The following is a 50,022-nucleotide window of genomic DNA, read 5'->3' as shown; positions in this document are numbered from 1 at the left end:
GCGCGAGGTTTGGGGGGTTGGTGCTGGTTTTGCGTCGGTGGGGGCGCGCTCCCCCAGTACCACACCGAGGCCGAATATCTCACCCTCGACGGCAGTGACTGCTACGCGGGCATGGACACCGTCGGCGCGCAGATGGGCAACTTCCTGCTCTACGACTTCCTGCTCGGCGCGCTCACCGAGCGCGATATCGACGTGCGGTTCTCCACTCCCGCCGTGGAACTGCTCACCGAGTCCGGGGCGGTGGCGGGGGTGCGAACGGCCGACGGCCGCCGGGTCCGTGCCCTCGGCGGGGTCGTCCTGGCCACGGGCGGTTTCGCCGCGAACCCTGGCATGGTCCGCGACTATCTGCGCCTGAGCGACGCACCGATCTGGGGGTCGCCGCACTGCACCGGCGACGGCCATCACATGGTCCAGCGCTTGGGCGCGGACCTGTGGCATATGGGCAACATGATGACGATCACCGGGGTGCGCGTCGATGACGGGCCCGGTGCCTTCCTCGCGCTGTGGGGCGCCCACCACTACCTGTTCGTCGGCCCGGACGGCCTGCGGTTCGTCGACGAAACCGCCGAGAACCGGCACGGCCACATCTACCGCAACGGCGCGCTGGAACTGTTCCCGCTGCGCCCGTTCCACCTGATCTTCGACGAGCGGATGCGGAAGGCGGGACCGCTGAGTCCGAGCCGCGAGGTGCTGCCCGTCGGCTGGAAACTGCTGATGGAGGATTTCAGCTGGAGCGCCGACAACAGTGCCGAGATCGACCGCGGCCTGATCCGGCGAGCGGATTCCATCGCCGAGCTCGCCGGCCTCATCGGCGTCGACCCGGCAACGCTGGAACGCACCGTCGCCCGCTACAACAAGGCCTGCGAATACGGCCGCGACGACAGCTTCGGCCGGGACCCGAAGACCCTCGCACCCGTATCCGAACCGCCCTTCTACGTTCTGGACGTCGCGCCACTGCTCGGCTGGAGCAATGGCGGCCCGCGCCGTGACGGCCGCTCCCGGGTGCTCGACGTGTCCGGCGCGGCGATCGACGGTCTGTATGCCGCGGGTGAGGTGAGCTCGACCTACAGCTGGGCCAAGGACGGCGGTTTCCATATCGCGGATGCCCTGGCCTTCGGCCGGGTCGCGGGCCGGGAGGCCGCCGATCGCGCGGTCGCGCCGCGCGCGTCGACGCCGCTCGCACTCAGCGGTGAACCTACGGTTACGTAGGGGAATGGGCTGGTCAGGCCGATGAAACGGGGCTACCCACTGGTAGGTTGACGGCCATGACGAGCTCTGAAGCGGTGCTGTTCAATCCGGCCACCTACGATCCGCAGCATTTCGATGCCGAGACGCGGCGGCTGTTGCGGGCGACCATCGACTGGTTCGAGCAGCGCGGCAAGAAGCAGCTGCTCGCCGATGACGATGACGCGGTGTTCACCGCCGACTTCCTGGAGTTCGTCAAGCAGGAGAAGCTGTTCGCGACCTTCCTGACCCCGTCTGCATACGCCGACGGCGACCCGAACCGCCGCTGGGACGCGGCGCGCAACGCGGCCCTTTCGGAGATTTTCGGCTTCTATGGGCTGGCCTACTGGTACGCCGAGCAGGTCACCATCCTCGGGCTCGGCCCGATCTGGCAGAGCGACAACGAGGCCGCCAAGCAGCGCGCGGCCCGTGATCTGGACGCCGGTGAGGTGATGGCGTTCGGGCTGTCCGAGCGTGCGCACGGCGCCGACATCTACAACACCGATCTGGTGCTCACCCCGACCGAGCCGGGCAGCGCCGACGCCGAGGCGGGCATTCTGTTCCGCGCCAACGGCGAGAAGTACTACATCGGCAACGGCAATGTCGCGAGCATGGTGTCGGTGTTCTCCCGCCGCGCCGACATCGAGGGTGCCGACGGCTACGTCTGGTTCGCCGCCGACAGCAGGCACGAGAACTACCACCTGCTCGGCAATGTGGTACGCCAGCAGATGTATGTGAGCACCTTCCGGCTGGAGAACTACCCGGTGCGCGCCGAGGACATCCTGCACACCGGTCCCGAGGCCTTCAGCGCCGCGCTCAACACCGTCAACGTCGGCAAGTTCAACCTCTGCCACGGCGGCATCGGCATGGTCGAGCATTCGTTCTACGAGGCCATCACCCACGCCAACAACCGCATCCTCTACGGCAACCCGGTCACCGACTTCCCGCATGTGCGCACCAACTTCGTCGACGCCTACGCCCGGATCGTGGCGATGAAGCTGTTCAGCGACCGCGCCGTCGACTACTTCCGCAGCGCGAGCCTCGACGACCGCCGCTACCTGCTGTTCAACCCGATGACCAAGTCGAAGGTCACCTCCGAGGGCGAGGTCGTGATGACCCTGCTGCTGGATGTGCTCGCGGCCAAGGGTTTCGAGAAGAACACCTACTTCGCCCAGGTCGCCCGGTTGATCAACACCCTGCCCCGGCTCGAGGGCACGGTGCACGTCAACGTCGGCCAGATCCTGAAGTTCATGCCGAACTACCTGTTCAACCCGAAGGAATACCCGGAGATCGGCACCCGCCTCGACGCCGCCGACGACGAATTCTTCTGGCACCAGGGCCCCGCGCGCGGTGCGGGCAAGGTGCAGTTCGCCGACTGGACCCAGGTCTACGACAAGCACACCGACATCCCCAACGTCGCCCGCTTCTACGAGCAGGCCCAGGCGCTGCGCACCCTGCTCGGCACCGCCGCACCGGATGCCGACCAGCAGCGCGACCTGGACTTCATGCTCACCATCGGCCACCTGTTCGCCCTGGTGGTCTACGGTCAGCTGATCCTGGAGCAGGCCGCCATCACCGGCCTGAACCCGGACCTGCTCGCCCAGATCTTCGACTTCCAGATCCGCGACTTCAACACCTACGCCACCACCCTCTACGGCAAGCCCTCGGCTACCGAGGCCCAGCAGCAGTGGGCCAGGGACGCGCTGCGCACCCCCGCCGCCGACCGCGCCCGCTTCGACCGGGTCTGGGCCGAGGTCGCCTCCTACGACGGCGCCTACGAGATGCCCGCCTGATTCGCGCAGCCGGTCGTTCGCTCGAAACCGTCGACGAGGCCGGATCGGATCCGACGGCCGGGGAGCCGTCCTGCTCGACCGATGGTCCCGCCGGGTGCGCTCGGCGGGACCGAGGCCACGGATACGGTCCGTGGCGGAAGGTCCTGGTGCCCGTTCACGGTCCACGGGCTCGGCGTGGCGATGTCGGCTACGGCTGCCCGGGGAAGGGTGTCGTCGGCGGCGCGACGCCGAGGATCGACTGCCAGACCGCAAGGCGCAGCGCGCATTCGGTGAGCGCCTCCACACCCATGCGGCGGGCGGGCTCGGATTCGCCCTGCTCCACCACCGAGCGCCAGGCGACCGCGGTATCGGATTCGACGGTGGCGGCGAGCCTGGCCGCGGCGACCGGGTCGGTCACCGGGAACGGCATGGTGTAGGCCGCGTCCGGCGGCGGTACGGTGATGCCTGCGGCCTCGACCGCGTCGACGGTGGTGTCGCGGCGGGCCCGATGGGCGGCGGTGTGCTCGGCGACCAGCCGGTCGCGCTCGGGGGAGGCATAGGCGGCGATCAGGCCGTAGGCGTACACGGCCGCGTGCTCGGCGCTCAGTGCGTCGAGCAGGGCGCGGCGCTCGGACTCGGTCATGCGGCGTCCTTGTGGGCAGGTGCGAGGGGTTCCGGCATCCCGGCGGTCACCGGCGAGGCGAAGGGGTGCGGCTCACTCACGTGAGCAGCACCCCGGCGTGCACCCCGCAGGCAGCGCTGATCGAGGCGAGTAGCCCGGCCCGGTAATCGGAGAGGGTCGCGGCCAGCTCGGCGGCCGAACGCTGGGAACCTGTGAGCTGATCGCGCAGTGTGGCGACGTCGACCGGCGCCGCGGGGGCGACGGTCACCTCGGGTTGGCGCCGGCTCGGGGTGGTGCCGTCGCCGTAGACGCCGACGAGACGGTCGATCTCGGTGCGCAGCGCCTCCGCGTGCGCGGTGCGTTCGGCGGCCACCAGTGTCAGCGCGCCGTGACGCTGTGGATCGAGCGCGATGGCCGCGGTGGCGGCCGCGGCGTCGGTGCGCGCCAGAAGTTCTTGGGTGAGAAGCGGATCGGGTTCGAGCTCCGATTCCTGCGTGCACCCGGTGGCCGCGGCGAGCGCGAGGGCACCGGCCGCACCGGCGCCGGCCAGCCGTAGCGCGGTGCGCCGGTTCACCGGGCGGAAGCGGGAATCGTGCCGATCGATCGGTATGCCGGAAATACACCCGGCCTCGGACCGGATGGGAAGGCGGTTGGGCACCGCACTATCGTGCCAGACGCGCGGCCGGCGACCGCGCACGGACGGAGCCCGGTCCGTCGCCGTCATGCCTTTCGCCGCTACGTGCCCCGGTGGGGACGTCACGTGCTGGGGAAACTTGCTTGTAGCCGATCGTCCTTTACACTCTCCGGGCGCGTTACGCTAGACCTTCGGTACAGAAATTTCCGCTCGCGCCACAACTGAACCAGGAGCCGCCCCACATGCCCATGCCGACCGAGGAAAGGGTGAGCCAGCTCGTTGCTGGCCCCGTCGAACGCCGGGGATTCGATCTCGAGGGCGTCGAGATCTCGACGGCCGGACGGCATGCCGATGCCCAGGCTCGGGTTCGGGTGATCGTGGACAGCGACGACCCGGCCGACCTCGACGCCATCGCCGAACTCAGCAACGAACTCTCGGCCCAGCTCGACGACGCAGGCGACTTCGGCGAATCGCCCTATCTGCTCGAAGTCTCCACTCCGGGCATCGACCGCCCGCTGAGCACCGACCGGCATTGGCGGCGCGCCCAGGGCCGCAAGGTGCGAGTGACGCTGCGCCCCGGCGCCGAACCGCCCGATCCGGGTGGCAAGGCGACCTTCGACGCCCGGGTGGGCAAGCTCGCCGGCGACACCATCGCGCTCGTGCTCGGCGGCAAGGCCAAGCCGCACCGGGTCAACGTCCCGCTGGCCGATATCGCCGGCGCCGTCGTCCAAGTGGAGTTCTCCCCGCCGAGCCCCCGCGAGCTCGAACTCGCCGGCGGCGTCGCGCCGGGCAGGCCGATCCCCGGCAGCGAGCCGGGCACAACTGTTCCCGCGGGAGAGGACGCCGCGGACACCAGAGGAACCAGCGGGGCGTCGCCCCAGTCTGTTGCAGCGTCCGATTCGATCGAAGGGACCGTGGAATGAACATCGAAATCGAAGCCTTGCGCGCGATCGTCGCCGACAAGGGGATCTCGATCGAGACCGTAATCTCCGCGATCGAGTCCGCGCTGCTGACCGCCTACCGGCATACCGAGGGCCACCAGCCCAACGCGCGCATCGACATCAACCAGAAGACCGGCGTGGTCCGGGTGATGGCGCGCGAACTCGACGCCGACGGCAACGTCATCTCCGAATGGGACGACACCCCGGAGGGTTTCGGCCGCATCGCCGCCACCACCGCCCGCCAAGTGGTGTTGCAGCGGCTGCGTGACGCCGAGAACGAGAAGTCCTTCGGCGAATTCTCCACCCATGAGGGCGATATCGTCGGCGGTGTCGTGCAGCGCGATGCCCGCGCCAACGCCCGCGGCACGGTCGTGGTGCGCATCGGCAGCGAACTGCACGGCGCCGAGGGTCTGATCCCGCCTGCCGAGCAGGTGCCGGGCGAGAGCTACGAGCACGGCGACCGGATCAAGTGTTACGTCGTCGGCGTCTCGCGCGGGCCGCGTGGCCCGCAGATCACGCTGTCGCGGACGCACCCGAATCTGGTGCGGCGGCTGTTCGCGCTTGAGGTGCCCGAGATCGCCGATGGGTCGGTGGAGATCGTCGCCGTCGCCAGGGAGGCGGGGCACCGATCCAAGATCGCGGTCCGCTCCACCGTCGCCGGGGTCAACGCCAAGGGCGCGTGCATCGGCCCGATGGGTCAGCGCGTGCGCAATGTGATGAGCGAGCTGGCCGGGGAGAAGATCGACATCATCGATTACGCCGACGATCCGGCGACCTTCGTCGGTAATGCGCTCTCGCCGTCGAAGGTGGTGTCGGTCACAATCGTGGATCCGGATGCGCGGGCCGCGCGCGTCGTCGTCCCGGATTTCCAGCTCTCGCTGGCCATCGGCAAGGAGGGCCAGAACGCTCGCCTGGCCGCCCGGCTGACCGGCTGGCGCATCGATATCCGCAGCGACGCCGCCCCCGACACCGGTGGTGGCGTGCGCACGGAAGCCCAGCACAGTTGACCCACTCGCGACGTGCGCGGCCCGGCGCGGCGCCGCGGGGAACAACCGGCCGGGATGACATGTTGGTAACTTCGGCAGGGGCGGGGTTCGGTGATCGGACCGTGGCAGCGGTAGAGTGGTCCAAGGTTCAGCACGAGCCGCCGGTTTCCCCGCCCGAACGCACCACCGAGCATCCCCAGGCGCCCCAGCGCCCGGCAGCTCCGGTGCGAACGTGTATCGGATGCCGTAGGCGCGAGCTGGCCGCCGATCTGTTGCGGATCGTGGCCCGGAACGGCAGCGGCGACGTTGTCGAGATCGTGCCCGACCCGCGGCGCAGACTTCCCGGACGGGGTGCCTGGTTGCACCCCCTTTCGGCTTGTCTGAGCCTTGCGGTTCGGCGCCGAGCGATCGGCAGAGCACTACGAGTGTCCGGACATCTGGATATCTCAGCCCTGGAGCATTACCTCGAGAACAGGCACGAGCACTCATGAGCACACCGTGAAGTACCAACGATGAACGTCCATCGGAGATAACCCGAGGTCGTGCGGGCCGCCGTCCCCTGAACAACGGTGGCGCTGCTCGACCTCTCAGTGAGGAGAGCAGTGGCAGGCAAGGCCCGCGTGCACGAGTTGGCCAAAGAACTCGGTGTCACGAGCAAGGAACTACTCGCAACGCTCAAGGAGCAAGGCGAGTTCGTGAAGTCGGCGTCGTCGACGGTGGAAGCACCCGTCGCGCGCCGTCTGCGTGAATCGTTCGCATCCAAGTCCGCACCGGCGAACGGTGCCAAGGCCGGGGCGAAGCCCGGTCCGTCGACCGCGGCCCGTCCGGCCGCCAAGCCCGCCGCGGGTGGTCCGCGTCCGGGTCCGCGCACCCCGGCTCCGGCGCAGGCCGCCGCTCCCGAGGCGCCCGCGACCCCGGCTCCGCGTCCCGGCCCGGCGGTGAAGCCCGGCCCCGCGCCCGCTCCCGCCAAGGAAGCGGCAGCGCAGGCGCCCAGCCCGGCCCCGGCCGCCAAGGCCGCCCCGCAGGCCCAGCCCGGTACTCGGCCCACGCCGGGTGCGCCGCGCCCCGGCCAGCAGCAGCAGCGTCCCGGCGCCCCCGCGCAGGCCGCGCCGCGTCCGGCCGGTCCCAAGCCCGGTCCGAAGACCCCGCGTGTGGGCAACAACCCGTATTCGTCCGCGCCCGAGCGTGAGCGTCCGGCTCCCCGTCCCGGCCCCGGCCAGGCCGGTGGACGTCCGGTGCCCGGTCAGGGTGGACCGCGTCCCGGCCCGGCCCAGGGCGGTCCCCGTCCGGGTCCGGCGCAGGGTGGTCCGCGCCCGGCCGCCGCGCAGGGCGGTGGCCCGCGTCCCGGCGGTCCGCGTCCGAGCCCCGGCTCGATGCCCCCGCGTCCCAGCCCCGGTGCCATGCCCGCGCGGTCCGCGCGTCCCGGCCCGGCCGGTGGCGGCCGTCCCGGTCGTCCCGGTGCCGGTGGCGGCGCCGGTCGTCCCGGTGGCGGCGGCGGTGGCGGCTACCGCGGTGGCGGTGGCGGTGCCCCCGGCGCCGGTGCCGGTGCTCCCGCGGCCGGTGGTTTCCGTGGTCGTCCCGGTGGCGGCGGCGGTCGCCCGGGTGGACCCGGCGGTCGCGGTGGTGCGGCCGGTGCGTTCGGTCGTCCCGGTGGCGCTCCGCGTCGTGGCCGCAAGTCGAAGCGGGCGAAGCGCGCCGAATACGAGAACATGCAGGCGCCCGCCGTCGGCGGCGTGCGGCTGCCGCGCGGCAACGGCGAGATCATCCGGCTCGCCCGTGGCGCCTCGCTGTCGGACTTCGCCGAGAAGATCGACGCGAACCCGGCCTCGCTGGTGCAGGCCCTGTTCAACCTCGGTGAGATGGTCACCGCGACCCAGTCGGTGAACGACGAGACCCTCGAGCTGCTCGGCAGCGAGATGAACTACGTCGTGCACGTGGTCAGCCCCGAGGACGAGGACCGCGAGCTGCTGGAATCGTTCGACCTCAGCTACGGCGAGGACGAAGGCGGCGAAGAAGACCTCGAGCAGCGTCCGCCGGTGGTGACCGTCATGGGTCACGTCGACCACGGTAAGACCCGACTGCTGGACACCATCCGTAAGGCCAACGTCCGTGAGGGCGAGGCCGGCGGTATCACCCAGCACATCGGCGCCTACCAGGTGATGACCCACCTCGGTGAGGACGATCGGCTGATCACCTTCATCGACACCCCGGGTCACGAGGCGTTCACCGCCATGCGTGCCCGTGGCGCCAAGGCCACCGACATCGCGATCCTTGTGGTCGCCGCCGACGACGGCGTCATGCCGCAGACGGTGGAGGCGATCAACCACGCCCAGGCGGCCGACGTGCCGATCGTGGTCGCGGTCAACAAGATCGACAAGGAAGGCGCGAACCCGGAGAAGATCCGGCAGCAGCTGACCGAGTACAACCTGGTGGCCGAGGAGTACGGCGGCGACACCATGTTCGTCGACATCTCCGCCAAGCAGGGCACCAATATCGACGCTCTGCTGGAAGCGGTGCTGCTCACCGCGGACGCGGCGCTGGACCTGCGGGCCAACCCGGATATGGACGCCCAGGGTGTCGCCATCGAGGCGCATCTGGACCGCGGCCGCGGCCCGGTCGCCACGGTGCTGATCCAGCGCGGCACGCTGCGCGTCGGCGATTCGATCGTGGCAGGCGACGCCTACGGTCGCGTGCGTCGCATGGTCGACGAGCACGGCGAGGACGTCGAGGCGGCGCTGCCGTCGCGGCCGGTCCAGGTCGTCGGTTTCACCTCGGTGCCCGGCGCCGGTGACAACCTGCTCGTCGTCGACGAGGATCGCATCGCCCGTCAGATCGCCGACCGGCGCAACGCACGCAAGCGCAACGCGCTCGCCGCACGCAGCCGCAAGCGGATCAGCCTGGAAGATCTGGATGCCGCGCTGAAGGAGACTTCGGAGCTGAACCTGATCCTCAAGGGCGACAACTCCGGTACCGTCGAGGCCCTCGAAGAGGCGCTGCTCGGTATCGAGGTCGACGACGAGGTGCGCCTGCGGGTCATCGACCGCGGTGTCGGTGGCGTCACCGAGACCAACGTCAACCTGGCCTCGGCGTCGAACGCGATCATCATCGGGTTCAACGTCCGGGCCGAGGGCAAGGCCACCGAGCTGGCCAACCGCGAGGGTGTCGACATCCGGTACTACTCGGTGATCTACCAGGCCATCGACGAGATCGAGAAGGCCCTCAAGGGCATGCTCAAGCCGATCTACGAAGAGGTCGAGCTGGGCCGCGCGGAGATCCGGGCGATCTTCCGGTCCTCGAAGGTCGGCAACATCGCCGGCTGCATGGTCACCTCGGGTTCGGTCAAGCGCAATGCCAAGGCGCGCCTGCTGCGCGACAACGTGGTCATCGCCGAGACCGTCACCATCTCCTCGCTCAAGCGGGAGAAGGACGACGCCACCGAGGTCCGCGAGGGCTTCGAATGCGGTATGACGCTCACCTACTCCGATATCAAGGAAGGCGACGTCATCGAGGCCTACGAGTTGCGCGAGAAGCCGCGCGACTGATCGTGACGAACATCGGGTGACCGGCGGATTCGATGATCCGCCGGTCACCCGGTCGCGTCGCTCGAAACTGGAGGTTGTGTGTACCTCGGTGCACTCGAGTTCGACATCCTGCTCGGAGACGTGCATTCGCTGAAAGAGAAGCGCTCGGTGATCCGGCCCATTCTGGCCGAGCTGCAGCGCTTCGGGGTGAGTGCCGCCGAGGGCGGGGAACATGATCGCTACCGCCGCTCGTTGCTCGGAGTAGCCATGGTCAGTGCCGGAATGGACCACCTGACCGAGGTGCTCGACAAGTGTGAGCGGCACGTCGCGGCACGTCCGGAGTTACAGTTGCTGGCGGTACGCCGCCGGGTCTTCGGACCCGAAGATTGATCTCATAATCAGTGAGGAAGGAGCGGCCATGGCGGATCAAGCCAGGGCACGCCGACTCGCCAAGCGGATCTCGGCGATCGTGGCCACCGCGATCGAATACGAGGTGAAGGATCCGCGGCTGCGGTTCGTGACCGTGACCGATGCGAAGGTGACCGGCGATCTACGCGACGCCACCGTGTACTACACGGTGATGGGCGAAACCGTCGACGCCGAACCGGATTACGCCGCCGCGGCGGCCGGCCTGGAGAAGGCCAAGGGCGTGCTGCGCTCGAAGGTGGGTGCGGGCACCGGGGTGAAATTCACTCCGACGCTGGCGTTCGTCCTCGACACCGTGCCGGATGCGGCGCGGCAGATGGAGGACCTGCTGGCCAAGGCCAGGGCCGCCGACGACGAGGTGGCGAAGGTCGCGGCCAACGCCACCCATGCCGGTGAGCCCGACCCGTACAAGGTCGATTCCGATGAGGACTAGGCCGTCGCGGGCGGGCCGTCGTCAGCGCTTCGCGCGCCCGCGGGGATGACCCGGGACTCGCGGTAGGCGATGACGACAACTGGACAGCGAGCGGGAGCGGCAGGCCCGGCTCCCGAACCGGCGGACGGCTCGGATGACGCGCGGCCCGGTACCGCCGATTTCACGACGGCGGCGCGGGCCTTGGCGGCCGCCGCATCGGTCACCATCCTGTGCCATGTGCAGCCCGACGCCGACACCATCGGCAGCGGGCTGGCCCTGGCGCAGGTGCTGCATCGACGTGGGGTTGCCGTTCGGGTGTCGTTCGCCGAACCCGCGCAGCTGCCGGTGTCGATGAGTTCGCTACCCGGCGCGGAGCATCTGGTGCCACCGGCCGAGGTCCCCGAGCAGGTGGACCTGCTCGTCGCCGTCGACTGCGGCAGTGCCGCGCGGCTGGGCGGGCTGGCCGACCGGCTCGCCGGTGCCCGCAGCACGCTGGTCATCGACCATCATCGGTCCAACACCCGATTCGGCACGATCAATCTCGTCGACCCCTCGGCCGAATCCACCACGAGTGTGCTCACCCGGCTGTTCGACGTCTGGGGTGAGCCCATCGACCGGTCCGTCGCGCACTGTCTGTACGCGGGGCTGGTGACCGATACCGGTTCGTTCCGGTGGGTCCGTCCCGGCACCCATGAACTGGCCGAACGGCTGCTCGCCACGGGCATCGACGGCGCCGAGATCGCGCAAACGCTGCTCGACACCCATCCCTTCGGCTGGCTGCCGATGCTGTCCCGGGTGCTCGGCTCGGCCCGCTTGGCGCCGCAGGTGTGCGGTGGCGTCGGTCTGGTGTACGCGTTCGTGCGGCGCGCCGACTTGGACGGTGTGACGCAGGAGGAAGCCGAAAGCGTCGTCGATATCGTGCGCACCACCGCCGAGGCCGGGGTGGCCGCCGTGTTCAAGGAATCGGCGGAGCCCGGGCGCTGGACGGTGTCGCTGCGCTCCAAGGACAGCGGCCCCGACCGCCACGACGGACTCGATGTCTCCGCCGTCGCCACCGCGCTCGGCGGCGGCGGACACCGTTACGCCGCGGGGTATACCGCGCACGGGACACCGGAGGAGATCGTCGCCGAACTGCTGGCGGGTCTGGGATGAGTGCGCCGACGGCCGTGCGTTACCTGCGTCTGGGTCAACCGATGGGGCGTACCGGCTCGGTGCCGCCGGAGACCCACCGACGGATGGCGTGGTGAGCATGGCCGGTGACGCCCGGAACCCGCACGGCCGCACCAGGGGCACCGGCCCGGATGCCTCGCGCGCGAGCGCCGGGGGAGGCGAGCACGCCGATCCGGCCGCTCACCGGGTAGCGGCCGAAGTCGACGACACCCGGCCCGGCTCGCCCGCGGGTACCGCTTCGGATTCTGTGGACGTGGCGCCATCCGCTACCGGCCCGCAGAGAACCACGGCTGATCCTGCCGATGCCGGTCCGCGGCGCATTCTCGCGCTGGCCCTACCGACGCTCGGTGTCCTGGTCGCCGAGCCCGTCTACTTGCTCTTCGATCTCGCCGTGGTCGGCCGGCTCGGGGCGCTGGCCTTGGCGGGCCTCGCCGTCGGCGGATTGATTCTTGCCCAGGTGAGTTCGCAGCTCACCTTCCTCGCCTACGGCACGACAGCGCGGGCGGCTCGACGCCACGGTGCCGGTGACGAACGCGGCGCGGTGGCCGAAGGGGTGCAGGCCAGTTGGCTGGCGGCAGGCATCGGACTGGTGATCGTCGCGGTGGTGCAGCTGTTCGCCGTGCCCATCGTCGGGGCGATCTCCGGGGGCGGCGGTATCGCGGACGAGGCACTGGACTGGGTACGCATCGCGCTGTTCGGTGTGCCGTTGATCCTGCTGTCGATGGCCGGCAACGGGTGGATGCGCGGGGTGCAGCAGACGCGGCGCCCGCTCACCTACGTCGTGGCCGGGCTGGCCTTGTCCGCGGTGCTGTGCCCGGTGCTGGTGCACGGGCTGGTGGGTGCGCCACGGATGGAACTGCCCGGTTCGGCGGTGGCCAATGTGGCCGGTCAGGCGGTGACCGCCGGCCTGTTCGTGTGGGCGCTGGTACGGGAACGGGTCGAGCTGCGGCCGCATCCGTCGGTGATGCGGGCACAGCTGGTGCTCGGCCGGGATCTGATCGCCCGCAGCCTCGCCTTCCAGGCCTGCTTCGTCTCGGCCGCGGCGGTGGCCGCCCGGTTCGGTGCGGCTTCGGTTGCCGCGCATCAGCTGGTGTTGCAGCTGTGGAATTTCCTCGCATTGACCTTGGATTCGCTGGCCATCGCGGCACAAACGCTGGTCGGCGCGGCGCTCGGCGCGGGCAATGCCTCCGGTGCCCGCAGCCTGGCCCGCCGGATCACCGGCTGGTCGGAAATCTTCGCGCTCGGACTCGCCGCGATCTTCGCCGCGGGGGCCGCGGTGATTCCACCGCTGTTCACCGATGATCCCGCTGTGCTGGACCGCACCGGCGTGGTGTGGTGGTTCTTCGTCGCGTTGATCCCGGTGGCGGGCATCGTGTTCGCGCTCGACGGCGTCCTGCTGGGTGCCGGTGACGCCGCCTACCTGCGCACCACCACCCTCGGTGCGGCGCTGCTCGGCTTCCTGCCCGCGATCTGGCTGTCGCTGGCCTTCGACTGGGGGATCGCCGGGATCTGGTCCGGATTGGTGGCGTTCATGGCGTTGCGGCTGGTCGCCGTCGTCTGGCGGGCGATGTCCGGGCGCTGGGCGACGGTCGGGGCCGAGGTTCCGCGTGCCGCGCGGTGAGTGCGGGTACCTCGGAGCGGTCCGGTGTTCTGGTGCCGCGCTGGTCGGTCGCCGGTGCGGTGTGTCCCGTCGCGACGGTGGTCCCCGCAGCCGGAGTCACATCGGTATGCCAAGGTGGGTGTGGTGATACCCAAGTTGATGGCGGTGAGCGACATTCATGTCGGGCACCAGGGCAATCGTCCCGTCGTCGAACAGATCCACCCCGACTCGCCGGAGGACTGGCTGATCGTCGCCGGTGATGTCGCGGAGAAGTCCGACGACATCCGGTGGGCGCTGGAACTGCTGCGCAGCCGCTTCAAGACGGTGATCTGGGTGCCGGGCAACCATGAACTGTGGACCACGGCCAAGGATCCGGTGCAGATGCACGGCGTCGCGCGCTACGAGTACCTGGTGTCGATCTGCCGGGACCTGGACGTGCTGACCCCGGAAGACCCGTTCCCGGTGTGGCGTGGCGCGGGCTCGGAACCCTACGGCGGCGCGGTGACGCTGGCGCCGATGTTTCTGCTCTACGACTATTCGTTCCTGCCCGAGGGCACCAAGACCAAGGCCGAGGGCCTGGCCGTGGCCAGGGAACGCAATGTGGTGGCCACCGACGAGTTCCTGCTCTCGCCCGATCCGTACCTCACCCGCGACGCCTGGTGCCATGCCCGGGTGCAGGTGACCGAACGCAAGCTCAACGCGCTGCCCGAGGGCACGCCGCTGGTGCTGATCAACCACTTCCCGCTGGTGCGCGAACCCACCGATGTGCTGTTCTACCCCGAATTCGCGCTCTGGTGCGGCACCGATCTCACCGCCGACTGGCATATCCGCTACAACGTGGTCTGCTCGGTCTACGGACACCTGCACATCCCGCGCACCACCTACTACGAGGGTGTGCGCTTCGAAGAGGTGTCGCTGGGCTATCCGCGGGAATGGCAGCGCCGCGGCATGCCCGAGCGGCTGCTGCGCCAGATTCTGCCCGAGCCCGAATATCCGCCCGGCACGCTCAACTCGTGGGGCGGGCATTTCAAGGTCACCCCGGAGATGGAGGCAGCCGCCGCCGAGATGCGCAGCAAGGCACAACGTCGCCGCGGGGTATAGCGCAGCACGCTGCCGGGCTGCGCCGGAGACGGGGTGCCCGGGCTGCGGCGGAAGCGCTCTGCGCACCTACTAGGCTCGATCGCGATGATCGAGAACATTCTGCCCGCCGGGGTCGCGTCGGCCGAGCTGCTGACGTACCCGGAGGGCCTGCGGGCGCATCCGGCCGAAGAGCATCTGATCGCGAAGTCGGTGGACAAGCGCCGCCGCGACTTCATCGGGGCGCGCCACTGTGCTCGGCTGGCGCTGGCGCAGCTGGGGGAGCCGGAGGTCGCGATCGGCAAGGGGGAGCGAGGCGCGCCGGTGTGGCCGCGCGGCATCGTCGGCAGTCTCACCCACTGCGACGGGTACCGCGCCGCCGCGCTGGGGCACAAGCTGCGCTTCCGCTCGATCGGTATCGACGCCGAACCGCACGACACGCTGCCGGAGGGCGTGCTCGATTCGGTGAGCCTGCCCGCGGAACGAGAATGGCTGCGCGCCACCGATTCCGAGCTGCATATGGATCGGCTGCTGTTCTGCGCGAAAGAGGCCACATACAAGGCGTGGTTCCCGTTGACCGGGCGGTGGCTGGGCTTCGAGGACGCCCACATCACCTTCACCGTCGACGATTCCTCCGACAAGGCGTCCGGCAGCTTCCGTAGCGAGCTGCTGGTTCCCGGCCAGGTCACCGACGGCGGCATGCCGCTCACCTCGTTCGACGGCCGCTGGCAGATCGCCGACGGTCTCATCCTCACCGCGATCGTGCACGCCTGATGGCCGCCGACAAGCCGGTGCTCGGCCCCGATGGGCTCGGTGGGCTGCTGATCGTCGACAAGGACGGTGGCCTGACCAGTCACGACGTGGTCGCCCGATGCCGGAAGTTGTTGCGCACCAAGAAGGTCGGTCACGCGGGCACGCTCGACCCGATGGCGACCGGTGTGCTGGTGCTCGGGGTCGAACGCGCCACCAAACTGCTCGGGCTGCTCACCCTCACCACCAAGGCCTACACCGCCACCATCCGGCTCGGTCAGGCCACCACCACCGACGACGCCGAGGGCGAGATCGTCTCCACCGCACCGGCCGGTGCGGTCACCGACGCCGATATCGCCGCCGGTATCGCCGCGCTCACCGGCGAGATCCAGCAGATCCCCGCCACCGTCAGCGCCATCAAGGTCGGCGGCGAACGTGCCTACGCCCGTCACCGCGCCGGCGAGGAGGTGCGGCTGGCGGCCCGGCCGGTCACCGTGCACCGGTTCGACCTGCTGGCACGCCGTGCTGTCGGGGACTTCGTCGATCTGGATGTGGTCGTGGAATGCTCCTCGGGCACCTACGTGCGGGCGCTGGCCCGTGATCTCGGCGCCGCGCTCGGCGTCGGCGGTCACCTGACCGCCTTGCGCCGCACGCGGGTCGGGCCGTTCACTCTCGACCATGCCCGCACGCTCGATCAGCTCGCCGACGATCCCGGGCTGAGCCTCGATATCGACGCCGCGGTCCGCACCGCCTTCCCGCATCGCGGCATCGACGCGGCCCAGGCCGAATCGCTGCGCGACGGCCGCTGGCTCGATCCGATCGGCCTGTCCGGGGTGTATGCGGCGCTGACCGAGGACGGCACCGCCATCGCGTTGCTGGAGGAGAAGGGCAAACGCGCCGCACCGGTGATGGTGGTCCGTCCACGCGGATTGGCCTGAATCGCGCTAGACGGGCCGCAGCGCGTCAGCCGGCCGCGCTCGGCGGGAACCGGCCGGGACCCAAAAGCGCCTCGAGGGCGCCCAGCAGTGCTCCGACGCTGACCTGACGCATCTGCTCGCGAGTCAGGCTGTGGTTCTCCAGCCAATCGATCGTCAGCACGCGTACGTAGGTCAGCCAGGACATCAGCACCGCCGAGGTAGCCTCGCGCAATTGGCCCTCGACGCCGAGAACGTCGAGCAGCCGCAGTCGCAGTTCGCCCAGCTCGCCGGAGATGATCGCCTGGATCGTCGGGTCGGTGGCGAGCACGCGGTTGGCGGCGATCACCGAGTGGGCGTTGGACTCGAAGTAGTCGAAATGGGCGTCGAGTCCGGCGGCCAGTTGCTCGGCGAACGGGCTGTCGGCGTCGAGTTCGGTGGCGACGAGCAGATCCGCTGACGCCTGCTCGTAGACGGCCGCGAACAGCTCCCGCTTGGTCGGGAAATGCCGGTAGAGCAGCGCCCGGGAGACCCCGGCCGCCGCCGCGACGTCCTCCATCAGCACCGCGTCATAGGGCCGTTCGCCGAACAAGCGCGCACCGGCCTCGACCAGCAGTAGGCGGCGTTGCTCCGGGGCGAGACGGCGGCGGGCGCTCATGAACACAGCTTAGTTGACGCGTGTCTACCAACGCTCGTATGGTCGTAGTAGACGCACGTCTACTACGACGCCGGGTGGATAGCACGCGGCGCGGCAACAGAATTCACGCCGACGACGGCATGCTGATCGGAGGGTCCCATGACTCGCGCACTCACCTGGCTGACCTGGACGATGGGCGTCGCCTGCGTCGCCATCGGCTGCTATCACCTGGGCCTCGGCAAGGACTCGGTGCCCGATATGGAGTGGAACGGCGTGACCGCCGACAGTCAGAGCCGGTTCTTCGGCGCGATCTTCGTCGGCTACGGGCTCGCCTGGATCTGGGCGGTGCGCCAGTCGCCGATCAACCTGTGGGCGGTGCGCTGGCTGGCCGGGATCTTCGCCCTCGGCGCGGTCGGGCGGTTGATCTCGCTGGCGGTGCACGGGTGGCCGCACTGGTTCCAGATCGTGCTCACCGTCATCGAGATCGTGCTACCTCCGGTGTTCTTCGCGTTGGCGGCGGCGATCGAGCGCGGGCGGCAACCGGTGCCTGCTCGGGTGTGATCCGGCGTGGCCGTTCGCTCAGTCCGCGTATCGATCGCGCAGCCTGCGTACCGCGTCGTCCATGTGCTCGGCGAGCATCGCCTGGACGGCGGCGGCGGGCGCGGAGCCGATGGCGTCGCGGAGTTCGATGTGTTCGCGGGCCTGCTCGCGCAGGTCGGGATAGGTGGTCTGGAGGGCGCCGAGGCACATGCGGGTCTCGATCAGCAGGGTGCGGGCGGCGCGCACCAGCCGCGGGCTGCCCGCACTCTCGACGAGCGCTTCGTGGAAGGCCTGGTCGGCATCGGAGACCGCGGTGGCCTCACCCTGTTCGGCGTGCGCGAGCATCGCGGTGACGCTGGGTTCCAGGGCCTGATAGGCGATCTCGCGCCTGCCGTCGAGGATCAGCGTCAGCGCACCACCTTCCAGGGCGGACCTGGCGCGGTAGATGTCGACCAGATCGTCGAGGGTCAGATCGACGACGAAGATCCCGCGATTGCGGATGCTGGTGGCCAACCCCTCCGAGACCAGCCGCTGCATGGCCTCGCGCACCGGCCCGCGGGATACCCCGAACCGGGCGGCCAGCTCGGCCTCGCCCAGCTGATCACCCGGCGCCAGCCCACCACGCATGATCGCCTCGCGCAGCCGATCGGCGATCATCTCGGCGGTCGACTGCCGGTTCACCGGCTCGAAATCAATGACGGGCATAACGAGGCCTTTCGATATCCGATCGGGAGGGGTCGGCGAACAGTGCGCCGAGCTCGGCACTGCCGCGCAGGCCGCCGCTCAATCGCAGACCCTCCCAGACCGTGACCTGGTTCGCGGTGAGCACGGGTTTCCCCAGCGCGGTCTCCAGTCGCGCGAGGACGGCCAGGGTGTGCATGGCGGTATCGGGAATCAGCAGTGCCTGTGCGTCGGGATGGTCATGGCGCACCGCCAGGTCCAGCACCTGCTCGGCGGTCAGGGTGCCGACTTCGGCGGCGGTATCGATCCCGGCGCTCGCCATCGCTACCACGGTGATGCCTGCGTCGGCGAGGAACTCCACGAACAATCGCGCCACCTCGTCGGGATAGCTGGCGGCCACCGCGACCGTGCGCACTCCCAGCGCCCGTGCCGCCTCGACGAACGCGATGCTGGTGCTGGAGGCAGGCACCCCGGCATACGCCGCCAACTGCCGCACCTGTTCGCGCGCGCCCTCCGGGCCGAACACGAAACTGCCCGAGGTGCATGCCCACACCAGCGCGGCCGGTCGGTGCCAGGCGAGCAGGCGCGCGCCGTGGCGCAGCTTGTCCGGACTGCCGAGATCGAGCAGCTCCGGCACCGCGTGCAGATCGGTGCCGTAGATGTGGGCGACCTCGAGCCGCGCGCCGAGCGTTCGGGCGACCAGCGCGTAGTCGTCCTCGGCCGCGTGGTCGGGGTAGATGAAACCTACGGTCGGAGTGCGCATCTGCCACCTCGGTCGGGCCGGATATCGGTCTCAGAACACATCGAGCAACCACTTTCCCGGACCCATCATCGGCAGCTTCATCCGGCCGAGACAGGCCCACATGGTGAGCTGATTCGCGGTCAATACCGGTTTGCCGAGCGCCATTTCGAGTGGCTCGATGATGTCGTAGGTCGGCAGGTTGGTGCAGCTGACGAAGATCGCCTCGGCCTCGGGATGGTCGGCGCCGAAGATGCGCTCGGCGATGGTGCGGTAGTTGACCTTCCAGATGCCGCCGCCGAGCCCGAGGTGATCCGAACGCACCACCGCGCATCCGGCTTCGCCCAGGAATTCGTGCAGTTTGCCGGTCAGCACCTCGTCATAGGGCGTGATCACCGACATGCGTGAGATGCCGAGATGGCCGATCGCCTCCACCAGCGCGCCCGAGGTGGTGACCGCATCCTGCGCGCCGGCGCGGCAGATGATCTCGCGCAAGGCCCGCTCGTGCGCGAGGCCCTTGATGAAGCTGCCCGAAGTGCACAGGTAGGCAACGACTTCGGGCTCCACGTGCAGCACGTCGCGGGTTGCGGTGGTCAGATGGGCCGGGTTGGAGACCAATTCGGCCATGGCCAGCGACACCGGCACCGGCTCATAGGGGGTGCGGGCCAAGTGCAGGCTCACCTCGAGCGGCGCCCAGCGCCACAGTTCGCGTTCGAGTGCGAGGTCGAAGGGTGCGATGATGCCGATTCCCCGTTGGGCGACCGGGCCTTCGATATCGGGGAAACCGATGTCCACTGCGGCCCCTCTCGCGCTCAGCTGGGTAGACCTCCGAACCCGATCGGATTGTTGACAATCATACGATGTGATCTTACGGTGTCAATGTGAAAGAGGGCCCTATTGTCGCCGTCTTGCACAGTGACAGTGTGCCCGACTCGGAATTGATGGCCCGGGTGAGTGCCCGGGCCACAGTGCGCTACACGGAGGAATCCGGGCTGGCCGAGGCACTGCGCGGGGCAGAGGCGCTGTTCGTCTACGACTTCCTGACCCGGGCTGTGCCCGGCGCCTGGCATGCGGCCGACCGGCTGCGCTGGCTGCACATGGGCGCCACCGGCGTGGACCCGGTGATGTTCCCCGAGCTGAGAGCGAGCGAGGTCGTGGTCACCAATACCCGTGGCGTCTTCGACGCGGCCATCGCCGAATACGTGCTCGGGCAGATCCTCGCCTTCGCCAAGGACCTGCCCGAATCGGTCCGGCTGCAACAGCGCCACGATTGGCAGCACCGTGAATCGGAGCGAGTCGCGGGCGCGACCGTGCTGATCGTCGGCACCGGCGCCATCGGACGCACCATCGCCCGGATGCTGCGGGCGGTCGGGATGCGGGTGCGTGGGGTCGGCCGGCGAGCGCGCGGCGACGATCCGGATTTCGGCAGCGTCGGGGTGGACCTGCACGCGGAACTGCCGTGGGCCGACTACGTCGTCGCGATCGCGCCGCTCACCGAGCAGACCAGGAAGATGTTCGACGCCAGGGCCTTCGCCGCGATGAAACCGCATGCGAGGTTTGTCAATGTCGGACGCGGGGAACTCGTGGTTACCGACGATCTGGTCGCCGCCCTCGGCGACGGGACGATCGCCGGGGCGGCGCTGGACGTGGTGGATCCGGAGCCGCTGCCGCCGGGTCATCCGCTGTGGGACCTGCCGAATGTGCAGATCACCCCGCACAATTCGGGCGACGTCATCGGCTGGCGTACCGAGGTCGTCCGGGCGTTCACCGAGAATTTCGATCGGTGGATGGATGGCCGTCCGCTGCACAACGTGGTCGACAAGACGCTCGGGTACGTGCCCGGCTGAAGGAGGGCCAAGCCATGAGCTACCCCGATATCAACCGTCCCACCGATCCCGCCGCGATGACGGCGGTGGAATTGGTCTCCGCCTACACCGCGGGCGCCCTGTCACCGGTGGAGGCCACCGAGGCGATCCTGGCCGCGATCACCGAACGCGACGGCGCGCTCAATGCCTACTGCCTGGTCGACCCGGATCGCGCGCTGGTGCAGGCCAAGGAATCGGAGGGCCGCTGGCAGGCCGGGCACGCGCGCGGGCTGCTCGACGGCGTGCCGGTCTCCATCAAAGACGTGTTCCTCACCGAGGGCTGGCCCACCCGGCGCGGTTCCACCTGTATCGATGCGGCGGGCCCCTGGCCGGTGGACAGCCCCGTGGCCGCGCGGCTGCGCGAGGACGGGATGGTGCTGCTCGGCAAGACCACCACCCCCGAAATCGCGTGGAAGGCCGTCACCGACAGCCCGCTCACCGGCATCACCCGCAACCCGGTCGACCCCGCGCTCACCGCGGGCGGCTCCTCCGGCGGCAGCGCGGCCGCGGTCGCCGCCGGACTCGGCCCGGTATCGGTGGGCACCGACGGCGGTGGCAGCGTGCGCATCCCGGCCTCGTTCTGCGGGATCGTCGGATTCAAGCCGACGCATGGGCGCATCCCGCTCTACCCGGCCAGCCCGTTCGGGCCGTTGGCCCATGCCGGGCCGATGGCGCGCACCGTGGAGGACGCCGCGCTGCTGATGGACATCCTGTCGCTGCCCGATCCGCGCGATCCCACCGCATTGGCCCCGACCCTGACCACCTTCCGCAGCCAGATGCAGCGCGACGTGCGTGGCATCACGGTGGCGTGGTCGCCGACGCTGGGCTTCACCGACGTCGACCCGGAGGTAGCCGCGATCGTGGAACGCGCGGTGGTGCGGCTGGGTGAGGCCGAATTGCGGGTCGTGCCCGCCGATCCCGGATTCGGCGATCCGCGTGCGGCGTTCGAGCTGCTGTGGGCGGTCGGCGCGGCGGCCATGCTCGCCTCGTTCCCGCCGGAGGAGCGCGAGCAGGTCGATCCAGGTTTGCGGCAGGTATGGGAGCGCGGCGAAACCGTGAGCGGCGTCGACTATCTCGCCGCCCGCGAGGTCGCCGCGTCCGTCGGTATCGCGATGGGGCTGTTCCACACCGCCTACGACGTACTGATCACCCCGACCATGCCGATCACCGCCTTCCCCGCGGGCCACGACGTTCCGCCCGGGAGCGGGTTGACCGGCTGGCCGCAGTGGACGCCGTTCACCTACCCGTTCAACCTCAGCCAGCAACCCGCCATCAGCATCCCGGTGGGAACCACCGCCGGCGGGCTGCCGGTCGGGTTGCAGATCGTGGGACCACGCCATTCCGACGACCTCGTGCTCGCCGTCGCCCGATACGCGGAGCACGTGCTCGGGTCCTGAGGAGCCGCCGTCGGGACCCGAGCACGGCGCCGCGAACCGTTGGCGCGACTATGCCCTCGCGAAGGCGAGCGTTTCCCCCTCGACGCCGTAGCGCCACAGGTCGTTGCAGGCGGCGGCGATCTCGGTGAGCCCGTCCTCGATGGTGGCGAAGACATTGCCGGGGACCCAGCCGAGGTCGCCGTTGATCAGCAGATTGTTGCGGCCGTAGAAGATCGCCAGATCGGTGGCGCCCTGGTTGTGGTGGGCGGTGGAGCCGGATTCGTACCCGTAGGCGGGATTGCCGATCTCCCAGGGCTCGAAATCGAACAGGCATACGTCACCGGGTATGGGGGTGACGGTCGGGTTCTCGCGATGCGGCGCCGCGGTGATCCGGGGGACCAGCGTGTAGACCTCGTTGCGCGCGTATTTGGCGTGGTACGCATCGCCGGTCTGGGGCAGCGCGTCCCAGACCGCCGCGCAGGTCAGCGGGGCCTCGGCGTCGAGCAGCCTGGCCCGGCAGGTGCGGCCGGCCTTGGTGAGAGTGATCGTGATGTAGCGGTTCATCGAGCCTGCTTCCTGATCGCGCGGCACGGGCTAGGGCCGGGAGGCGTCGGGGAGTTCGGCGAGCACCTGCGCCCAGATCGCGAGCGCGTCATCGATCTGCGTTCGGCTCACCACCAGCGGCGGAATCATGCGCACCACATTCATATGCGCACCGCAGGTGAGCAACAGCAGACCCTTCTGTACCGCGAGCGCCTGCGCTCGGGTGGCGGCCTCGCGATCGGGTTCGCCTGCTGCCGTGACGAACTCGGCGCCGACGAGCAGGCCGAGCCCGCGCACATCGCCGATCGCCTTGCTCTCCAGCGCGCGCATCCCGGCCAGCAATTGGGCGCCGCGTTCGGCGGCGTTGCGCACCAGCCCCTCCGATTCGATGACCTCGAGCGTGGCGATGGCGGCGGCGCAGGCCACGGCGTTGCCGCCATAGGTGCCGCCCTGCGACCCCGGCCAGGCCTTGGCCATCAGCTCGCGCGAGGCGGCGATCCCCGACAGCGGGAACCCGCTGGCCAAACCCTTGGCGATGGTGATCACGTCGGGGGCGACGTCGAAATGCTGGTGGCCGAAGAACTTTCCGGTCCGGCCGAATCCGGTCTGGATCTCGTCGAAGACCAGAATGATGCCGTGCCGGTCGGCGCGCTCGCGCAGGCCGCGGAAGAACGCGCGGTTGCCGGGGACGTAGCCGCCCTCGCCGAGCACCGGTTCGACGATGAGGGCCGCCGTCTCCTCCGGCGCGCTGAGCGTCGCGAACAGGTAGTCGAGTTCCCGCAGCGCGAAGGCCGTGGCCTCCTCCTCGGTCCAGCCGTAGCGGTAGGCGGTGGGGAACGGCGCCACGTGCACGCCCGCCATCAGCGGGCTGAACCCTGCCGAGAACCGGGTGCCCGAGGTGGTCATGGATGCCGCGGCGACCGTGCGGCCGTGGAAACCGCCGTGGAAGACGATGACGTTCGGCCGGCCGGTCGCCTGCCGCGCCAGCCGCAGCGCCGCCTCGATCGCCTCGCTGCCGGAGTTGGCGAAGAACAGCGAATCCAGCCCTTCGGGCAATACCGAGCCGAGCCGTTCGGTGAGTTCGAGCAGCGGAGCGTGCATCACGGTCGTGTACTGGCCGTGGATGAGCCGCGCGATCTGGGCCTGCGCGGCCGCGACGACGTGCGGGTGACAGTGGCCGGTGCTGGTGACGCCGATACCCGCGGTGAAATCCAGATAGCGACGCCCGTCGGTGTCGTAGAGGTAGCAGCCCGTGCCGTGGTCGACGGTCACCGGAGTGGCTTGTTTGAGGATGGGCGATAACGCGGTCATGGTGCTCGGCCTCCCGGGCGTTGCGGGCGAGCGCCCGCGTCCGATGATCGTCGGGTTGTAGGATTGTTGACAATATGCATAACATGGTCGCCGGGGTCGCAGCAATGGATCGGGCGGCCTCGTTCGCGATGAGATCAATTCCGCCCGAACAAGGGAGTTCGCGTCGATGCTCACCGAGACCACTCTCGACCAAACGCAGCGCGCCGCCATCGGGTCGGTGCCCACCGGCCTGTTCATCGACGGCCAGTGGCGCGCGACCGTCGCCGAACTGCCCGTGATCGACCCGGCGACCGGACAGACCCTGTGCACCGTCGCCGATGCCAACCCCTCGGACGGCCTCGACGCCCTCGCGGCCGCGGCGCACGCGCAACCGGGGTGGGCGCGTACCCCCGCCCGCGATCGCGCCGACCTGCTCATGCGAGCCCATCAGGCCCTGCTCGACGACACCGAGCGCCTCGCTCTCGTGATGACCCTGGAGATGGGCAAACCGCTGGCCGAGGCGCGCGGCGAAATCGCCTACGCCGCAGAGTTCTTCCGCTGGTTCGCCGAAGAGGCCGTCCGCATCGAAGGTGGCTATCGGCCTGCGCCGCGTGGCGGCTCCCGATTCCTGGTGACGCGCCAGCCGGTCGGCCCGAGTCTGCTCATCACGCCGTGGAACTTCCCGATGGCCATGGGCACCCGCAAGATCGGCCCGGCGCTGGCCGCCGGCTGCACCTGTGTGATCAAACCGGCCGCGCAGACGCCGTTGTCGACGCTGGCGCTCGCCGAGATCCTGCGCACGGCCGGCCTGCCCGACGGCGTGGTCAACGTGGTCACCACCTCCGATCCCGGCGCGGTGATGGCACCGATGATCCGGGACGGCCGCTCGCGCAAACTCTCGTTCACCGGATCCACCGCCGTGGGCAAGCAACTGCTGCGACAGTGCGCCGATACCGTCATGCGGACCTCGATGGAACTCGGCGGCAATGCCGCGTTCCTGGTCTTCGACGACGCCGATCTGGATGCCGCGGTCGAGGGCGCGGTGGCGGCCAAGATGCGCAATATCGGGCAGGCCTGCACCGCCGCGAATCGTTTTCTCGTGCACCGCGGTATCGCCGTCGAGTTCGCCGATCGGCTCACCGCGCGCATGGCCGGGCTGCCGATGGGGCCGGGAACCGAACCGGGGGTCGTGGTCGGCCCCCTGGTCGACGAAGCCGCGGTCGCGAAGGTGCAATCCCTGGTTGACGATGCGGTCGGACGCGGCGCCACCGTCCGCACCGGCGGCACACCGATCGAGGGTCCCGGCACCTTCTACCCGGCCACCGTCCTGACCGACGTGGGCGACGACGCGCTTCTCACCCGCACCGAAATCTTCGGCCCGGTGGCGGCGATCTCGGTCTTCGACACCGAGGACGAAGCGATCGCCCGCGCCAACGACACCCCGTACGGTCTGGTCGGCTACGTGTTCACCGAGAACCTGCGGCGCGGGCTGCGTGTGTGCGAGGCTCTGGAGACCGGCATGGTCGGGCTCAATCGCGGCGTGGTCTCGGATCCGGCCGCCCCCTTCGGCGGGGTCAAGGAATCCGGGCTCGGCCGCGAGGGCGGCACCTGCGGTATCGACGAATTCCTGGAAACCAAGTACATCGGAGTCGACCTGTGACCTATCGGATCGCGACCATTCCCGGCGACGGCATCGGCGTGGACGTCACCGCGGAGGCGGTCGCGGTGGTCGACGCCGTACTGCCCGGCGTCGAGTGGACCGAATTCGACTGGTCCTGCGAGCAGTACCTGCGCACCGGCGCGATGATGCCCGCCGACGGCGTGGACCGGCTGGCCGGGTTCGACGCGATCCTGCTCGGCGCCGTGGGCTTTCCCGGTGTGCCCGACCATATTTCGCTGTGGGGGCTGCTCATTCCGCTGCGTCGCGCGTTCGGTCAGTATGTGAACCTGCGGCCGGTGCGGCTGCTGCCCGGCACCACCTCCGCGCTACGCGATCGCGGCGCCGACGATCTGGAACTGCTCATCGTCCGGGAGAACTCAGAGGGCGAATACTCCGAGATCGGCGGAATCCACAATCGCGGGCGCCCCGGCGAATTCGTGCTCCAGGAATCGGTTTTCACCCGCGCCGGTTGCGAACGCATCATCCGCTACGCCTTCGACCGGGCCCGCGAGCGGGGCAAAGGGCTGTGCTCGGCCACCAAATCCAACGGCCTCATCCACTCGATGCCGTACTGGGACAGCATCGTCGAGCAGGTCGCGACCGACTACCAGGAGGTGCCGGTGCGGCATATGCACGTCGACGCCCTCGCCGCGGAGATCGTGCTGCACCCGGACCGCCTCGACGTCATCGTCGGGTCGAATCTGTTCGGCGACATCCTCTCCGATCTCGCCGCCGCGGTCACCGGCGGACTCGGGTTGGCGCCCTCGGGCAATATCAACCCCGACGGCACGGCGCCGTCGATGTTCGAAGCCGTGCACGGCAGCGCTCCCGATATCGCCGGTCAGGGCATCGCGAACCCGGTCGCGCAGATCCTGGCCGCAGCGATGATGCTCGACCATCTGGGGGAGCACTCGGCGGCTGCCGCGATGGACCGGGCGGTATGCGAGGTCCTCGGTGCCGGGACGGTACTGACGCCCGATCTGGGCGGCACCGCGACGACGAGCGAACTCGGCGCGGCCATCGCCGCGGCGGCCGCGGCCGCACTGGCGCGCGGATAGCTCAGAGCGCGGTCAACCAGATCGCATCCGCGGCCGGGGTGCCCAGATCCACCGATTGGTCGCCCGCACCCACCCGGATGGCGATGGTTCCGGCGAAATCGCGGCGCTCCACCACCGTGATCGGGGTGTCGAGGGCGATGCCGACCTCGTCGAAATAGCGCAGCATGGCCGGATCGGAATCGGAGATGCGCGCCACCCGGCCGCCTTCGCCGTCACCGAAATCGCTGAGCTGACGGGCCGGGGGAGTGGGGACAGCGCCGTCGACCGACGGAATCGGATCGCCGTGCGGATCACGGTCCGGATAGCCGAGTTTCGCGTCGATGCGCGCCATCAGCAGATCCGAGACCGCGTGCTCGAGCACCTCGGCCTCGTCGTGTACCTCGTCCCAGCCGTACCCGAGTTCGTTCACCAGGAAGGTCTCGATCAACCGGTGGCGGCGCACCATCGCCACCGCGGCCAGCCTGCCGTGCTCGGTGAGCGTGATCGCCCCGTATCTGGCATGCTCGACCAGCCCCTGATCGGCCAGCTTGCGCACCGCCTCCGACACCGTGGAGGCCGACACCCCGATCCGCTCGGCGAGCAATTTGGTCGACACCTTCTCCTGCGACCACTCCTGCGCGGTCCAGATGACCTTCAGGTAGTCCTGCGCCACCGATGACAGCACCGGTGCGATCGTGGTCGCACCGGCGTGGCTCGCGTCGGGGTTGCCGGTGAGGGCATCGGCCAGTTCCCGCCGGGTGGCGACATCTCGTTTACCGGGCACATCTTCGAGCTTAGGCATAGGAGCGGCGATACACACATCACGCCATGCGCGAGAAACCCGCCATTCGCCGGCGCCTCACCGCGGCTACACCGGGGCGGTGCGATGAGCATGCCGGAATACTGTTCGACACCTGATTTGCGTAGGCTGCGCACTGTGCAGAGATGGCGAAGTCTCGACGAAGTTCCCGCGGACTGGGGCCGGTGTGTGCTCACGATCGGCGTATTCGACGGGGTCCACCGTGGGCACGCTCAGCTGATCAGCCGTGCCGTCAAGTCGGCTGCCGCACGCGGAGTTCCGGCGGTGCTGATGACCTTCGACCCGCACCCGATGGAAGTGGTGCGTCCCGGCTCGCATCCCGCCCAGCTGACCACGCTGACCCGCCGCGCCGAATTGGCCGAGGAACTCGGCGTCGACGTCTTCTGCGTCATGCCGTTCACCCAGGAATTCATGAAACTGACCCCCGCCCGCTACGTGCACGACCTGCTGGTCGAGCGGCTGCACGTGGCCGAGGTGGTGGTCGGTGACAACTTCACCTTCGGCAAGAAGGCGGCGGGCACCGTCGAGACCATGCGCGATCTCGGCAAGCGCTTCGGCTTCGAGGTCGACGCGGTGACCCTGCTCGGCGAGCACGCCGTCACCTTCTCCTCCACCTACATCCGGGCCTGCGTGGACGCAGGCGATATGGCCGCGGCCGCGGAGGCGCTCGGGCGCCCGCACCGGGTCGAGGGTGTGGTGGTGCACGGTGACGGTCGCGGCCGCGAACTCGGCTTCCCCACCGCCAACGTCGCACCCCCGATGCACGCCGCCATTCCCGCCGACGGTGTGTACGCCGGCTGGTTCACCGTGCTCGGGCCAGGGCCGACCATCGGCACCGTCACCCCGGGTGAGCGCGCCATGGCCGCCATCTCCGTCGGCACCAACCCCACCTTCTCCGGCCGTGCGCGCACCGTCGAGGCCTATGTACTCGACGGCGAAGCCGACCTCTACGGCCAGCACGTAGCCGTCGACTTCGTCGAGCACCTGCGCGGCATGCAGAAATTCGACTCACTCGACGATCTGATCGAGGCCATGAGCCGCGACGTCGCGAACGCGCGCAAGGTGCTCGGCGGCACCGAGGCCTGAACCGCGGCGAGCACCCGATTCGGTCCGGCGCGCCCGGTCGGGTAGGGTGGATCCTCGGGTTTGCTGCGGTCCGCGGCGGCGCCCCACCGGTTCGCCGGATCCTCGAGCGCGGAACTGAGAAACAGGAGTGGATGCCCCATGGCGTTGACCACCGAGCAGAAGAAGGCGATTCTCGCCGAGTACGGCCTGCACGAGACCGACACCGGTTCGCCGGAGGCGCAGATCGCGCTGCTGTCCAAGCGCATCTCCGACATCACCGAGCACCTCAAGAAGCACAAGCACGACCACCACACCCGCCACGGCCTGATGGCGCTGATCGGTCGTCGCAAGCGCCTGTCGAAGTACCTGGCGGACAAGGACATCACCCGCTACCGCTCGCTGATCGAGCGCCTCGGTCTGCGTCGCTGATCATCGCGTCCGCGCCCTGCCGACACGCGGTTACGGCAAGGCAGTAGACGACCCGGCCAACGGGGAGCTTACAATCTCCCCGTTGGCTTTTTCGTGCCCGGGGGAGGAATAATCCCTGCACGACAACACAGCCGTATGCACCCGTCCTCGTGGCGTCGGTCTTCGGTAGTGGCTTTTCGGCCGGTGGCATACCGCCGGAGGGCTTCGATCGATGACCGCCTCCGCGTCGCCGTATCCAAGGGGATACCGGCCGGGTGTGCGCGTCGCAGCCAGGAGGGCTGCCGCGTGCCCCGTCAGGTACGGCTGACACAGCCGGATCGCGCCGACGGCGCCGGGTCCGGCGAGACGAGAGGTTGAGAGAAGAAAAATGTCCGAAACCACCGAACGCGCGAACAGCACGGCCGTCGAGGTCGAGCCCGGAGTCTTCGAATCCGTCGCGCTGATCGACAACGGGAGCTACGGCACCCGCACCATCCGCTTCGAGACCGGCCGTCTGGCCCGTCAGGCCGCCGGCTCGGTCGTGGCCTACCTCGACGACGAGACCATGCTGCTGTCGGCCACCACCGCCGGTAAGCACCCCAAAGACCAGTTCGACTTCTTCCCGCTGACGGTCGACGTCGAAGAGCGGATGTACGCCGCGGGCCGCATCCCCGGTTCGTTCTTCCGCCGTGAGGGCCGCCCCTCCACCGACGCGATTCTCACCTGCCGCCTGATCGACCGGCCGCTGCGTCCGTCGTTCGTCGACGGCCTGCGCAACGAGATCCAGGTCGTGGTCACGGTGATGAGCCTGGATCCCAACGACCTCTACGACGTCGTCGCCATCAACGCCGCCTCGGCGTCCACCCAGATCGCCGGACTGCCGTTCTCCGGCCCGGTCGGCGGCGTGCGCGTCGCCCTGATCGAGGGCCAGTGGGTCGCGTTCCCGACCGTCGAGCAGCTCGAGGGCGCGGTGTTCGACATGGTCGTCGCCGGTCGCGTGGTCGACTCCGGCGACGTCGCCATCATGATGGTCGAGGCCGAGGCCACCGACAAGGTCATCGAGCTGATCGAGGGCGGCGCGCAGGCGCCCACCGAGGCCGTCGTGGCCGAGGGCCTCGAGGCCGCCAAGCCGTTCATCGCCCGGCTGTGCCGCGCCCAGGCCGATCTGGCCGCGCTGGCCGCCAAGCCGACCGGTGAGTTCCCGCTGTTCCCGCCGTACGAGGCCGATGTCTTCGAGGCCGTGGAGGGCACCGCCAAGCGTGAGCTGAACGAGGCGCTCAGCATCGCCGACAAGCAGGAGCGCGAGGCGAAGATCGACGAGATCAAGCTCGAGGTGCTCTCGCGCCTCGGCGAGGATTTCGTCGGCCGGGAGAAGGAGCTGGGCGCGGCGTTCCGCTCGGTCACCAAGAAGCTGGTGCGCCAGCGCATCCTCACCGACGGTTTCCGCATCGACGGCCGTGGCCTGGCCGATATCCGCGCGCTGTCCGCGGAGGTCGCCGTGGTGCCGCGGGCACACGGTTCGGCGCTGTTCGAGCGCGGTGAGACCCAGATCCTGGGCATCACCACCCTGGACATGGTCAAGATGGCCCAGCAGGTCGACTCGCTCGGTCCCGAGACCAGCAAGCGCTACATGCACCACTACAACTTCCCGCCGTTCTCCACCGGTGAGACCGGCCGCGTCGGCTCGCCCAAGCGGCGCGAGATCGGTCACGGCGCGCTCGCCGAGCGCGCGCTGATCCCGGTGCTGCCCAGCCAGGAGGAGTTCCCCTACGCCATCCGTCAGGTGTCGGAGGCGCTGGGCTCCAACGGCTCCACCTCGATGGGTTCGGTGTGTGCCTCCACCCTCGCGCTGCTCAACGCCGGTGTGCCGCTCAAGGCGCCGGTCGCCGGTATCGCCATGGGCCTGGTGTCGGACACCGTCACCAACGACAAGGGTGAGGACGAGGTCCGCTACGTCGCGCTGACCGACATCCTCGGCGCCGAGGACGCCTTCGGTGACATGGACTTCAAGGTCGCCGGTACCCGCGACTTCGTCACCGCGCTGCAGCTGGACACCAAGCTCGACGGCATCCCCTCCAAGGTGCTGGCCGGTGCGCTGGGCCAGGCGCACGACGCCCGCAACACCATCCTGGACGTGATGGCCGAGGCCATCGCCACCCCGGACGAGATGAGCCCCTACGCCCCGCGCGTCACCGCGATCAAGATCCCGGTCGACAAGATCGGCGAGGTGATCGGGCCCAAGGGCAAGGTGATCAACCAGATCACCGAGGAGACCGGCGCCAACATCTCCATCGAGGACGACGGCACCGTGTTCGTCGGCGCCACCGACGGCCCCTCGGCGCAGGCCGCGATCGACCAGATCAACGCCATCGCCAACCCGCAGCTGCCCAAGGTGGGCGAACGCTTCCTCGGCACGGTCGTCAAGACCACCGCCTTCGGCGCGTTCGTCTCGCTGCTGCCGGGCCGCGACGGTCTGGTCCACATCTCCAAGCTGGGCAACGGCAAGCGGGTGGCCAAGGTCGAAGACGTGGTCAACGTCGGCGACAAGCTGCGCGTGGAGATCGCCGATATCGACAACCGCGGCAAGATCTCGCTGATCCCGGTCGAGGAGACCACCGATGAGCCCACCGGCGATGCGGACGCGCCCGCGGGCGAGTAGTACTTGACGGTGTGACGAAGCAGAACTCGGCAACCCCCTTGCTCCTGAACGGGCAAGGGGGTTCGTCATCGAATTGGCGGGTGAACAAAACGGAGACGGCGACTGGGACCGGAGTCCGGCGCACGGTGCTGCCCGGCGGGCTGCGGGTGGTGACCGAGCATCTACCCGGGGTGCGTTCGGCCTCGATCGGCGTATGGGTGGGGGTCGGCTCGCGGGACGAGGGCCCGACCGTCGCCGGCGCCGCGCACTTCCTCGAGCACCTGCTGTTCAAGGCCACACCCACCCGCACCGCGCTCGATATCGCCGAGGCGATGGACGCGGTGGGCGGTGAGTTGAACGCGTTCACCGCCAAGGAGCAGACCTGCTACTACGCCCATGTGCTGGACGAGGATCTGCCGCTGGCGGTGGAGTTGGTCTCCGATGTGGTGCTCAACGGGCTGTGCCGGTCCGAAGATGTGGACATCGAGCGGCAGGTGGTGCTCGAAGAGATCGCCATGCGCGATGACGACCCGGAAGATCTCGTCGGCGACGCGTTCCTGACCGCGCTGTTCGGTGATCATCCGATCGGGCGGCCGGTGATCGGCTCGGTGGAGTCGATCGAGGGTATGCGTGCCACTCAGTTGCGCTCGTTCCATCAGCGCCGCTACCGGCCGGACCGGATGGTGGTCGCGGTGGCGGGCAATGTGGAGCACGAGCACACCGTGGAGTTGGTGCATCGCGCCTTCGCCGACCGGCTCGATCCCACCGCCGAGCCGATGCCGCGGCGTGAGGGCCGGTTCCGGATGCGGACGGCGCCGCAACTGCACTGGAGCCACCGCGACAGCGAACAGTCGCATCTGGTGTTCGGGGTGCGTGCCTTCGGCAGGCATGAAGGCGAACGCCGCTGGCCGCTGTCGGTGCTCAACACCGTGATCGGCGGCGGACTGAGTTCGCGGCTGTTCCAACGCATCCGGGAAGAACGCGGCCTGGCGTATTCGGTGTATTCGAGCGTGGACACCTTCGCCGACACCGGCGCCTTCTCGGTGTACATCGGGTGTCAGCCGGAGAACCTGGCCGAGGTCGCGGCCCTGGCTCGTGGCGTGCTGGAAGAGGTCGCCGCGGACGGCATCACCGACGCCGAATGCGCCCGCGCCAAGGGGTCCCTGCGCGGTGGACTGGTGCTCGGGCTCGAGGATTCCTCGTCGCGGATGAACCGCATCGGCCGCAGCGAACTCAGCTACGGCAACCACCGCAGCGTCTCCGAGACACTGGCCCGCATCGACGCGGTCACCACCGAGGAGGTCAGTGATATCGCGCGCACCCTGCTGGCGCGGCCGTTCGGTGCGTCGGTGGCCGGGCCGTACCGGCGCACGCGCGACCTGCCTGCGGCGGTGCGGCGGCTCGTCGAGGGCTGATCGCGCGGGTGTCGGCCCCGCCGGGCGTCCGACGTCCGGAGAGCGTCGGTGCGGCCGGGTCCCGTGAGTGGATTCTCAGTCGCCCTGAGCCCGGTTGGCGGCCTCGACCACCGAGGCCAGCAATCCGGGCAGCGCCTCGTCGAGGGCGTCGGTGCGCAACCGCTGGCAGGTCTGGCCGTCGATCACCAGCCGTTCGATGACGCCCGCCTCGCGCAGGATCTTGAAATGGTGGGTGGCGGTGGACTTGTTGATCACGTCGTAGAGCGCGCCGCAGCGCACCGCGGTGCCCGCATTGCTGAGCCGGCGCACCATCTCGAGGCGCACCGGATCCTGGAGCGCGCCGAGCACAACGGGAAGCGCGGCCACGGGGTGGACCTCGGTGCCGGTGACCGCTGTGGTGTCCGTCATGATCTACCTCACTGGGGGGTTTGATGATCGTCATACCGTGCGTTATCGTCGATTCGGTTCGATCATTATCAAACTTACCTGATCGGGGTTTCGATGGCAGCGACAACGGCAGTGCCCGTCCAAGAGCGGGCCGCGCAGTCGTGGGCATACGCTCTGGTGCTGGCCGCCAGTGGCGTCGCGCTCGGGGTCTCCGGGGTACCGGCCCCGCTGTACGGCATCTACGAGCGGGAATGGCATCTGTCGCCGCTCACCACCACCATCGTGTTCGCCGTCTACGCGGTCGCGGCGCTCGGCGCGGTGCTGGTTTCCGGCCGGATCTCCGATGTGGTGGGGCGCAAACCCGTGCTGCTCGGTGCGTTCGCCACGATGATCGTCGGGCTGATCGTGTTCGTGCTGGCCGATACGGTGCCGATGCTGTTGCTGGCGCGGGCGCTGCACGGTTTCGCCGTCGGTGCGACGGTGGTGGCGGGTGCGGCGGCGCTGCTGGATCTGCGTCCGCATCGCGGCGCGCGGTCGGGTCAGCTCACCGGCGTCGCCTTCAATGTCGGGATGGCGGTGGCGATCCTCGGTTCGGCGTTGCTCGCGCAATACGCGCCGAATCCGCTGCGCACGCCGTATGTGGTGATCAGCGTGATCTGCTTGATCATCGGCGTCGGCGTGCTGGCATTGCGCGAACCGCATGTCGCGCGGGTCGCCGGACGGATCCGGATCGCCAAGCCCGCCGTGCCACAGGAGATTCGCGGTGATTTCTGGTTCTCCGCCATCGGGGTGATGGCGGCCTGGTCCGTGCTCGGTGTGCTGCTGTCGCTGTACCCGTCACTGGCCGCGGAGAAGACCGGCATCCACAATCTCGTCTTCGGTGGGCTGGTCGTCGCCTCGACCGCGCTGTCGGCGGCGCTGGCGCAGTTGTTCGCCACCGGCGTGCCCGCCCGGGCGGCGGCCATCATCGGCGATATCGGGATGGCGATCGCGCTGCTGCTGACCGTGCCCGCACTCGGCACCCACAACTGGGTGGCCGTGATCGGAATCGGGCTGGCGCTCGGCGCCACCTTCGGGCTCGGTTTCGGTGGCTCGCTGCGCCACCTGTCCAACGTCGTGCCGCAGCACAAGCGCGGCGAGACCATGTCGGCCTATTATCTGCTGGCCTATTCGGCGATGGCATTGCCCACCGTCGTCGCCGGCTGGGCCGCGACGACCTGGGGTTTGAGCACGGTCTTCCCATGGTTCGTCGGTGCGGTGGCGCTGGCCTGCCTGATCGCGGCGGGTCTGGGGCTGCGCCGGGGGCGGGCCGAGGCGGAGGCCGCAGTCTGAATCGCGGGGCGCGTTCGCCGTCGATCAGCGGGCGGCGAACGCGGTTTCGTGGACCGTCAGCCACTGCACGGCGGGCTCGGTGCCCGCTCGTGTCACCACCGCGGTCACTCGACGGTGCGAAATCGCTCCGGCATGGTGGTGTGATTCCAGGAATCGCACCACCACAATGTCGAATTCCTCGGCGAGCTCTTCGAATTCGCTGATATCGATACGTAGGCCCGGACTGGTATTGCGGGCGGCGCGAAGGCCGTTCAGGAGTTCGGTTCGCCGAAGGGTATCGCCGGCCGTGGTCACCATCGAAAACGATTCGTGCTGTGCCGCGGCGAATCGATCGAATACCGAGTCGGGCGCTTCCGAACCCAGCCAGGCGGCGAGGTCGTCGTGTAGTTCTCGGACGGCGGCTTCGATAACGGTGCCCATTCGGTATCCATTTCTGCCCAGGCGGCGGTGCTCGACGACGGGAGCCGCCGCCGCGAGTCGCTGCGCGGGTGAAAATGCGCAGGGGCCGGGTGTGGTGGAACCCGGCCCCGCTCGCTACTGCGGCCAGCCTCCGTACGGGACGGTGATCAGCTCCATGAAGTGCCCACTCGGGTCGAGGAAGTAGATGCCTCGGCCACCATCGTTGTGGTTGATCTCGCCCGGACGGCGCTGGTGCGGATCGGCCCAGTACTCCAGCCGGTAGCGCTGGATCTTGTCGTAGGCCGCGTCGAATTCGGCTTCCGACACCAGGAACGCGTAATGCTGGGGCTGGATTTCGGTGATGTGCGGTGGGACATTCGCGAAATCGAAGGTGACGCCGTTACCGGTGGTGACCGGAATGAACGGGCCCCATTCGGTGCCGATGTCCACACCCAGAATGTCCGCCCAGAATTCGGCGGACACCCGATTGTCCTTACATCCGACAATGGTGTGATTGAACTGTACTGGCAGGGGAATTTCTCCTCGAGTAGTGACGGTCCCGACCCCGGGCTCGGTACAAGGCGGCCAACGGGAGCACCGTCACGAGAGAACACATTAACGTCTGATCCGCGGCGCTGCCAAGTCCCGATTTCGCTTGCGGCACCGCGCCATCCGGCGACTGTGACCGGGCCCGCAGGTGCGGGCGCCGACCGCACCGCGCAAGAACGTTAGGCTCGGCGGAAACAGCCGGACGAGAAGTAGGGAGACCAATCGTGACCGCACCGATTCGGGTGGGTGTGCTCGGCGCGCAGGGCAAGGTCGGACAGGCGATCTGCGCGGCGGTCGAGGCCGCCGCCGATCTGGAGCTGGTCGCGGGCGTCGACAAGGATGATCCGCTGGAGAAATTCCTGGAGACCGGCACCCAGGTCGTGGTCGACTTCACCCATCCCGATGTGGTCATGGGCAATCTGAAGTTCCTGGTCGAGCACGGCATCCACGCCGTGGTCGGCACTACCGGCTTCGACGCCGCCCGCCTCGACGAGGTGCGCGGCTGGCTGGCGGGCAAGCCGCACGTCGGCGTGCTGATCGCGCCGAATTTCGCCATCGGTGCGGTGCTGTCGATGCGCTTCGCCGAGCAGGCGGCGCGGTTCTTCGAATCCGTCGAGGTCATCGAGCTGCATCACCCGAACAAGGCCGATGCGCCGTCGGGCACCGCCTACCGCACCGCCGGGCTGATCGCCGAGGCACGGGAGAAGGCCGGCGTCGGCCGCAGCCCCGACGCCACCAGCACCGAGCTCGACGGTGCGCGCGGCGCCGATGTCGACGGCGTGCGGGTGCATTCGGTGCGCCTGGCCGGACTCGTCGCGCACCAGGAGGTGCTGTTCGGCACCCAGGGCGAAACGTTGACCATCCGGCACGACTCGATCGACCGGTCCTCCTTCGCGCCCGGTGTGCTGCTCGGGGTGCGTCGCATCGCCGACCGCCCGGGACTCACCGTCGGGCTCGATCCGCTGCTCGACCTGTGAGCGCACCGGAGCCCGCCGAGGCCGGGCCGAGCCGGGACGTGATCAAGATCGTCGCCATGGTGGCGGTGCTCGTCCTGGTGCTGGTCTTCTACTTCCTGTTGCTCGGCAAGATCGCGTTCAGCCTGATCGGTTCCGGTGACGGCGCCGCCATCGCCATCGGGATCGGCGTGCTGATCCTGCCGCTGCTCGGCGTCTGGATCGTCTACGCCACCGTGCGTGCCGCGCTCGCGCACCAGCACCTGGCCCGGCGCATCCACGACGAAGGCCTCGAACTGGATGTGTCGCAGCTGCCGCGCCGGCCGTCCGGCCGCATCGAACGCGCCGCAGCGGATGAGCTGTTCCTGAAGGTCAAGCAGGAATGGGAAGCCGACCCCGACAACTGGCGGGTCTCCTACCGGCTGGCCCGCGCCTACGACTACGCCGGCGACCGCGGCCGCGCCAGGGCCACCATGCGGCGTGCGGTGGAGTTGGAACGTCACGAACGCGCGCAGCGCGGATAGACCCCGGGATACCCTCGTCGTCGTGGCGCGACTGTTGATCATCCATCACACCCCGTCGCCGTTCATGCAGGCGATGTTCGAGGCCGTGGTCTCCGGCGCGACGGATCCGGAGATCGAAGGCGTGGAGGTGGTGCGCCGCGCAGCCCTCGCTGTCACACCGTCCGACGTGCTCGACGCCGACGGCTATCTGCTGGGCACGCCCGCCAACCTCGGGTACATGAGCGGCGCCCTCAAACACGCCTTCGATGTCATCTACTACCCGTGCCTCGATTCGACCCGCCGGCGGCCGTTCGGTGCGTATTTCCATGGCAACGAGGGCACCGAGGGCGCGGAAAAGGGCGTCACCTCGATCACCACCGGGCTCGGGTGGGTGAAAGCCGCGGACTACCTGGTGGTCTCGGGCAAGCCGAGCAAGGAGAACCTGGAAGCCTGCTGGGAACTCGGCGCGACGGTCGCGGCGGGCCTGGCCCCCTGACGCGCCCCCGAATATTGGTGGCTGACCACGCACGGCTTCGGCGGGCATACTGCTGAAGAACCAATTGTGCGGTCCGCGGTGGACCGGGTTGCTCGGGATGGGAGTTGTCGAGGTGACGTGGGCCGAAGGGGTCGAAAGCACTCCACGCCGGATAGGGCTGGTCGAAGACCATGAATCGGTCGCGATCGGCTTGGCGGCGATGCTCGCTCCGCATCCCGATCTCGACCTGGTGGCGACGGCTGGGACCGTCGCGGAACTGCTCGCCGATCCTGCCGTAGCCGATCCGGTGGATCTGGTGGTGCTGGATCTGCGGCTGGCCGACGGGTCCACGCCCGAAGACAATGTGCGTGCGCTGCGTGAGCGCGGCATGGAGGTGCTGGTGTTCACCGGCGCCGACAACGCCTTCCTGGTGCGTTCGGCGGCGCGTGCGGGTGTGCTCGGCGTGGTGCGCAAATCCGAGGATGTGCCCACCGTCGTGGCCGCGGTGCGCCGGGCGGCCTCCGGCGAACAGGTCGTCACCACCGACTGGGCCGCCGCCATCGATGGTGATCCGCAGTTGTCGAGCGTGGGTTTGAGCCCGCGTCAGGAAGAGGTGCTCACCCTCTACGCGTCGGGGGAGAAGGCGTCGCGGGTGGCTCGGCTCACCGGCCTGTCGGAACAGACCGTCAACGACTATCTGGGCCGGATCCGGCAGAAGTACGCCGACGCGGGCCGGCCCGCGCCCACCAAGACCGACCTGTACAAGCGCGCGGTGGAGGACGGATGGCTGCCGGTCCCCGAGCGGCATCCGCGCCCGTGACCGCGTCCAGCTTGCTGGACACCGCCCCGACCGCGCCCACCCCGCTCGACCGAGTTCGCGCGACCCGCTGGTGGCGCGGTCTGGCAGCGGTGTCGCGAGACCGAGCCGCCGACGGCGCCTCCGAACGCATCCTGCGCCGGTTCGGTTTGGTCGTGGGGCTGGCCGGAGTGATCGCCGCCCTGGTCGAACTGCCCGAGATCGCCGATCAGAGCCGCGATATCGCCCCCGGCTGGACGATCACCGCGGTGCTGCTGGCCTTCGGCATGTTCCCGATACTCGCCTTCGTGTCCATCGGGGCGCCGCCGCGGACCATCCGGCTCGTCAGCGGTGCGGCGGCGGTCAGTTTCCTGGCCGCGATGGTGGTGATCATGCTCGCCTACTCCCAGCCCACCGAGGCCGTGGGCTCGGTGTGGGTGTATCGCGTGCTCGCGCTCGGCGTGCTCGCGGCGGCCCTGGCATGGCCCACCGGGCCCGCGATCGGTTACCTGTTCGTCGGTTCGGCGCTGTCGGCCGTGGTCAATCTGTTCGTGGTGCCCGATGTCTCGGCGTTGACCACGGCGGGCGATTTCGCGCGGGCGGCCGGATTGTGCGCGCTGTTCCTGTGGTGTGTGGTCTACGCCAGGGAGGCGGGCATCCGGGTCGACCGGGAGTCGGAGGTGGCAGGCCGCCGGGCCGCCGCCGTCGCCGGCGCCGCCGCGCGCGACCGGGAACGTGCTCGGTTCGCCGCCCTCATCCACGACGCGGTGCTGTCCACCCTGCTGGACGCCTCCCGCGGCGGCACGGAATCGCCGGTGCTGCGTCGTCAGGCCGAGCGCACCCTGGAACAGCTCGACGAATCGCGCGCGGGCAGTACCGATCCGGACCATCTGGACGCGCAGTCGGCGATCGGTTTCCTGCGTTCGGCAGTGCACGAGGTGAATCCGGGCATCGAATTCACCGCCCGCCGCACCGCCGGATTCGACGATCTACGCCTGCCGGTAACCGCGGCGAGCACGATCGCCGCCGCTCTGGCCGAGGCCGCGCGCAACAGCCTGCGTCATGCCACGGTGCCGGGCCGCGAGGTGCGCCGCAGCGTCACCGTGACGGTCAGCGCCGGCGGTATCCGCACCGAAATGCGCGATGACGGCGCCGGATTCGATCAGAATGTGGTGCCGGTTGACCGGCTCGGCATCTCGGTGAGCATTCTCGGCCGGATGCGTCAGCTCGCCGGTGGCGCCGCGTTCGTGGAATCGCAGCCGGGCGAGGGGACGACGGTGACCTTGGTCTGGGGTGGCGATGGCTGAGACGAGTGCGGATTTCGGACTGCGCGATCTGCTCGGCCTGCGCGGTGCCGCGGGCTGGCTGTTCCTTGCCATCCTGGAGCTGACCATCGTGCTGTACATGGTCCGCAACTTCAGCGAGGCCTCGCCCGTGCCCGCAACGGCAGCGTTGGTGTTGCTGGTGGTGGCGGGCGTCGTGGTGCTGATGGCGCCGCACGAGCCGCTGCCCTGGCCGGCGACCGCCTACATCGTGATCGCCGGACCGCTGGCCACCGCGCTGACCACCTTCGACGTGCAGGAGTACGCGTCGAGTCAGGTGTGGACGGCTTTCGCGTCGTCGTATGTGCTCGCCGTGCTGGTGCTGCGCGGGCGGATGGGCGTGGCCTGGCTCGGCGTCGCCGGAGTGGCCGTCGTGGTGGCGGTGGTGGGTGCGGTGGCCGGGCTCTCGGCCGGGGTGATCGTCGGCTCGATCGTGCCGGTCGCCACCGTAGCGGGCGTGTCGGTGTGTGCGTTGATCATGCGGCCCACTCAGCGGTCGCTGCGGCTGCTGCGCGAGGAGGCCACCATGCGCGCGGCCGCCGAAGCCACGATGGCCGCCGAGAACGGTGAGCGCGATCGTCAGCTGGCCCGGCTGGACAAGGTGGCGCGCCCGATCCTGGAACGCATCGCCGACGGTGTCGAACTCACCCCGTACGAGCGCGAACAATGCCGGCTGCTGGAAGCCGAACTGCGCGACGGGCTGCGGGCGCCCCAGCTGGCCACCGACGAACTCAACAGCGCCGCCCGTGGTGCTCGCGCACGCGGAGTGGAGGTGGTGCTGCTCGATGACGGCGGATTCGACGGAGTGCCGCGCTCGGTGCGTCGTCGCGTGATCGAGGCGGCCATCCGTGAGCTGGACGCGGCCAACGCGGGCTCGGTGACCGTGCGAATCCTGCCGACCGGTCGCCGCATTCTGGCGACGGTGCTGGCGAACGCGCCCGAGCAGGACCGCCGCACCGAGATCGATCTGGCCGGGCAGGTCACGGTCACCACCTGAGCTGCCCCGGCAGGAATGTGTCGTACCCGCATGGCAGGGTGCGGGTATGCGGACGATGAGTGCGGCGGCGGCGCGGCGGACGGCGCTGGCGGCGCAGGGCTTCGGTAGACCAAGGCCGGCCAAGGCGACCCGACGCACCGTTTCCGGTGTGCTCGGCAGAACCCAACTGCTGCAAGTGGATTCGGTCTCGGCAGTGGTCCGGGCGCATTACGCACCGGTGTTCAGCCGAATCGGCGTCTACGACCGCGGGCTGCTGGACGAGGCGGCCTGGCATACCGACACCCGCCGCCCACGCACGCTGGTCGAGTACTGGGCGCACGAGGCGGCGCTGATCCCGGTCGAGGACTGGCCGCTGATGCGCTGGCGCATGCAGCGCTACCGGCATGGGCGCTGGGGCGGTGCGCGTGCCGTTCTCGAACGCAACCCCACGCTCGGCAAAGACATCCTCGACGTCATCGCCGAGGTCGGCGCCGCCAGTGCCGGCGAGGTGGAACGCCATCTGGAGCTGGACAAACCGCGCCCGCCGGGATCGTGGTGGAACCTCAGCGACACCAAGATGATCTGCGAGCAACTCTTCGCCGCCGGTGAGCTCTCGGTGGGCCGGCGGGTGGGCTTCACCCGCCACTACGACCTCGCCGAGCGGGTGCTGCCCGCCGCGGTGTTCGAGCGAACGGTCGGCGAAGCGGAGGCCATCCGGGAACTGGTGCTGCGCGCGGCCACCGCACTCGGCGTCGCCACCGAGCCCGACCTGCGCGATTACTACCGGCTGGCCGGTGCCCAGACCAAACCGGCCATCGCCGACCTCGTGGACGCCGGCGAGCTGATCCCGATCGAGATCGCCGACTGGGGAGCGCCCGCCTATCTGCGAGCCGGTGCCACCACGCCGCGCCGGATCGGCGGCGCCGCCCTCTTGTGCCCCTTCGATCCGCTCATCTTCTTCCGGGCCCGTACCGAACGCGTCTTCGGCTTCCACTACCGGCTCGAGATATACACCCCGGAACCCAAACGGGTGCACGGGTATTACGTGTTCCCGTTCCTGCTGGACGGTGAGTTGGTCGGCCGCGTCGACCTGCGTGCCGAACGTGCTGCCGGGCGTCTGCTGGTGCCCGGCGCGTTCGCCGAACCCGGCCGGTGCGATGCGCACACCGCGCAGGCGCTGTCGGCGGCGCTGCGGGAGATGGCCGACTGGCTCGAGCTCGACGATGTCGTCATCGGCGAGCGCGGGGATCTGGCGCCGCTGCTACGCGCGGCGAGCTGAACCGAGGGCCTCAGTCCTCGCTGGAACGGGTATCGCCGGTGCCGGGCGAGGCGCCACCGCTGTCGCGGGCCGAGTCGCCGGTGTCGCGCGAACCGCCCGCGTGCGGGGTCGGGCCGCCGGTGCTCCGTTTCGGGCCGCCGTATCCGCCGTAGCCGCGCATCTGATCGCGCAGCGCCCCCGACACCACACCGGACATCCACGAGTTCAGCGATTGCCCACTCTGTGCCGCGGCCTCCTCGGCACGCGACTTCAGCTGTTCCACCAGACGCAGGGTGACCCGGCTGATATCGCCGGTCATCTCCTCGAAAGTGGGGTGCTCGGAGTCGGTGGCCGAATTGTTGCGGACATCGGCCGTGACGTTCGTGCCGTCCATCGAGACATGCACGGTGCGGTCACCGAGCGCTGCGCTGACCTCGGCGGCCATATCGGACAGCGCCGACAACAGCACCAGCCGCGTCGAACTCTCCACGGCCGCGGCCAGGGCGGCAGCCGTGGCCTGGGTTTTCTCGTCGCCGAGAGCTGCTGCTGCGATCAGATCGGCGCGGAGTCGGGCGGTGTATGTGTCCAGATCCATGACATCAGTGTGACGCCAAAGGTGATGTCGTTCAAGCAACATTTTGGCGTCACCGCGACGCTATGAGACGGGTATCATGTGCCCGGCGTCTCCGAACGGCGACGAGGGTGTCGAGGGTGCATCCCGGACCGGGTAGCCTTTCTGACCATGACGAACGGTGAATCGACGCCGACACCGCGGTGCGAGGCGCAGGCCCGGAGGCGGCAGCATGCGTAACCACCCAGGGCCCGGCAGCGCCGGCGATTCGAGTCGGCTGCGTGCCTCCGGCACGGTCGGCGTCGCGATGGTGACCCCCTTCAGTGCCGAGGGCAAGCTCGACGTCGATGCCGGCGTCGCGCTGGCGGCCCGCCTGGTCGACCGGGGTGTCGACCTGCTCGCGATCTCCGGCACCACCGGTGAATCGCCGACGACCACCGAGTCGGAAAAGGCCGATCTGCTGCGTGCGGTCGTCGACGCCGTCGGCTCGCGCGCCACCGTGATCGCCGGCGCCGGCACCTACGACACCGCGCATTCGGTGGAGCTGGCGCGCAACGCGCAGCGGGCGGGTGCCCACGGTTTGCTGGTCGTGACGCCGTACTACTCGCGGCCCACTCAAGAGGGCCTGATCGCACACTTCACCGCGGTCGCCGATGCCACCGATCTTCCGGTGACCCTCTACGACATTCCGCCGCGCTCGATCGTGCCGATCGCCTCCGACACCATCCGACGCCTGGCCGAGCACCCGCGCATCGTCGCGGTCAAGGACGCCAAGGGCGATCTCAATGCCGGTGCCGAACTCATCGCCACCACCGGCCTGGCCTTCTACTCCGGCGACGACACGCTGAACCTGCCGTGGCTGTCGATCGGGGCGACCGGATTCATCAGCGTCATCGGCCATCTGGTGCCGGAGCGGCTGCGCGAACTGGTCGACGCCTACGCCGCCGGTGACGTGGTCCGCGCCCGCGAGATCAACGCCGCCCTGGTGCCGTTGAACGCCGCGATGGCGCGGCTGGGCGGGGTGGCCATGTCGAAGGCGGGCCTGCGTCTGCTCGGCATCGACGTCGGCGAGCCGCGATTGCCGCAGCTCATGCCGGGCCCAGATCAGCTCGACCTGCTCAGCGCCGATCTGCGCGCGGCCGGAGTGCTGGGATGACGGCCCCGCTAGGCCGTCGTCCCCGCCGTTCCGCCAGCCGCGGCGCCGGCCCGGCCACGCCGCGTCCGCCGCAGCCGCCCGCCGCACCGGAAAAGCCCGCTGACACAACGCCTCCCGCGCCGAGCGAGGCCGAGGCTCCGGCCGCGCCCGTGCAGCAGACCGCACCCGAGCGGCCCGCACCGGAAAAAGCCGCGCCGGAAAAGGCCGCGGCGCCCGCGAAGGCCACCGAATCTCGTACCGGACAGGACCGTCCGCGTAAGCAGGGCCGGCCCCGGCAGGGTGGGCGTGGCCGCGGCGATCAATCCGCGCCGCAGCCGGATCCACGGGCCGCGGTCGCTCCGCAGGATCGCCTCGGCACGCCGCCGAAGGCGCCGAGCAACGGCCTGCGGGTCTTCGCCCTCGGCGGCATCGGCGAAATCGGCCGCAACATGACCGTTTTCGAGTACGGCGGCAAGCTGCTCATCGTCGACTGCGGCGTGCTGTTCCCGGAAGATCAACAGCCCGGCGTCGACCTGATCCTGCCGGACTTCCGTCCGATCGAGGATCGGATGGACGACGTGGTCGCGGTCGTGCTCACCCACGGCCATGAGGACCACATCGGCGCCGTGCCGTTCCTGCTGCGGTTGCGGCCCGACATCCCGGTCATCGGATCGAAGTTCACCCTGGCGCTGGTCGCCGCGAAATGCCGTGAGCACCGCCAGCATCCGAAGCTGGTGGAGGTCACCGAAGGCCAGCACACCACGCACGGCCCGTTCGGCTGCGAGTACTTCGCGGTCAACCATTCGATTCCGGATGCGCTCGCCGTCGCCATCCGCACTCCCGCCGGCGTCGCCCTGCACACCGGCGACATCAAGCTCGACCAGCTGCCGCTGGACGGCAGGCTCACCGACCTGGCCGGATTCTCCCGCCTCGGCGACGAAGGCGTCGACCTGTTCCTGGTGGATTCCACCAACGCCGAGGTGCCCGGCTTCGTCACCCCCGAACGCGAGATCGGCGGCGTCCTCGACACGGTGATCGGTAAGGCCAAGGGCCGGGTGATCGTCGCCTCCTTCGCCAGTCATGTGCACCGCATCCAGCAGGTGGTCGACGTCGCCCAGAAGTACGGGCGCCGCATCTGTTTCGTCGGCCGGTCCATGGTCCGCAATATGCAGATCGCCCAGGATCTGGGCTATCTGACGGTGCCCGACGGGATCGTCGTCGACTTGGATCAGGCCGCCACCCTGCCCAGCGACAAGCTGGTGCTGATCTCGACCGGTTCGCAGGGCGAACCGTTGTCGGCGCTGTCACGGATGGCGCGCGGTGACCACCGCCAGATCAATATCCGCGCCGACGATCTGGTCGTGCTCGCCTCGTCGCTGATCCCCGGCAACGAGAACTCGGTCTTCACCGTCGTCAACGGCCTGGCCAGGCTCGGCGCCTCGGTGATCACCCAGCAGAGCGCGAAGGTGCACGTCTCCGGGCACGCCTCCGCGGGTGAGCTGCTCTACCTGTACAACGCGGTCCGGCCCACCAATGCGATGCCCGTGCACGGCGAATGGCGGCATCTGCGCGCCAACGCCGCGCTCGCGGTGGCCACAGGGGTACCCGAGGACCGCGTGGTGCTGGCCGAGGACGGTGTGGTGGTCGATCTGGTCGACGGCATCGCCTCGATCGTGGGCCGGGTGCCGGTGGGCCACGTCTACGTCGACGGCCTGTCGGTCGGCGACGTCGGCGAATCCACGCTGTCGGACCGGCTGGTGCTCGGTGAGGGCGGTTTCATCGCCATCACCGTCGCGATCGACGAGACCACCGGCAAGGCGGTGAGCACGCCGGAGGTCAGCGGTCGCGGTTTCTCCGACGATCCGACGGCGCTCTCGGAGGCCGCGCAGCTGGTCGAGAGCGAACTGCTGCGCCTGGCCGGGGAAGGCATCACCGACACCCATCGCATCGCCCAGGGCGTGCGCCGGGTGGTCGGACGCTGGGTGGCCGACACCTACCGGCGCCGTCCGATGATCGTGCCGACGGTCATCGGGGTCTGAATCTCGCGGCGAACCCGTCGGACGAGCACTCGTCCGGCGGGTTTTCTGTTGCCTGCCGCACGCCACGACGGTGTGTCGGCGTGTCCGATGTCGCGGTCCGGTGCATGATGAACCCCATCACCTGGGCATTCGCCCCGCTCATCCGCACAAGTTACAGGCGATACCAGTGTTGCGGATGGTCCAGATGGTGCGTTTACGGCTAGCCTGAGTTCATGGCAGGTAAGTCCCGCAGCACCACTACGACACGTGCGCGGGCGGGATCGGCACGGGGGCGGACGACGGCGGCCTCCAATCGTTCGGCGACGAACCCATCTCGTTCGACGACTCGCACCGGTTCGGCCGGCCGTGGCCGCACCTCAGCGGCTCGCGGCCGCGCTACGGCCGGGCGGGTTCGCGCCTCGGGCGCGCGACGTCCCGCGCGCCGCCGGTCCGACACCGCACCACTGGCCGTCATCGGGCGCGGGATCAGCGGCGGCTGGACCATGCTGGCGCGCGGGCTCGGAGCCACCACCCGAACGCTGAGCCGGGCGGGGGAGATCGAGCACGGGCACCGCCGCGACGGGATCGCGCTGGCATTGATCGCTCTCAGCGGCGTCATCGCGGCGGCGGTGTGGCTCTCGGCGGGCGGCCCGATCGGACACTTCGTCGAGGACGTGATCCGTGCGGTATCGGGGTCGGCCTCGGCGGCACTGCCGTTCGTCGCCGCCGGCATCGCCCTGGTGCTGATGCGTACCGAACCGCATCCGGAGATCCGGCCCCGGCTGGTGCTCGGCGGGTTGCTCGTGGGGCTGCCGATGCTCGGGCTCTGGCATATCGCCGCGGGCGCCCCGACCGACGCGCACGGACGGTCGCGGGCGGCCGGTTTCGTCGGGTTCGTGGTCGGTGGCCCACTCACCGACGGGCTGACGGCGTGGTTGTCGGTACCGATCCTGTTGCTGGCCATCGTCTTCGGTGTCCTGCTGGTCACCGGCACCACCGTGCGCGAGGTGCCCGCCCTGTTCCGGCACTACTTCGGCACCGCGAGCGGTGGCGACGAATACGACGACTACGACCCCGACTTCGCCTCCGGTGGCTACGACGCGGACGGCTTCCCGCTCACCCGCGGCGGTTCCCGTCGCCGTGGCCGCACACCCGAGGAGAACTACCCGACCGACGAGTTCGCCGGCTCCGACGCCGTCACCGAATCGCTGGGCGAACCGCCGCTGCGCGACGCCAAGCCGATCGCCACCGACGTCCCGGCCGAACCACCCAAGCCCAAGGCCAAGCCGAAGCCGGCCAAGGTCGTCGACCAGACTCCGCCGCCGCCGAAGGAACCGGAGTTCGTCACCGACCGGGTCATCGAAGGCGATTACACGCTGCCGCCGATGAGCCTGCTCACCGACGGGGAACCGCCCAAGAAGCGCAGCGCCGCCAACGAATCGATGATCGAGGCGATCACCGAGGTGCTGGTGCAATTCAAGATCGACGCCGCGGTCACCGGTTTCGTGCGCGGACCGACGGTCACCCGGTACGAGGTCGAACTCGGGCCCGGTGTGAAGGTCGAGAAGATCACCGCCCTCGCCCGCAATATCGCCTACGCGGTCGCCACCGAGAACGTCCGCCTGCTCGCGCCGATCCCCGGCAAGTCGGCCGTCGGCATCGAGGTGCCCAACTCCGATCGCGAACTCGTGCGCCTCGCCGATGTGCTCAAGGCGCCGTCGACCCGCAACGATCACCATCCGCTGGTGATCGGGCTCGGCAAGAACATCGAAGGCGAGTTCCTGGCCGCGAACCTGGCCAAGATGCCGCATCTGCTGGTGGCCGGTTCCACCGGCTCCGGTAAGTCGAGCTTCGTGAACTCGATGCTGGTCTCACTGTTGCAGCGGGCCACCCCGGAGGAGGTCAGGATGATCCTGATCGACCCGAAGATGGTGGAACTGACGCCCTACGAGGGCATTCCGCATCTGATCACGCCCATCATCACCCAGCCGAAGAAGGCGGCGGCCGCGCTGGCCTGGCTGGTGGAGGAGATGGAGCAGCGCTACCAGGACATGCAGGCCAACAAGGTGCGCCATATCGACGACTTCAACAAGAAGGTGAAGTCGGGTGCGATCACCGCGCCGCTGGGCAGCGAACGGGTCTACCGCCCGTACCCGTACATCTTGGCGATCGTGGACGAGCTGGCCGACCTGATGATGACGGCCCCGCGCGACGTCGAGGATGCGATCGTGCGGATCACCCAGAAGGCGCGTGCCGCGGGCATTCACCTGGTGTTGGCGACGCAGCGGCCGTCGGTGGACGTGGTGACGGGTCTGATCAAGACCAATGTGCCCTCGCGGCTGGCGTTCGCGACGTCCTCGCTCACCGATTCGCGCGTGATCCTGGACCAGCCGGGCGCGGAGAAGCTGATCGGTATGGGTGACGGCCTGTTCCTGCCGATGGGCGCGGGTAAGCCGACCCGCTTGCAGGGCGCCTACATCAGCGACGAGGAGATCCACGCCGTCGTCGAATTCACCAAGAACCAGGCCGAACCCGAGTACACCGAGGGCGTCACCGCGGCCAAGGCGGGGGAGAAGAAGGACGTCGACCCCGACATCGGCGACGATCTGGACCTGTTCTTGCAGGCGGTGGAGCTGGTGGTCACCTCACAGTTCGGTTCCACCTCGATGTTGCAGCGCAAGCTGCGGGTCGGATTCGCCAAGGCAGGCCGGCTCATGGACCTGATGGAGACCCGCAACGTCGTCGGGCCGAGCGAGGGTTCCAAGGCGCGTGATGTGCTGGTGAAACCGGATGAGCTCGAAGGGCTGCTGTGGTCGATCCGCGGCGGTGGGGACGAGCCGCCGCCGGAGGCCGAGGACTGATCGGTGCCCCGGTTCGGAAGGTTTGCTCTGGCCGATCCGCCGCGTGCGATGCACGTGCGGGATCGGACGAGGAGTGACCTCCGTCGGAGCTCACCGTGGAGTCGAACCACGCGACCGGGCCTTATGAGAGCCCGGCGGCAACCTGCGTGAGCCATGGGCCGAAGGCTGGACAGCATTCGGCCCGCGTGCGCTCGGGAGGATTCGAACCTCCAGCCCTCTGAGTCGTAGTCAGATGCTCTGTCCGTTGAGCTACGAGCGCGAAGAATTACGCGGCAATGAATATGTGGCAGCAGGAGGATTCGAACCTCCGATGGCGTAATGCACCTGATTTACAGGCAGGCCCTTTCGTCCGCTCGGGCATACTGCCGCAATTCCTGTGCACCATTGATGTGCACACGAAAAAAAGGGCCATTCCTGGCTTTCGCCATGGAATGACCCCTGCCGGATCCGAAAAGGTCTGGCTAGGGGCTGCTCCGGGCGCGAGCGAGGCCATCCGCGTACGGCATGGCTTCGGGCAGGACGAATGCGCCGCTCCGGCGTGCGACGCCGAGCCGGCGCATCTGCCGCTCGTGAATGCGCTGCACGTTCATGGTTCCGGCCTTTCGCCTGTCGTGTTGGTACCGGGGGAGTTTCGATGACGGCTACAACGGTAGCACCCGAATTATGTTCCAGAAAAGAGCTTTTCGGCGGCGAGTATTTCTTTGTCCACGCGCCGGACTGTCGACCGGCGCTTTCGGCCCGGCGCTGTCGGGCGCGCCAGCTCGGCCGGGTTCCGGTGGATGTAGGACGGTGGACGTAGGACAACGAGCGCAGCCACGTGCACCCGACGCCGCACGGCGATCGTGCGGTGGCGAGGCCGGCTGCGGCCGCTGCGGTCTGCGTAGCCGACGTGATGTCCTGGCGCGTGTGGCCGGTGCACCGCCGGCGACCCGGTGCACGAGACCGACATCACGGCGCGCGGTGACCTGCGCGGGATGTGAAATCATGGTGAGCAACCAGCCCGCAAGCCGAGCGAAACGGGCAAATCGGGCATGATTGACGTCATGAGTCTTACTGCCGATCGGAGCGCACCATGCAGGTGACCGCGCTGGAGTGGGGGATCACCGTCGCGGTGATCCTCGGTTTGTTCGTCTTCGACTTCTTCGCCCACGTACGCACACCGCACGAACCGACCTTCCGTGAGTCCGGCTTCTGGTCGGCGGTCTACATCGGCCTCGCACTGGCCTTCGGTGGTTTCATCGCCTGGAAGTGGGGCGGGACCTACGCCGGGGAGTACTACGCGGGCTTCGTCACCGAGAAGGCGCTCTCGGTGGACAACCTGTTCGTGTTCTTGATCATCATGTCCACCTTCGCGGTGCCACGGATCTACCAGCAGAAGGTGCTGCTCATCGGCATCGTGGTGGCCTTGGTCATGCGCGGTGTGTTCATCGCCGTCGGCGCCGCCGCGATCAGCGCGTTCAGTTGGGTGTTCTACCTGTTCGGCCTGTTCCTGGTCTACACCGCGGTCAAGCTGCTGCGCGAGAGCGGACACGAGGTCGAGGAGGAGCAGAAACGCGACAGTCGCATCGTCGCGCTGACCAAGAAGCTGGTGCCGACCACCGACGAATACGACGGCGACAAGCTGCTCACCAAGATCAACGGCCGGCGCGCGGTCACCCCGATGCTGCTGGCGCTGCTGGCGATCGGCTTCGCCGACCTGCTGTTCGCGCTTGACTCCATCCCCG

General features: G+C 69.1%; 47 protein-coding genes and 2 tRNA genes (1 of these 49 cut by a window edge). 34 read left to right on the top strand and 15 right to left on the bottom strand.

Annotated elements, in window-relative coordinates; all coding sequences use genetic code 11:
• Together AC4HOU_RS05370 and AC4HOU_RS05365 are read left to right on the top strand one after the other, a co-directional pair.
• The coding region (locus AC4HOU_RS05370; RefSeq protein ID WP_490724171.1) for an FAD-dependent oxidoreductase at positions 1-1,209 on the top strand (1,209 nt) is incomplete at its 5' end.
• 56 nt (positions 1,210-1,265) lie between these two features.
• Positions 1,266-3,017 carry an acyl-CoA dehydrogenase family protein gene (locus tag AC4HOU_RS05365; RefSeq protein ID WP_195007024.1) on the top strand — a complete coding sequence of 584 codons (1,752 nt, stop codon included), beginning with the start codon at positions 1,266-1,268 and terminating at the stop codon, positions 3,015-3,017.
• A gap of 187 nt (positions 3,018-3,204) precedes the next feature.
• Here the strand turns inward: AC4HOU_RS05365 and AC4HOU_RS05360 are convergent, their stop codons facing one another.
• Positions 3,205-3,639: a ferritin-like domain-containing protein gene (locus AC4HOU_RS05360; protein ID WP_194991844.1), complete on the bottom strand. Its 435-nt coding sequence runs from the start codon at positions 3,637-3,639 to the stop codon at positions 3,205-3,207.
• A 76-nt stretch (positions 3,640-3,715) separates the two neighbouring features.
• Positions 3,716-4,276 (bottom strand): hypothetical protein, encoded by a 561-nt coding sequence (locus AC4HOU_RS05355; protein WP_324191459.1) that lies wholly within the window; start codon positions 4,274-4,276, stop codon positions 3,716-3,718.
• A gap of 218 nt (positions 4,277-4,494) precedes the next feature.
• Between AC4HOU_RS05355 and rimP the strand changes: the two genes are divergently transcribed.
• The 11 genes from rimP to truB all read left to right on the top strand — a co-directional run bounded on the left by rimP (position 4,495) and on the right by truB (position 16,073).
• A complete protein-coding gene (gene rimP, locus AC4HOU_RS05350) occupies positions 4,495-5,175 on the top strand; it encodes a ribosome maturation factor RimP (RefSeq protein ID WP_163811787.1) in 681 nt (226 codons plus the stop codon).
• Complete coding sequence (gene nusA / locus AC4HOU_RS05345) at positions 5,172-6,200, top strand: transcription termination factor NusA (RefSeq protein WP_014352000.1); 1,029 nt, start codon at positions 5,172-5,174, stop codon at positions 6,198-6,200. The genes rimP and nusA overlap by 4 nt, the downstream gene beginning before the upstream one ends.
• Before the next feature lie 101 nt (positions 6,201-6,301).
• Complete coding sequence (locus tag AC4HOU_RS05340; RefSeq protein ID WP_375139377.1) at positions 6,302-6,670, top strand: YlxR family protein; 369 nt, start codon at positions 6,302-6,304, stop codon at positions 6,668-6,670.
• A 111-nt stretch (positions 6,671-6,781) separates the two neighbouring features.
• Complete coding sequence (gene infB / locus AC4HOU_RS05335; protein WP_163811791.1) at positions 6,782-9,721, top strand: translation initiation factor IF-2; 2,940 nt, start codon at positions 6,782-6,784, stop codon at positions 9,719-9,721.
• Between the two features lie 78 nt (positions 9,722-9,799).
• Positions 9,800-10,090 carry a DUF503 domain-containing protein gene (locus AC4HOU_RS05330; RefSeq protein ID WP_014351998.1) on the top strand — a complete coding sequence of 97 codons (291 nt, stop codon included), beginning with the start codon at positions 9,800-9,802 and terminating at the stop codon, positions 10,088-10,090.
• A gap of 28 nt (positions 10,091-10,118) precedes the next feature.
• Positions 10,119-10,559: a 30S ribosome-binding factor RbfA gene (gene rbfA / locus AC4HOU_RS05325; RefSeq protein ID WP_163811793.1), complete on the top strand. Its 441-nt coding sequence runs from the start codon at positions 10,119-10,121 to the stop codon at positions 10,557-10,559.
• Positions 10,560-10,628: 69 nt separating this feature from the next.
• Positions 10,629-11,690, top strand: coding sequence for a DHH family phosphoesterase (locus AC4HOU_RS05320; RefSeq protein WP_194992752.1), 1,062 nt, complete (start codon positions 10,629-10,631; stop codon positions 11,688-11,690).
• Between the two features lie 97 nt (positions 11,691-11,787).
• Entirely contained in the window at positions 11,788-13,329 is a 1,542-nt protein-coding gene (locus AC4HOU_RS05315) for an MATE family efflux transporter (protein ID WP_228807144.1), read from the top strand.
• 123 nt (positions 13,330-13,452) lie between these two features.
• Entirely contained in the window at positions 13,453-14,409 is a 957-nt protein-coding gene (locus AC4HOU_RS05310; RefSeq protein ID WP_163812019.1) for a metallophosphoesterase family protein, read from the top strand.
• 84 nt (positions 14,410-14,493) lie between these two features.
• Complete coding sequence (gene npt, locus AC4HOU_RS05305; RefSeq protein ID WP_195007025.1) at positions 14,494-15,159, top strand: 4'-phosphopantetheinyl transferase Npt; 666 nt, start codon at positions 14,494-14,496, stop codon at positions 15,157-15,159.
• A complete protein-coding gene (truB, locus tag AC4HOU_RS05300; RefSeq protein ID WP_416382043.1) occupies positions 15,156-16,073 on the top strand; it encodes a tRNA pseudouridine(55) synthase TruB in 918 nt (305 codons plus the stop codon). Before npt ends, truB begins: the two co-directional genes overlap by 4 nt.
• 25 nt (positions 16,074-16,098) lie before the next feature.
• On the opposite strand, the gene AC4HOU_RS05295 is transcribed toward truB, so the two are convergent.
• A complete protein-coding gene (locus tag AC4HOU_RS05295; protein ID WP_195007026.1) occupies positions 16,099-16,707 on the bottom strand; it encodes a TetR/AcrR family transcriptional regulator in 609 nt (202 codons plus the stop codon).
• Positions 16,708-16,845: 138 nt separating this feature from the next.
• On the opposite strand from AC4HOU_RS05295, the gene AC4HOU_RS05290 reads away from it, so the two are divergent.
• The gene (locus AC4HOU_RS05290) at positions 16,846-17,247 is read left to right on the top strand and encodes a DUF4345 domain-containing protein (RefSeq protein WP_163811804.1); all 402 of its coding nucleotides are present in this window, start codon (positions 16,846-16,848) and stop codon (positions 17,245-17,247) included.
• A gap of 18 nt (positions 17,248-17,265) precedes the next feature.
• Here AC4HOU_RS05290 and AC4HOU_RS05285 read toward each other — a convergent pair whose 3' ends face one another.
• The 3 genes from AC4HOU_RS05285 to AC4HOU_RS05275 are packed head-to-tail and all read right to left on the bottom strand — an operon-like array spanning position 17,266 to position 19,441.
• Positions 17,266-17,931 carry a GntR family transcriptional regulator gene (locus AC4HOU_RS05285; protein WP_194992284.1) on the bottom strand — a complete coding sequence of 222 codons (666 nt, stop codon included), beginning with the start codon at positions 17,929-17,931 and terminating at the stop codon, positions 17,266-17,268.
• A complete protein-coding gene (locus AC4HOU_RS05280) occupies positions 17,918-18,670 on the bottom strand; it encodes a maleate cis-trans isomerase family protein (protein WP_194992283.1) in 753 nt (250 codons plus the stop codon). Before AC4HOU_RS05280 ends, AC4HOU_RS05285 begins: the two co-directional genes overlap by 14 nt.
• A 30-nt stretch (positions 18,671-18,700) precedes the next feature.
• Complete coding sequence (locus tag AC4HOU_RS05275; RefSeq protein WP_163811810.1) at positions 18,701-19,441, bottom strand: maleate cis-trans isomerase family protein; 741 nt, start codon at positions 19,439-19,441, stop codon at positions 18,701-18,703.
• 86 nt (positions 19,442-19,527) lie between these two features.
• Here AC4HOU_RS05275 and AC4HOU_RS05270 point away from each other — a divergent pair, with 86 nt between their 5' ends.
• Both AC4HOU_RS05270 and AC4HOU_RS05265 read left to right on the top strand, forming a co-directional pair.
• A complete protein-coding gene (locus AC4HOU_RS05270; RefSeq protein ID WP_163811812.1) occupies positions 19,528-20,493 on the top strand; it encodes a D-2-hydroxyacid dehydrogenase in 966 nt (321 codons plus the stop codon).
• Positions 20,494-20,522: 29 nt separating this feature from the next.
• Positions 20,523-21,908, top strand: coding sequence for an amidase (locus AC4HOU_RS05265; protein ID WP_280499197.1), 1,386 nt, complete (start codon positions 20,523-20,525; stop codon positions 21,906-21,908).
• A gap of 48 nt (positions 21,909-21,956) precedes the next feature.
• Here AC4HOU_RS05265 and AC4HOU_RS05260 read toward each other — a convergent pair whose 3' ends face one another.
• Positions 21,957-22,451, bottom strand: a complete 495-nt coding sequence (locus tag AC4HOU_RS05260) for a DUF3830 family protein (protein ID WP_194992281.1) — start codon at positions 22,449-22,451, stop codon at positions 21,957-21,959.
• 30 nt (positions 22,452-22,481) lie between these two features.
• Entirely contained in the window at positions 22,482-23,741 is a 1,260-nt protein-coding gene (locus AC4HOU_RS05255) for an aspartate aminotransferase family protein (RefSeq protein WP_195007027.1), read from the bottom strand.
• Between the two features lie 166 nt (positions 23,742-23,907).
• Here AC4HOU_RS05255 and AC4HOU_RS05250 point away from each other — a divergent pair, with 166 nt between their 5' ends.
• Together AC4HOU_RS05250 and AC4HOU_RS05245 are read left to right on the top strand one after the other, a co-directional pair.
• The gene (locus AC4HOU_RS05250) at positions 23,908-25,380 is read left to right on the top strand and encodes an NAD-dependent succinate-semialdehyde dehydrogenase (RefSeq protein WP_195007028.1); all 1,473 of its coding nucleotides are present in this window, start codon (positions 23,908-23,910) and stop codon (positions 25,378-25,380) included.
• Entirely contained in the window at positions 25,377-26,438 is a 1,062-nt protein-coding gene (locus tag AC4HOU_RS05245) for a tartrate dehydrogenase (RefSeq protein ID WP_195019690.1), read from the top strand. The genes AC4HOU_RS05250 and AC4HOU_RS05245 overlap by 4 nt, the downstream gene beginning before the upstream one ends.
• Before the next feature lies 1 nt (position 26,439).
• On the opposite strand, the gene AC4HOU_RS05240 is transcribed toward AC4HOU_RS05245, so the two are convergent.
• Complete coding sequence (locus AC4HOU_RS05240; protein WP_228815112.1) at positions 26,440-27,219, bottom strand: metal-dependent transcriptional regulator; 780 nt, start codon at positions 27,217-27,219, stop codon at positions 26,440-26,442.
• 135 nt (positions 27,220-27,354) lie between these two features.
• Here AC4HOU_RS05240 and AC4HOU_RS05235 point away from each other — a divergent pair, with 135 nt between their 5' ends.
• From AC4HOU_RS05235 to AC4HOU_RS05220, 4 genes are all read left to right on the top strand, one after another.
• Positions 27,355-28,323 (top strand): bifunctional riboflavin kinase/FAD synthetase, encoded by a 969-nt coding sequence (locus AC4HOU_RS05235; protein ID WP_195019689.1) that lies wholly within the window; start codon positions 27,355-27,357, stop codon positions 28,321-28,323.
• A gap of 138 nt (positions 28,324-28,461) precedes the next feature.
• Complete coding sequence (gene rpsO, locus AC4HOU_RS05230) at positions 28,462-28,731, top strand: 30S ribosomal protein S15 (RefSeq protein ID WP_163811825.1); 270 nt, start codon at positions 28,462-28,464, stop codon at positions 28,729-28,731.
• 367 nt (positions 28,732-29,098) lie between these two features.
• The gene (locus AC4HOU_RS05225) at positions 29,099-31,369 is read left to right on the top strand and encodes a polyribonucleotide nucleotidyltransferase (RefSeq protein ID WP_195007029.1); all 2,271 of its coding nucleotides are present in this window, start codon (positions 29,099-29,101) and stop codon (positions 31,367-31,369) included.
• Between the two features lie 80 nt (positions 31,370-31,449).
• A complete protein-coding gene (locus tag AC4HOU_RS05220) occupies positions 31,450-32,763 on the top strand; it encodes a M16 family metallopeptidase (RefSeq protein WP_163811830.1) in 1,314 nt (437 codons plus the stop codon).
• A 75-nt stretch (positions 32,764-32,838) separates the two neighbouring features.
• Here the strand turns inward: AC4HOU_RS05220 and AC4HOU_RS05215 are convergent, their stop codons facing one another.
• Positions 32,839-33,171, bottom strand: coding sequence for an ArsR/SmtB family transcription factor (locus tag AC4HOU_RS05215; protein WP_163811832.1), 333 nt, complete (start codon positions 33,169-33,171; stop codon positions 32,839-32,841).
• 93 nt (positions 33,172-33,264) lie between these two features.
• Here AC4HOU_RS05215 and AC4HOU_RS05210 point away from each other — a divergent pair, with 93 nt between their 5' ends.
• Entirely contained in the window at positions 33,265-34,482 is a 1,218-nt protein-coding gene (locus AC4HOU_RS05210) for an MFS transporter (RefSeq protein WP_194991069.1), read from the top strand.
• A 24-nt stretch (positions 34,483-34,506) separates the two neighbouring features.
• On the opposite strand, the gene AC4HOU_RS05205 is transcribed toward AC4HOU_RS05210, so the two are convergent.
• Together AC4HOU_RS05205 and AC4HOU_RS05200 are read right to left on the bottom strand one after the other, a co-directional pair.
• A complete protein-coding gene (locus AC4HOU_RS05205; protein ID WP_194991068.1) occupies positions 34,507-34,902 on the bottom strand; it encodes a hypothetical protein in 396 nt (131 codons plus the stop codon).
• A 114-nt stretch (positions 34,903-35,016) separates the two neighbouring features.
• Positions 35,017-35,412: a VOC family protein gene (locus AC4HOU_RS05200; RefSeq protein ID WP_163812025.1), complete on the bottom strand. Its 396-nt coding sequence runs from the start codon at positions 35,410-35,412 to the stop codon at positions 35,017-35,019.
• Between the two features lie 242 nt (positions 35,413-35,654).
• Here AC4HOU_RS05200 and dapB point away from each other — a divergent pair, with 242 nt between their 5' ends.
• The 7 genes from dapB to AC4HOU_RS05165 all read left to right on the top strand — a co-directional run bounded on the left by dapB (position 35,655) and on the right by AC4HOU_RS05165 (position 41,734).
• On the top strand, positions 35,655-36,407 hold the full coding sequence (dapB, locus tag AC4HOU_RS05195; protein WP_081597358.1) for a 4-hydroxy-tetrahydrodipicolinate reductase: 753 nt from the start codon (positions 35,655-35,657) through the stop codon (positions 36,405-36,407).
• A gap of 56 nt (positions 36,408-36,463) precedes the next feature.
• Positions 36,464-36,907 (top strand): hypothetical protein, encoded by a 444-nt coding sequence (locus AC4HOU_RS05190; protein ID WP_194992918.1) that lies wholly within the window; start codon positions 36,464-36,466, stop codon positions 36,905-36,907.
• A gap of 22 nt (positions 36,908-36,929) precedes the next feature.
• Positions 36,930-37,382 (top strand): flavodoxin family protein, encoded by a 453-nt coding sequence (locus AC4HOU_RS05185; protein WP_280499195.1) that lies wholly within the window; start codon positions 36,930-36,932, stop codon positions 37,380-37,382.
• A gap of 97 nt (positions 37,383-37,479) precedes the next feature.
• Positions 37,480-38,181, top strand: a complete 702-nt coding sequence (locus AC4HOU_RS05180) for a response regulator transcription factor (protein WP_163811840.1) — start codon at positions 37,480-37,482, stop codon at positions 38,179-38,181.
• Positions 38,178-39,464: an ATP-binding protein gene (locus tag AC4HOU_RS05175; RefSeq protein ID WP_195019687.1), complete on the top strand. Its 1,287-nt coding sequence runs from the start codon at positions 38,178-38,180 to the stop codon at positions 39,462-39,464. The genes AC4HOU_RS05180 and AC4HOU_RS05175 overlap by 4 nt, the downstream gene beginning before the upstream one ends.
• On the top strand, positions 39,457-40,476 hold the full coding sequence (locus AC4HOU_RS05170; RefSeq protein ID WP_175585820.1) for a DUF8320 family protein: 1,020 nt from the start codon (positions 39,457-39,459) through the stop codon (positions 40,474-40,476). Before AC4HOU_RS05175 ends, AC4HOU_RS05170 begins: the two co-directional genes overlap by 8 nt.
• A gap of 46 nt (positions 40,477-40,522) precedes the next feature.
• Complete coding sequence (locus AC4HOU_RS05165) at positions 40,523-41,734, top strand: winged helix-turn-helix domain-containing protein (protein WP_194992203.1); 1,212 nt, start codon at positions 40,523-40,525, stop codon at positions 41,732-41,734.
• Between the two features lie 10 nt (positions 41,735-41,744).
• On the opposite strand, the gene AC4HOU_RS05160 is transcribed toward AC4HOU_RS05165, so the two are convergent.
• Complete coding sequence (locus AC4HOU_RS05160) at positions 41,745-42,308, bottom strand: hypothetical protein (RefSeq protein WP_163811848.1); 564 nt, start codon at positions 42,306-42,308, stop codon at positions 41,745-41,747.
• A gap of 208 nt (positions 42,309-42,516) precedes the next feature.
• On the opposite strand from AC4HOU_RS05160, the gene dapA reads away from it, so the two are divergent.
• The 3 genes from dapA (at position 42,517) to AC4HOU_RS05145 (ending at position 48,298) form a co-directional block, all read left to right on the top strand.
• Positions 42,517-43,440, top strand: coding sequence for a 4-hydroxy-tetrahydrodipicolinate synthase (dapA, locus tag AC4HOU_RS05155; RefSeq protein ID WP_194992204.1), 924 nt, complete (start codon positions 42,517-42,519; stop codon positions 43,438-43,440).
• Positions 43,437-45,458 carry a ribonuclease J gene (locus AC4HOU_RS05150; protein ID WP_228815111.1) on the top strand — a complete coding sequence of 674 codons (2,022 nt, stop codon included), beginning with the start codon at positions 43,437-43,439 and terminating at the stop codon, positions 45,456-45,458. The genes dapA and AC4HOU_RS05150 overlap by 4 nt, the downstream gene beginning before the upstream one ends.
• A 212-nt stretch (positions 45,459-45,670) precedes the next feature.
• The gene (locus tag AC4HOU_RS05145; protein WP_195019686.1) at positions 45,671-48,298 is read left to right on the top strand and encodes a DNA translocase FtsK; all 2,628 of its coding nucleotides are present in this window, start codon (positions 45,671-45,673) and stop codon (positions 48,296-48,298) included.
• A gap of 186 nt (positions 48,299-48,484) precedes the next feature.
• Here the strand turns inward: AC4HOU_RS05145 and AC4HOU_RS05140 are convergent.
• Together AC4HOU_RS05140 and AC4HOU_RS05135 are read right to left on the bottom strand one after the other, a co-directional pair.
• A tRNA-Arg gene (locus tag AC4HOU_RS05140) sits at positions 48,485-48,557 on the bottom strand.
• Positions 48,558-48,582: 25 nt separating this feature from the next.
• Positions 48,583-48,665, bottom strand: a tRNA-Tyr gene (locus AC4HOU_RS05135).
• Between the two features lie 705 nt (positions 48,666-49,370).
• Between AC4HOU_RS05135 and AC4HOU_RS05130 the strand changes: the two genes are divergently transcribed.
• Positions 49,371-50,022, top strand: the 5' portion of a protein-coding gene (locus AC4HOU_RS05130) for a TerC family protein (protein ID WP_163811856.1). 335 nt of this gene lie beyond the right edge of the window; 652 of the gene's 987 nt are visible here — the first part of the coding sequence; the start codon lies at positions 49,371-49,373; the stop codon falls past the right edge of the window.

Source organism: Nocardia sp. JCM 38205, from assembly GCF_058222935.1.
This window is presented reverse-complemented; position numbering and strand designations above follow the sequence as displayed.

Coding starts and splice junctions, on each gene's coding strand:
- AC4HOU_RS05160 (WP_163811848.1), bottom strand. CDS start 42,308: ATGGATCTGGACACATACACCGCCCGACTCCGCGCCGATCTGATCGCA.
- AC4HOU_RS05290 (WP_163811804.1), top strand. CDS start 16,846: ATGACTCGCGCACTCACCTGGCTGACCTGGACGATGGGCGTCGCCTGC.
- AC4HOU_RS05320 (WP_194992752.1), top strand. CDS start 10,629: ATGACGACAACTGGACAGCGAGCGGGAGCGGCAGGCCCGGCTCCCGAA.
- rbfA (WP_163811793.1), top strand. CDS start 10,119: ATGGCGGATCAAGCCAGGGCACGCCGACTCGCCAAGCGGATCTCGGCG.
- rimP (WP_163811787.1), top strand. CDS start 4,495: ATGCCCATGCCGACCGAGGAAAGGGTGAGCCAGCTCGTTGCTGGCCCC.
- AC4HOU_RS05255 (WP_195007027.1), bottom strand. CDS start 23,741: ATGACCGCGTTATCGCCCATCCTCAAACAAGCCACTCCGGTGACCGTC.
- nusA (WP_014352000.1), top strand. CDS start 5,172: ATGAACATCGAAATCGAAGCCTTGCGCGCGATCGTCGCCGACAAGGGG.
- AC4HOU_RS05150 (WP_228815111.1), top strand. CDS start 43,437: ATGACGGCCCCGCTAGGCCGTCGTCCCCGCCGTTCCGCCAGCCGCGGC.
- AC4HOU_RS05145 (WP_195019686.1), top strand. CDS start 45,671: ATGGCAGGTAAGTCCCGCAGCACCACTACGACACGTGCGCGGGCGGGA.
- AC4HOU_RS05365 (WP_195007024.1), top strand. CDS start 1,266: ATGACGAGCTCTGAAGCGGTGCTGTTCAATCCGGCCACCTACGATCCG.
- rpsO (WP_163811825.1), top strand. CDS start 28,462: ATGGCGTTGACCACCGAGCAGAAGAAGGCGATTCTCGCCGAGTACGGC.
- AC4HOU_RS05205 (WP_194991068.1), bottom strand. CDS start 34,902: ATGGGCACCGTTATCGAAGCCGCCGTCCGAGAACTACACGACGACCTC.
- AC4HOU_RS05210 (WP_194991069.1), top strand. CDS start 33,265: ATGGCAGCGACAACGGCAGTGCCCGTCCAAGAGCGGGCCGCGCAGTCG.
- dapA (WP_194992204.1), top strand. CDS start 42,517: ATGCGTAACCACCCAGGGCCCGGCAGCGCCGGCGATTCGAGTCGGCTG.
- AC4HOU_RS05165 (WP_194992203.1), top strand. CDS start 40,523: ATGCGGACGATGAGTGCGGCGGCGGCGCGGCGGACGGCGCTGGCGGCG.
- AC4HOU_RS05225 (WP_195007029.1), top strand. CDS start 29,099: ATGTCCGAAACCACCGAACGCGCGAACAGCACGGCCGTCGAGGTCGAG.
- AC4HOU_RS05250 (WP_195007028.1), top strand. CDS start 23,908: ATGCTCACCGAGACCACTCTCGACCAAACGCAGCGCGCCGCCATCGGG.
- AC4HOU_RS05180 (WP_163811840.1), top strand. CDS start 37,480: ATGGGAGTTGTCGAGGTGACGTGGGCCGAAGGGGTCGAAAGCACTCCA.
- AC4HOU_RS05315 (WP_228807144.1), top strand. CDS start 11,788: ATGGCCGGTGACGCCCGGAACCCGCACGGCCGCACCAGGGGCACCGGC.
- AC4HOU_RS05360 (WP_194991844.1), bottom strand. CDS start 3,639: ATGACCGAGTCCGAGCGCCGCGCCCTGCTCGACGCACTGAGCGCCGAG.
- AC4HOU_RS05190 (WP_194992918.1), top strand. CDS start 36,464: ATGGTGGCGGTGCTCGTCCTGGTGCTGGTCTTCTACTTCCTGTTGCTC.
- AC4HOU_RS05215 (WP_163811832.1), bottom strand. CDS start 33,171: ATGACGGACACCACAGCGGTCACCGGCACCGAGGTCCACCCCGTGGCC.
- AC4HOU_RS05295 (WP_195007026.1), bottom strand. CDS start 16,707: ATGAGCGCCCGCCGCCGTCTCGCCCCGGAGCAACGCCGCCTACTGCTG.
- AC4HOU_RS05285 (WP_194992284.1), bottom strand. CDS start 17,931: ATGCCCGTCATTGATTTCGAGCCGGTGAACCGGCAGTCGACCGCCGAG.
- AC4HOU_RS05170 (WP_175585820.1), top strand. CDS start 39,457: ATGGCTGAGACGAGTGCGGATTTCGGACTGCGCGATCTGCTCGGCCTG.
- AC4HOU_RS05240 (WP_228815112.1), bottom strand. CDS start 27,219: ATGCCTAAGCTCGAAGATGTGCCCGGTAAACGAGATGTCGCCACCCGG.
- npt (WP_195007025.1), top strand. CDS start 14,494: ATGATCGAGAACATTCTGCCCGCCGGGGTCGCGTCGGCCGAGCTGCTG.
- AC4HOU_RS05280 (WP_194992283.1), bottom strand. CDS start 18,670: ATGCGCACTCCGACCGTAGGTTTCATCTACCCCGACCACGCGGCCGAG.
- AC4HOU_RS05260 (WP_194992281.1), bottom strand. CDS start 22,451: ATGAACCGCTACATCACGATCACTCTCACCAAGGCCGGCCGCACCTGC.